A 57,671-nucleotide genomic window follows, 5' to 3' on the forward strand; every position below is an offset into this window, starting at 1 on the left:
TTAGAGCAACAGCGTATAATTAAGACTGTTAATTCAATAGAATATGGGCATTTACCACCTAGCAAGATAGTCCCTAAACTATTGGATAAAGGTGTGTGGATAGCATCAGAAAGTTCGTTCTATCGTGTTATGAAATCGCATAAATTATTAACACACAGAGAAAAAGTTAAACCAAATAAAAAGATAAAAAAGCCAAAAGCACTCAGGGCAACACGTGTAAACGAAATTTATACATGGGATATCACGTATTTGCCAACAGCTGTTAAAGGTCAGTTTTTATACTTATATTTAGTGATGGATATTTATAGTCGAAAAATAGTTGGTTGGCAGGTTCATGACACACAACTAAGCACACTGGCGGCTGATTTAATGGTAGATATTTGCAGGCGAGAGCAGGTAAAGCCTGAGCAAGTCACGCTGCACTCGGATAATGGTAGTCCAATGAAAGGGGCAACGTTATTAGCGACATTGCAGGAGTTAGGTATTGTTCCTTCATTTAGCCGACCGTCTGTGAGTAATGATAATCCTTATTCTGAATCGCTATTTAAGACGTTAAAGTATCGCCCGGAATACCCTGAGAAAGCCTTTGAAAGCATGGGTAGCGCAAGAAAGTGGGTTAGCGGATTTGTTGATTGGTACAACGATGAGCACTTGCACAGCGGTATTAAATTTGTCACGCCAAACCAGCGTCATTTAGGATTAGATGAAGCGATACTAGCGAAACGTCATCAGGTAAATGAGATGGCGAAATTACAGAACCCAAGTCGTTGGTCAGGAAAGTCTCGAGATTGGACGATGATCAATGAAGTAAATTTAAATCCAGAGAAAAAAGAAGCAATGCGGGCGGCATAAAATTTAATTTGATGCGACAACTAACTTGAAAAACTCCGCTTGATACGTGTGTTTTCCGCTATAAATAGTTCAACGACATAGCGAGGTAAGAAAACAAATTGACTGTGCTCTTTGCTAAGGTGCCTAACAAAGTACGATATCAGATAGAACCGCACCAGCGCTCTTAAATTATAGTAAATTTGAAAGACCAACTAATTCATATCCTCTTATAAACATAACAGTGTTTTTTCAGCAGACATTGCCTCTATAATATTTTGAGAAAATACAGACGCCATAGCAGCAACATACTGTTCTATGAGCCTTATTCTTCCTTTCACTCACAAATTGCAGAACATGTCTGTATAAACGCAAATGCTCAACTAGGCTCATAATCTTCCATTAGGGAAAGTAGGTCAAGAATTGACTTAGGAAAGTGGTCAGGAAGTTGATGCCAAATGATTTTGGGGCAAAGGCGAGTTACCCTTATAACCCTGTCTAAGGACAGAAGCTAGTTAACGTGACTACTGAGTATCAAGGAGGAGCACCAACTGCCATCATATCTGGATATCACACACCTCCATTTGTCTTTATCAGGGATAATCGTTTGTTTAGAGATGGATATATGCGTTTATCTCATTGTTAACAAGAAAACAAATGGCGTGATATTCTAAAGCGTACAGCTGAAAAGAATTTAGCTCAAATCTAAACTGTCAGATCAAGTCTGAGCTAGTAGATTTAAAAATCATTAAACTTTGATACTCCGTTAGCTTTTCTCCACGCAACAGCTATTTCAACAAGTTCCAACTTTCGTTGCTCTTCCTCAGCTATTCTTTTTATGCTCTATTAATAGGGTCTGTAGTATAATTGAATCATCAATATTTACTGGTTGTATTTTTTGCTTTTTTATATTAACTATGATTTGTGGTACTTTTCTAATTAACTTATTTGCATCAGAATTACAGACAAAGCAATATGCCACTACTGAGGGTTACTCACTTTAATTAAGTTAAGGTTAATTGAGATTTTGAACTTATTTTTAATGTAAAAGAGATGGAGCTGCATATGAAACATAGGCCAGAAGGCTGGGTTGTTTTAACGTTTCAAACAGTTGATAGTAAATCCTGCTATGTGTTGTTTTGTTCTTGGAGAAATGATGATCAATGGAGAGTAAGCTCAGGTTCAATGGTTCTACCTCACTTGTCATCATGTGGAAATTACTGGATTTGGCCTCAGATATCAGGCTCTATATATGAGCTCCCCGTTGGTGAAGAAAATTGCTACACCTTCTACACTGGTGCTGTATTAGACAATTTGTTAGCAATAGGATATCGCGATGGCACACAGTTAAAACGCATATCACTTGAAGATATTGTGGAAGATAAATAAGGCGCTTAGCGCCTTACAATCAGTCTATTTTTTACTTTTGGAGGTAGCCGGCTCTACTTAAAGTAGATACTTGAGGTCTTTGCTAAACAAAGATAAGGAATATTATGCTGTAAATGTTATTAGTTCTGCAGCAAAAGCTAATAAATGAATACAACAAAAGCTAATAAATGGATACAACAAAAGCTAACGGTGCTACTTTAAAACGATTACCTGTGGTGTTTAGACATCTTTGTCATTTAAGTATCATTCAGAGGATAGGGATGATGCATGACTCAACCTTTCGGCTTCGATAGTTATCCTAAGTGCAACTCCATAGCCCTGTTATATGCTGATTTAACATCATGAATTAAATCAGTATCATTGTCATCTAAAGATAATGAAGATGGGAAGAATTCGATGTATACCTGTTCTCCCGTTAATCTCTCTATAGTCCTAATATAGTGCATTGTAGTTTCCAGGTCCTTGTGACCTAATTGACGTTTAAGAAACGAATGGATAGTGGTCTTGTGCGTTTCACAAATATAAGTGTCGTTTACTTTACCCCAGCGATGTAGCAACTGAGTTGCGCCAGTGTGACGCATAAAATGAGAAGTGACATGAAAACCTAAGGCTTTAGATGCCTTGTTAAAAGCTTCCTGTAACTCAGGAACTGAGACTGGCTTCCCAGTTTTATTTAGCCATAAGAAGCTATCTTGTTCGTTCCGGTACAGCTTTTTAGCATGTTTACTCTTGCAATAACACCTTTCATATAATTCTTGGCGCTTACTACGGTGGGGAATTATAAATTTTTCATGAATTAATTTCATTGTTTCAATGTGAATAAGACATGTTGCACTGGAACCACCTTTGTTTTTATAGCGTAATTCTTGAAAACCAATTGTAGAGTCCATTTGACCGAATCGTTTCCAATTAGGGTTCAATCTATTGGATTTAACTGGTATTTGCATAACACCGCCAATTCGCAAGAAAGTTTGTAGCATTGTTGCAGCCATTACAGCATATACAGGATCTTGATTGTCTAGTTCACTATAGAGTTTCTTAAATTGAGACATCGAGACAACCTTTCCTCTATAATCATCTGAATATTCGCACCATTCTTTTGGAATGAGTGGTTCTATATCATATTCATAATGGCTACTAAATTGTTTTGTGTGTGACAAAAAGTCTCCATCTCGGTCCTTAGATACAGTAGCCTTATATTTACCTTCAAAAAACATATTGTGAATTACTCCTTCGGAGCGGAGGTAATCATAAAACTCACGCAGAGGGGCAATATAATTTTTGATTGACTGTCCTTTCCAGCCCCAGTCATTGTGAAGCAAGTTTACAATTTGCTTTAATTGATAATAGTTAATGTTTAGATAGTTTATGCTTCCAGCTTCAAGTAAATCACCATTTTCATCAACAAACAAAACCTCATTCTCTATGCAGTTAAGCATAAATTTGATGTTTTGTGCCATATCATAAATCCTTTTACCTCCGACCTTTTTTAACCTACCGGGCATCGCTGTCGGGTGATAAAACCGTTTTGTTAAAAATTGCAATAGATGCATATTTACACCGGAACCAGGGTAATAAGGTATGGGTACAGGGTTTCCAGTGAGGCAATTAAGTTGTAGGTAACTCATTTTGATTATCCTTAACTAATAAGTTTTATATATGTCTTATGATCATGATTTCATCGAACTGTTCGTCTAACACACTAATTTCATCTTGAGTTTCATAAAGCTCTCTGAATGTGCCTTCTTCGATTCTTCGGTGTTTGAAGTTTCGTTGAACAAGCACGTCATATGGCGTATCAAAAATAACTGCACACACTTTTATGTCAGTAGTCAATTTCATTTTATAAGGTAAAATTAAGCTTAACCATTGCATTCGAGAACGAAGAGTTAGGTTGGTGGCATCAATCACGACTGGGTGGCGGTCAGGATAATAACAATTAGACGCGAGCCAAGTTGTCTTACCAGATCCAGGCATACCTGATAGCAAATATATGCGCATAGGTAGGTTTCGTTGTAAAAAATTTTTTAGGGCTTCTCTTGAAGAGCGCCATGCAACATCTTTAAGTGCTTTATTGTCAAATTCATAAATACCTTCTGCGTTATATAGCTGCTGATCAGGTGATATTACTTCTGCTTTAGCAAACGTAGTAAAGCGATTTTTATCGCGCTGTAACGCTGAATATGATGCTTCAATAGCATGATCTTGTGTTTTAGATAATTGGTCTACAACCTGAGATAACTCAAACTTAAATTGTTCATTTTTAGCAACTAAGTCGGCACAACTCATATGAGCTTGATTTCGCTCATTTTCTAATAGTTCGTTTTGCTTTTGTAATTTACCTAGCTCTGATTCAACTTCATTGTTTATTTTTTTATTTTGAAATTCTGCGCGCCACTGAGATACACTGTCAGCAAAAGCTTTATATTGTTTGGCTATGTGAGGAAGTGTTTTAGGCTTGATTCCTTTAAAGTAATCTCGGTGCACACCTACATCTTCACTAATTTTAACTAACGAACATTCGTTGACCGAAGCATTCGCTATAGCTTTCCCCTTATGTCGAGAAAACGAAGCTTCTAAAGCTTTTATCTTTGTTATATGACCTTGCTCCTTTATAGAAACATCAGGCTTTTTAGCTTCAGTCATTATTTAGTTCCTCCTTATAGAGCTCTTCCAAAACGTCCCTATAATTAGTAACAAAGCGTTTAGCTTCTTGTATCAGGTCAAATACTTGGTTAGTAGAATTTAAATAACTAATGTAAAATTTAAACGTCTCAAACAAGCCATCGCTCCAAGGTTTTCCTATAAGAGCATCAGAGCACTTAATACCTACACATTGCGCTGGGTTAGGTAAAGTAGCCATTACATCAGTAACAGCTTTACTAAACCCGCTTTTTTTTCGAGCTGCTTGATTCTCTTGGGAGGCGCAAGGAGAGTCAGTAGTATCGTTTGTCATGCGCAAGCAAACAACACTCATCGGTGTTAGTAGGGCAAAGATATGATTATTAGTCATGCGTTGTAAAAGCATTTCTTTTAATCGCTCCAATAGCTTTACTTGTAAATCCATTTCAGTAAGAGATTCACTTTTATACTTTTCTTCTATTTCCGCCTTAATAGTTTCAGCACCTTTTTTAAGTTGTTCACCTTTTACACCTGCGACGCTACCTTTAGATATTGCTAGTGCCATATCTTCAGCTAAAGATTGCTGAGCAGTCGTGATATTTCTGTTACGTTCGGCGATCACAAGAGGGTTATAATTAATATACGCATCAGGCATTAAGTCATTCGAGTGCCCGAATAGTTTTTTCAATATTAAAATAGCAGCTGTACTGTTGGCACCGATAAAACCTGCAAGAGTAGAACGTCCGCAATGAGCCGAAACAGGAACATTGGGATCAATTGTTTCTAATTTTATATTAAAGTGGTTAGGCAGAAACCTAAGTAGTTTATTAAAGGCTGACTCTTCTCCCATGTAATATTCGTCTTTTATTGATGAATCAGCAACTTTAGCCAGAGTCTTATGAAAGACAACCTCTCCACCTCTATTTAATTTAGCTTTTGTTGCTAGCATAAAGGCCTTGGCGGTTTGTGGAGGGATAGGTAATACGTAATTAATTAAATCAGTCTTTTGAATATTACTTACTATATAAAATATATTGTCACTGCGCTTTGAAGCGATGCAGGCTTTTGGTGATAACTTCCTTAAATCTATGTTCCTCAGCCCAGTCGTAAGTAAAATAATCCAAGCACAGGCAGATTGTGTGAGTTGCTGTAAGTTAGAGTAATAACTTTGAGGTAATTGCCTCTCTGATGAGAATGTCATCGGCATGATATTTTCTAACTTTGTTTGAAATTTATTCTTGATAATTGTGTTGAGGGACTTAGGGAATCTTCTACACCTATTTTTAGGTAGGGTTTTTGTTTTATTTTCGACTTCATTAAAAAAATCTATAATTGTGTCTCCGTAGTCATTTATAATCATCAAAGATGTGGTTATGATTGAGCTGCAGCATTCTTGTGTTAAAGGCATATAGTGAGTTATTTCATTATTTAAACCAAGTGCTTTTTTTAAACTTGGCACCCATTTACGAACGTCTAAACCGGCCTTACTCCAAGGTGTGATTATATTTGATACCATAAAATATGCACTGAAATAAGAAGGAGCCTCTATCGTTGTTAGATCATTAATGAAAGAAAAAGGCGCCAGTCCAAGAGTACCTTTTAGTTGTAAATTTCTATTTGCAGCTAGACTAATATCATCTGAAAGTAAATCACTTAAACCTCTGAATTGCTCACCTTCATTGGCGATTAATATTCTTTTACTTGCTAGCATTTCTTTAAATGTATTAATAAAACCAATTACACGAGGCTGAACCGTCGAAATACTAGCACCTCGAATCTGTATTAAGATGAAGGTCGCTACTTTGCACAGAATAAGTAATGGCTTTTGCTCTGGCTCAGGAAGCCAATCTATCCATTTAAAATTATAACGATTTGAACCTGTGCAATCCCAGTATTCATCAGAAAATGCATTATTGGTTATTCGATTCATTGATTGATTTTTGTATTGCTCTTCGAGGTGAGTTAAGCACGCCCATTGTTTTTCACCTATTGAAGTGTGACTGCTATAATCAGCTAAAGTATCTTTGGTATTGAAGGGAATGGTATTAGGCATAGGATACTCCGTTTAAAATTGCAAAATAGGGGGGAGGAGTATTTCACCCTTTCGCATTGCAATATTTGCTGTATGATATCCTGCTTCTATTATCCCTTCACCACGAGGGTGATAATTGCGAAATTTCCTAATAGTATCTTTGGCGATCCATAGTCTATCGTCAATCAAATCATTGGAAGGTCCTTTTTTCATGAACTTATACTCCTCTAATTGAAGAATTCGGTATAATATATTTGGAATATGTTCGCTAAATACTTCAGAGCGCTTGCATCCAAGACACATATCATAGCGTGTGCATTTTTTTGCTATTGGCAAGTTATGAGTTGGCTTTTCAGGATCTGTACAATCACATAAGTAGCGCTCGCGTTCTTTTACACGTTCGTTAGAGTTATTATTGATTTGACCTTGGAACTCAACTGACTTTTCTAATAGCTCACTTGTTAAGGCAACGATTGCAGCATTTAATACAAGGTTTGCATTACCGCTCTTCATTAAATAAGAAAAAAATGTTGTGTCGAATTTATTGTGGCCAAGAGTTGCTTTTAGCTTTGCTACCAGCTCTCCTGCACTTTTAACGTCTTCTAATAATGACATTAATTTATGGCCCGCATACACTTTGCGAAACTTTAGGCTATCTAAAGAAGTAAGTTGGTTGCCATCATCGTCTTGTACTTGGAATTTTTTTAAGAAGGATGATTTATATTTAGCATCCCATACTGACGAAAATATATATTTACGATTAGGATCGCTGAACGTATCCAAAAATTTAAGGTACTTAAATAAAGGGCTGTTAACTTTAATTGGACATCCGATTTGTTTCGGCGGACGTGTACCAACCTTTCGTTTAATACCCGTCAGTACTACTTCTTGATCTCTAATCGATGTATTTTCATTTAAGCCTAATTCTATATTCCAGTTTTGATACCAAGGTATACCATTATAAGAGCATTTCCAGCTAGTGATGACTTCTTTGTTTAATCCGGTAGTTATCATCGTATAAATGAGAATAGGTAACTCTACTTGTCTAGTATTAAACATCAAGAAGTTCCAAAGCGATTTACTCAGTTTGTGATCTCCATGTTTTCTGTTAGCTTTTACCCTTGTAGGGTAATAACTAGCAAACATCCAATTAGTTAGATTAGAAAAAGGTTGATTTTCTAGTATCTCAATACCTTCTTTTGAGGTATAAATATCATGTATCTTTTTCATAAAAAGTGAGGGAGCGACTATGTCTTTATTGTGGCAGGATTTCTGAAGTTGAGGAATGTTGTTTTTAATAAGTAGACACAAATTACGCTTTATTTTCTCATGTCCTCCATTTTTATTTTTCAACATTTTCATAAGTTTAGGGTTATAAACACTTATTTCATCTATTGATATATAATCATCTCCTAAAGATTCAATTGAAACTTTTTCTAATGAATCCCAACGCTTCATCGCATCTTCTATAATAAAAAAGCTATATGCTAATAATTGTGTCAGTACTGAATCTGAGTATTCATTCTCCCCGAATGCTTTTTCTAACTCATCGATATTTATTTCTTGAACTGTAGTGTTTGGAGAGGTTAATTTAGTTCTTATTTTTTTTAACCCACAAGAGTCATAATGACGTGAGCATTTAAAAATAGGATTCAAACTGTATTTTAGATTAGCCCGCCTATGTTTGGGTTGAAAGACTATTAAATTAGAAAAGAAGAAAGCATTTAGCTCTTGTAGAGACTTTGGAATTTCGGTCTGTGGCAAAGTTTTTGCGTATTCACAGATGCGTTTTAGATCCAGCAAAGAGCCGGCAACTCTTGCGTTAGAAAATGTTTTCGATGTTAAGTATTTTTGACATAGCCTAGCTAAGTCCGTTGCGAGTATTTCACCACAAAATTCAGATATGTAAGTAACAAATGGTGGTGTAAGAGATTGTACAGTAGGAACACCAATCAATTTGTATGTTTTGTCTGGTAGTTCATCAACAAGAGGTGCTTCAAAAAATACGCGAGTAGGGTATTTGTGATCCGAGGATTGTATATCTATAAATCGTTTATATTTTGGCAAATCTATAGTTTCAGATAACGGTATTTCTTTTAAAGTATCGGCTTCCGTCTTAGACTTTAAAACGACTTTCAATTTACTCGAACGTATTCTTGGTTTTCTTGGTGGCATAATAAGTGTTCTGTTTTTACTTTTATCTTTACAGTAGTAAATAAAAGCTGAAATGCAAAAAAATCTTGATTAAATTTTATCTCCTATGAAAGTGAAATGTGTTCAGAATTAATATCTTTGATCTTTTGAAACCATTCGTGAGCAAGTGCACCACCGCCTGCATTTTTTGCAAGGGCAAGCGTTTGAGAGGCTGCATTATAATGCGCTTGTACACCTTTTTGACCACCATGACCAAATGCAAAATTAAGTTTGCCACGAAGACCAATAGCTTTGGGCGGTAAATGCAGTATTTGTGCAAGGTCGGCCAGTGCATCGTAAATTAAATTAGCGCTAATGTAGCGCTCTTCTTTAGTTACCCATTTACCGACGACCATTGACCTAAAGCCAAAGGTATCTCTTATATCGCTAAAGTCGACTTGGTCGTCAAAGCGATAGTCGGGGCCTTGGCGAGTAAAGCCACGTTTTAGCCTGTTAGGGTAGTTACGCATTGCAAGTTTCATATAGTAACGAATTTAATCTAAGTAACGTGCTTTTACGTGCTCGGGCATGTGATGGGTTTGTTTTTGTATTAATTCATCAAGCACATTATAAAGTGGTGCAGGATTTAACTGCTCTATTAAAAACAAACTATGCGCTACGGCTTCAAGTGTGGATAGGCTGTCGGCCCTAGGGGCTTTACGAATAGCATAACGATTTTTAGGTAACTGTTTAAAACTGACCGTTTTGAATTGATTTAGCAATGTGGTGAGCTGCAAAATTTTGTAGGCTTTTTTCCATGTACCATCAACCACGATTAAATGGGTGATGTTTTTTATATTAGATTGCTCAGCGCTATCGTCTAAATTTACAGCGTGTTCGTTAGGGTAGAGCAAAACAGTTGAGCTTACTGGCAGTGATTTAAGAATAGAAAAGTCGTCATTATTTTCGCCTTTGACTATTTGGCAATCAGTTAGACACAAATTGAGTAGTTTAGCGGTATTTTTTGCTATTTTTTCTTCGCTTGGGTGCTGTAGAATAATAACCTTAACTTTGTTGTTTATATTTGTAATTGCGCTGCAAATACAGGTGTTAAGTGCAAAGTTACAATGATTACAAAGTGTGCGTGCCATTTAATAAACTTTTTGTTGCCAGTATGATCCTCACAATTATACATTTATAAGGTAATTAAGTTGGTTTTTTTTACGCATCAATATAAAGTAGTACTATTAAACTGTAATTTACATGGATTGTTTTAAGGGCTTAAAATATGACAGAAATAAATATTGATACATCAGCATTAGAGAGTATGGAATCGTTATTGGGTGAGCAGTTTGCTGATACACTTGATTTTTGCTGCTCGGAGTTTGAGCGTTTAGGCTCTGAAGTTTTAGCAACCATTGGAAAAGACAGAGAAGCGGCGATTCGTCATTCTCATAGCTTAAAATCTAACGCTGCGCAGTTTGGTGCTTCAAGCCTTGCTGAAGTATCTCGCGTTATTGAACAAAATTTAAACCTAGATAACTTAGCTAAAGCCATCGACGCATCTAATAGCTTAATGGCTCAAGTAACAGGCTCTCAAGCTAAGCTAAATGAATGGTTAGCATCTCGTTAATTATTGAAACCGAAACGTGAATTTATTTCAGTATTAAGCGTTTAAATAGGCTGGCATTTTACGCCTTTACTAGGTTAGTCTAAAGATTCACTAGGGCGTGTTGGTCTTTCGGGATTGAATTTGCAACGAGTGTTTGGTTTTTAGGTTAGGCAGAGCCTATGCAGTGTGGTTTTTCCACATAAATAGGCGATAACAACACATAAAATTCAAACACGCATTGCCCAGAGGGTTCTTCCTAGGGGCTATTTTCTCCTTGTTACTCAATTTTTACTTAGCCCACTAGGTTACAAATCTCGCGCCGCGATTAAATCGCCCCTAGGTTGAACAAATTTAATCCATAAAGTCAATACGCCCTAAAGAGGTAAAAATGTCTGATATTAAAAAGAGTCACAAATTAGAAGGTGTATGTTATGACATTCGTGGGCCGGTTTTAGCACAAGCTAAAAAAATGGAAGACGAAGGTCAAAAAGTATTAAAATTGAATATAGGTAATCCGGCTGCTTTTGGTTTTGATATGCCAGAGGACATGCACCGCGATATTATCCGCAACTTATATTCAGCCCAAGGCTACTGTGACTCTAAAGGCCTCTATTCAGCCCGCGTGGCTATTTATCAGCATTACCAACAACGTGGATTACATAATTTAGATGTAGATAACATTTATATTGGTAATGGCGTAAGCGAACTCATTCAAATGATCACTCAAGCGCTATTAAATAATGGTGACGAAGTGCTTATTCCTGCTCCAGATTATCCACTTTGGACTGCTTCGGTCACGTTATCGGGTGGTAATCCGGTACATTATTTATGTGATGAAGAGCAAGATTGGTTTCCGGACATTGCAGATATAAAAAGTAAAATCACTTCAAAAACAAAAGCATTGGTATTAATTAACCCTAATAATCCAACCGGTGCGGTTTATAGCGACGACTTGTTAATGCAATTAATCGATATCGCACGCGAACACAAATTACTGTTATTGAGCGATGAAATTTACGAGAAGATTTTATACGATGGTATAACGCATACTTCAATCGGCTCACTTTGCGACGATGTGCCTATTATTACTTTTAATGGTTTAGCTAAAACCTACCGTGCAGCGGGGCTGAGAATGGGGTGGATGGTTCTAAGCGGTCGTACCTCGGTAATGGATGATTTACGCAAAGGCCTAGAAATACTTTCATCTATGCGTTTGTGCGCAAATGTACCTGCACAATATGCAATTCAACAGGCGTTGGGTGGCGTGCAATCAATTGATAGTCTAATAAACCCGGGTGGGCGCTTATATGAGCAGCGTGATATTGCATGGCGTGGATTAAATGCTATTGAAGGCATTAGTTGTAAAAAACCTAAAGGCGCGCTCTATGCGTTTGCTAAAGTTGATACAGCACTTTTTAACGTTAAAGATGATGAAAAGATGATGTACGATTTGCTAAAAGCCGAAAAAATATTACTTGTACATGGCAGGGCGTTTAATTGGCCCGAGCCGGATCATTTTAGGTTGGTATTTTTACCAAGCAAAGATGATTTATCCGATGCGATGTTAAAAATGAAGCGCTTTTTTAAAGACTATCGCCAAGTATAGTTATTAAAAAAATAATAAAAAAACGAGCCAAATTTGGCTCGTTTTTTACTTTAGTCATGAATATATTAACAGGGCGTGTTGATCTTTGTGGATTGAAATTTGTTCAATCTAGGGGCGATTAAATCGCGACGCGAGGTTTGTAACCTAGTGGGCTAAGTAAAAACCGAGCAACAAAGAGTTAATTGCCGCTAGGCAGAACCCTTCGGGTAGCGCATGTTTGGCATTTATGCTGCGTTATCGCCTATTTATAGGGAACAACCACAGTTTATAGGCTCTGCCTTGTCTAAATACCAAACATTCTGCTGCAAATTCAACCACCAAAGTTCAGCACGTCCTAGTACGCTTTATCTACACGCACTGTGTTGTCGTTCAAGTACACTAATCTTACGTTATCGCCTTTGCTAAAACGCATTGATTGGTCCTGATCTTGAACAACCATAAACTGGTCTCCATTTTCAACTTGTATTAATAACTCTACAAAGTGATTTTGCTGATAATGACTTTGCTGCTGCCTATTATGTGCAACACTGCCGCCAATTACCGAACCTAATATTGTTGCTACTGTGCGGCCGCTACCACCACCAAACTGGTTGCCTACTACGCCACCGAGTAATGCACCGCCGAAGGTTTTCCAGCCGTTGTTTTTGTCTTGAATGATTTCTTGTTCGGTAATATTGCGTACCGATTTTACGTCACCAAATAAAACTTGCTGCACAGGGACTGCTTTATTGCGCTCGTATTTAGCAAACGTAGGCGCGCTTATTGTAAGTAAAGCGCACATAATTACAGTAATTGCTTTCATAACTTGCTCCTTTTATACCAACCTGCATAAATCTTTGATCAATTTAACGAATTAAATTGCGCTATAACGTCGTTAAAAATTTTTTATTTAGAACAACTAAATACAAAAATTTTTGCCTAGTACTAGCGTAATTTTCTTAACGTTAAATAGACCCCATATATAAGCAGATTGGTATTAGCTACCAGCCAAAGGTTGATTTTTCTTTCGTTTTACGAATTTCAGTTTCGTCTGCCCACTCAACTAGGCCGCTTTCCATATCCATTAAACGCATTGTAAATTTATAGTATACGTCTGATTTATCGGCATTTGATTTAACAATACTTGATAAGTTTCCATATAACATATATTGCGCACCAATTTGTTTACCAAATGCAACGGCTGTTGCAGGGTTAACAAGAGCATCTTCATTTTGAAACGTTAATTGCTCACGTACTGACTCAACACGGGTCATATCTACAAAACGGAACTTACCGCTGCGTAGCATTTGTGTTGAGATTGAATCGGTGATTGATTCTGTATCAATGTGCTCGCTGGTTTTATTTTTAATACGCTCAACAAATACTACAGGGCGTTTATTAGCGGTCATTGTGCCAACAACAGGTGAGCTGAGTAATGAGTCGGTCATTTGGCTCGCTACTTTTTGTAAGTCGGTAGAACCAAAATTAATATCTGTTGTTTCTACTGCTTGTGCATCGCCATAACTTACTACGGCTTTATTAGCACAGCCACTTAATACTAAAGCGCTTAGGCCAACTAAAGCGTAAGTTGATGCTGTTTTAAATTTGTTACTGATTATCATGGTTGTTTCCTTTAATCTTTAAATTCTTGTGATTCGGTAGACACTTCTCTTACTGCTAAAGAAAAGGTAACCGCATCAGAGCTCGGTGCTAAGCCCGGTAATTGTGTTTTTGCAAAACCAAATAAGGTGAGTGCTTGCCAAGGTGAATGATTGCCTTTAATAACAAAGCCGTCTTTATCAAACCAATTAAACTGATACTGCAAATATTGTGATTTTTTATACTGGCTCGAAAGTGTCACTACTACATCGGTTAACTGGTTGGTTTGACGTGTTTTCACATCAGTAATGGCCAGCTTTTTACCAAGCTCTGGGTTATCTACACGTAATTGCTCATTAAACTGGTTTTTATTTTGTTCAACAGAAATACCCGATGTAACCGGTTTGCTGGAACATGCACTGAGCATTAAAACTGCTAATAATGGCGCTATGTATTTCATGATGGCTCCTAAAGTTGAACTACGTGGTAATTAAAGTAGTTATTAACGGAGGTTAAGTAAATTAACGTTAACCCTTGCTTACTAACGGTAAAATTTATAGGTGCTTGTGTGCCTATATGCAGAGAATGCTCACCTGTATTTAGGCTTTGCCTTGCAACACTTATTTGATTTGGAAGTGTAAGCCAGCTACGTGTATCAGCTTGCTCAGACGCCAAATTATAAATATTAGCAAGTATGTTACCTACATCACCGGCACTGCGAGCAAGTTCTGCACGCACTTTCTCTTTAGCTACTAATCTAAGTACTTGGCGAGCTACTTTTGCAGGTATTTGATCTTCTAATGTTTTTGCTGCAAGAGCTTCAATGTGTACTAATGGGCTCAGCTCTAAGCTTTGTGCATCTATGTTTATATTATTAAGGCGGTGCACATAGGCATTATCTTTATATACTGGCATTGCAAGGCTGTAAAAGCGTGCATCGCCGCGTGATGAATAAATTGGTAAGCGCAGTTTAAATTCATCTTGTTTTGGTACTAAGCCTTGTTCAAATAAAACAATTACTTCGCCTTGTGTTGCAGAAATAGTGGGTGCATCACTAAAACGTTTTTTAAATTCGCTTAGGTCTTGGTCAAACCCTTGTTTTTTAGCAAGGCGCATTACGTCCTGCTGTAAATAAATATTGTTAGGTTGTATAGCCAGTGCTTTTTTATAATCAATATAAGCATCGTCATACTGTTTAGCACTTTGGTAAAGCAAAGCAGATAAATAAAATGTGTAGGCATTTTGAAAGCCATTTTTTACATCTCTGGTCACATTGCCCATGCTAGGGTAGTGCTGCTGCGCTTCCTTAACTGTTGAGTCGCCATCTGTTTTATTTTCGCTTAGTGCATCAACTTGTACTTTATTAGCGCGGCGAATTTCTACCAAAGCGCCTTCTACATCATTTTTATACACGTAGTTAAGTGCTTTATAACTATGAAGCATACTCATTTCGTAAGCCGGTGGCACATAAGTTATGGCTGAGTCGTTAGTAAATAACGCATTGCTTTGCTCAAGCCCCGCACTTACTTGTATTTTGGCGGCTTCACGTTTTTTTTGCATTTGCGTATACACGTTCTCAAATTTACTTTGTGCCTCTTGTGGCGTATTGGCTAAGTCGTTTAAGCGAGCTTGCTCAAGTTGGTTGAGTAAGTAGCTGCTGTGCATGGTGCTATTATCGGCAATAAGGGATTGCGCTTCTTCGATGTTATTTTTCTCGATCGCATTTCTTATTGGTGTCATTTGCGTGGCATAGTCATTAAATAGGTCATTAAAGCCCATTGTGCTACACCCACTTAAAATACAACAAAAGCTTAAAATTATACTTAGGCGCACTGCGCACTCCTCTCAATTCACCTGTATACATTAACATATTGTTTTTAGCTAAATGTGTGAAATATTGTAAAAAATCGTAGAGTAAAACTGCCTGCTAATAAAGAAATATAAAATGACATTGGTGAACAAAGTGTGAATTTTCTTGTTGGGTAACAATATTGAAATGCTTAAGGTACTTTATTGGTCTTATTGAATACAATGATCCCTAAAGCGTAACGATAAATGAATTTTTTAAATGAAGTAATTGCTACTCACTAAGTCGTATACGAAAAATACTAAAAGGATATCTTGTGTTGTAGACACCGTATTTTGCAAATGCGGCTAAGGTTTGAGTATAAATGATCTAATTTATTAAAACTAAATACTCTCTTTGCACAGTTATACCAATCCTGTTTAAATGTGCTGCTCAGTAAGCTGTTTTATTGGCGCTTATGACAATGTTTTGAGTTTAGTAGGTTAATTAGTTAATTAATTGAAATAACGCTGTAATTTGTTTTTATTGCTAAGGAATTTTTTTGAAAGCTACGTTGTACACAATCATTGCTTTAATTGCGTTTGCTGCAAACTCTCTTTTTTGCAGAATGGCTTTAGCCGAAGGCTATATAGATGCTTGGAACTTTACAGTTATTCGCTTACTCAGTGGTGCTGCGTGTTTGGGTATTATAATGGCTATCTATACTCATAATTTAAAACGAAAAGGCACATTTAACCCCGCTATTTTAAGTGATAAAGGAAGCTGGCGAAGCAGTATAAGCCTTTTAGTTTATGCACTTTGTTTTTCGATTGCATACGTAGAGCTAGATACAGGCACCGGTGCACTTATTTTGTTTTCAGCCGTGCAACTCACTATGATTGGCTGGGGTATATATCAAAAAGAGCAGTTGAGTGTGCTTCAGTGGTGCGCGTTTATAGTGGCGCTAGGTGGGTTTGTATATTTAATGCTGCCATCTGCTGCTGTACCTTCGTTATTAGGTGCATCACTTATGGCACTCAGTGGTGTGGCATGGGGTATTTACAGTATTCGCGGTAAAGTGTGTGTATCGCCACTGCGTACTACCGGGTTTAACTTTATAAGAAGCTTAGTGGCTATCCCTATTTTATTACTTGTTGGTATGAGTTATTTAAAAAATATGAGTATTGAAGGGGTTTTGCTTGCGTGTGCCTCGGGTGCGATAGCTTCTGGAATTGGTTACAGTGTTTGGTATGTGGCTATGCCACTGCTTAAAAGTACCCAAGCTGCTGTTGTGCAGCTTTGTGTACCTGTACTAGCTGCCATTGCAGGGGTTTTGTTTTTATCAGAGCAGGTAACAATGGAATTTATTGTAGCAAGCTCATTAATATTAGGCGCTGTGCTGGTATTTATCTTAAATAAAAAGAAGGTGTGATACCACTTAAACAAGTTCTTTATGGCGGACTAACGTTCGTTACAAAGCGTGTATAAATAGCGGGTAAGTTATCAAGTATTGCCTGCTTACCCTGTAGTTCACTGTTTTTTATGCATTCAAAAAGTACTTGTTCGCTAAGCTTATTCACTAATAATTGCGATTGCTTAATATGGCTTATATGCCAAAGCTCAGGTGCGACACCACCTAAATCATGCTGGTAAGGGCGATAAAAGCCAAATTTATCTAAGTTAGTATCAAGCCAATTACTTAAAGCCGCAAATGGCCCACCTTGCAGGTATTCATCAGGTGTTAGTTGTAGTTTATAATCATCACTTACCGCAGCTTTATCAAACACATCTAAATCGGTGCCTAAATGGTGCCTGCTTGCCCCAGGTAATGCAGAGTAGAGCATGATCGCAATACACTTATCACTATCGCTTAGTTTAGTTAAATCGACAATCACTTGTTGTTTATTAAAAACAGGTCGAATCCCTAAAAACTTATTATTCCAAATAATTGATTGACGATCAAAATCGCGAAAGCTTGATGCAATAGTCAGCTCAAATCCCGCTTTTTGTGCTGCACTTTGCAGCGCTAAAAAGTCGCTAATAATAGCGCTGTGCAAGCGATGATTTTGTATATCAGTTAAATGTGTATCACTTTGCCCTGTGATACACATTATCGATGTGGGTTGAGTAACATCCATTATGCTAAAAGTTGCTCTAATATTTGCTCGTAAATGTCGGTAAGGGCTATTAAATCATCGGTACTTACGCATTCATCTACTTTATGAATAGTGGCGTTACGTGGGCCAAGTTCAATTACTTTAGCGCCAGTTTGTGCAATAAAACGACCGTCAGATGTGCCGCCAGTGGTTTCTAAATTGGGTGTTAAGCCGGTTACTGATTTAATCGCTTTAACTGTGGCATCAACAAGCGGGCCGTGCTCGGTAATAAAAGGTAAGCCATTTACTATCCAGCTTAATTCATAATTTAAGTCATGCTTTTGTAGAATGTCATTTACACGTTGCTGTAATTGCTCATGCGTTACTTGCGTGCTAAATCTAAAGTTAAACTGTACTTCTAGTTCACCCGGGATCACATTACCCGCACCCGTGCCACCATTAATATTCGAAATTTGAAAGCTGGTGGCGGGGAAGTATTCGTTGCCGTTATCCCACACCGTTTGGCTAAGCTCAGTAAGTGCTGGCGTCGCTAAGTGAATTGGGTTTTGTGCTAAATGCGGGTAGGCCACATGACCTTGTATACCCTTAACGGTTAAAAAAGCGGTAAGTGAACCTCTGCGACCATTTTTAACAACATCGCCTAATACATCTCGTGATGAGGGTTCGCCTACTAGGCACATATCAATTTTTTCACCACGGGCTTCTAGTGTATCTATTACACGTGTTGTGCCGTTTACAAACGGTCCTTCTTCGTCAGAAGTGATTAAAAAAGAAATCGAGCCTTTATGATCTGGATGTTTAGTAACAAAACGTTCGGTTGCTACAAGCATTGCGGCTAATGAGCCTTTCATATCGGCAGCACCACGCCCGTGTAATAGGCCGTCTTTTATTAATCCTGAAAACGGCGGGTGTTGCCAATTTTTTTCAGGGCCTGTTGGTACAACGTCGGTGTGACCAGCAAAACAAAAGTGCGGCGATTGTGTGCCTTTTCTAGCCCAAGTATTAAGTGTGTCGGTAAAAAATAATGACTCTATATTAAAGCCAACCGCAGCAAGGCGATCGTTCATCATTTGTTGGCAGCCAGCATCTTCGGGCGTTACTGATTCACGCTGGATTAGTGCTTGGGCGAGTTTAATTACATCATTAGTCATTATTAAAAATCTCGTCGTATTGGGCTGCTTTAAAACCTAAATGGTAACTGCCATTGTTTACCAGTACTGGACGTTTGATCATGGCAGGTTGTTCAACCAACAATGGGATAGCACTTTCTTTAGTTAGGCTTTGTTTTTGCTCATCAGTTAATGCGCGATAAGTTGTTCCACGTTTATTAACGAGTTGTTCCCAATCGAGCTTGTCTGCAAATTCACTCACCATTTGCTCATTTACGCCATCTTTGCGGTAGTCATGAAACTTAAATTCGATGTTGTTATCAGTTAAATGTTTTTTAGCTTTTTTTATCGTATCGCAGTTGCTAATGCCGTATAGAGTGATCATAAATCTAGTTCTTCTTAATAATAGTTAATAGTGTGTCTTCACCCGCATTTACATGCGAATGCGAGTAATGAAATGTGCCAAGGTTATGGCCGTTTAGTAAAATTAAACTAGCAAGCATTGGAGTATCAAGTTCTCGTAAATCAAAATAAGCAAGGCGTTGACCTTTGCATATTTTGCTACCATTGAGTTGCGCAATATGGGTATGCGTAATTGATTGCGAATCAAAAATAGTTAAGTTAATCAAGACTTTTAGACCATTATTAGCTTGTAGAATAAACTCAGTACCTGCATTTTTTACTTGTAATAAAGTTCCATCAAACGGTGCTAAAATTTTATGACTTGTTAGTTGCACCATAATACCAGGGCCCAGAGTGCCAAAACGAAAAAAAGGTTCTGGGTGCTCTTTCAGTTCAATTACTTTACCTGTAAATGGGCTGGTAATATTTATTGCATTAAGAGGCGTTTTATTTTGAGCTAAATAGTCAATTTTTTGAGCTTTCATAAGTTAGTTTACCACCACGTTATAACCCTCTTTTTTTAAAGCGGAAATAGCATTTTCTGCAGTGTGTTTTTTTATGAGAATATAATCAGTATCGTAGGTTGAGATTGAAAAGATAGAAATTTTAGCGCGCGCTAATACGCCTGAAATATTAGCCATAATTCCGGTTAACGAAAAGCCAAGTGGACCTACAACCTCTAAAGCTTGCCAGTCGGGTTCGGTATCCAGGCTTTTTACTTCAAAATCGCTTGGGCATACAATTGAAAGTTCATCATGGGTTTTAGAAATAAAAAACAAAGATTGCTTTAAAAGTGCCGCAGGTATGTCGGCATCTACATCTAAACTGTGTATAGATAAAATGGTGCTGTGTAATTGTAATGTTTGTTTTGACATTAAAAGCCTGCGAACAGCAATATTGATAGCTTTATAGTATAGATTATTGGCTTTAAATTAAAGGTGTAACAACGACTAACTCAGCAGTAAATAAGTAGATAAAAGAAGGAAGTAAAAACTTACCCACAATTTCTGTGGATAAGTATGGGGGTTGCAGGGTATAAATAACCTAACTAGTTAATTATTAAATAATTAATAGCTAGGCTATAAAAAGCACACGTTACGTTTAATGAGTAATTAGCGGTTCTGCTTGAGCTGCCTGAATGGCAGTTAAGGCGATTGTATACACAATATCATCAACTAATGCACCACGGCTTAAATCGTTTACAGGTTTACGCATACCTTGCAGCATAGGGCCAATACTTATCAAGTCGGCACTACGTTGTACTGCTTTATACGTGGTATTACCCGTATTTAAATCTGGGAATATAAATACGGTCGCTTTACCGGCTACAGGGCTGTTAGGTGCTTTTTTAAGTGCTACGTTTTCCATTATAGCGGCATCGTATTGTAGTGGGCCGTCGATAATTAAATCTGGACGTTTTTGTTTTGCTATTTTTGTGGCTTCACGTACTTTTTCAACATCGGCACCTGTACCAGAAGTGCCCGTGCTGTAGCTGATCATGGCAACACGCGGCTCTATGCCAAATGCAGCTGCAGAGTCGGCAGATTGAATCGCTATGTCTGCAAGTTGTTCAGCATTAGGGTCTGGGTTAATCGCACAATCACCGTAAACTAACACTTGGTCAGGCAGTAGCATAAAAAATACAGATGATACTAGTGATGACCCTGGCGCTGTTTTAATTAATTGCAGTGGTGGGCGAATTGTATTTGCCGTAGTGTTTACCGCGCCCGATACTAAACCGTCTACTTTACCTTGCTCAAGCATCATTGTACCCAGTACGACGTTATCTTGTAGTTGCTCTTGTGCTACTACGGCAGTTAGGCCTTTGCTTTTACGAATTTCGACCATAGGCGCAATATAATCATTAATAATGCTTTGAGGCTCGATAATACTTACATGTTCGTTTAGCTCAATACCTTGCTGCTGTGCAATGCGCATTATTTCTTCGCGATCGCCTAGTAATATAGTTTTAGCAATTCCGCGTTGACCACAAATAGCAGCCGCTTTAATTGTACGAGGTTCATTACCTTCTGGTAGAACCACGGTTTTACCTGCTTTACGCGCTTTAGTGGTAAGTAAGTAACGAAATGCGGGTGGTGATAACTTACGAGTTTTACCTACACTTTTAGCTAGAGTATCTAGCCAGCTTGAATTGATATGCTCTGCGTTGTGATCTTTTACTTTTTCAATACGTTGGTCATCATCATTTGGTACTTCCATATTAAAGTTGTGCAGTAGTAATGATGTACGCCACGTGTCTGCATCGGTTGCGAGTATTGGCAAACCGGTTTGCATGGCTTGCTCACACAAGGCCATAATACGTGGCTCTGGCTCAAAACCACCGGTGAGTAATATAGCACCAAGTTTAGTGCCGTTCATAGCAGATAAGCACGCAGCAACAAGTATGTCAGAGCGATCGCCCGGTGTTACTAATAAAGCGCCTGGCGTAAAATAATTTAAAATATTTGAAACCGTACGAGCACAAAAAGTAATACGGCGCAGACGACGATGAAGCATATCGCCTTCGTTAATAATCGTGGCTTTTAAGTATGCGCTTAAGTCTTTTACGCGCGGCGCTACTAAGTCAAAATCCCACGGGATTGCACCAAGTAACATAAACGGATTTTTTTTAAAAATAGGTAGGGATGCTAAACGATTTAACTCGTTCTCAAGCTCTTCAGGTTTATAGGCATCGACTAAATCGGCGCGTGCACGACCTTCTTCATCAAGTGGCGCATTTACTTTATTAAAAATACAGCCCAGTACGCGAGGGTGATCGATACCACCATAGTTACCTGCTGCGATTTCAAGGCGGTCTTCTATTTGAGTAATGGTGTAATTACCAGGGGTAAGTACAAATACAATTTCGGCGCCGAGTGTTTGCGCAATTTCGCGGTTTACACGCCCAGCATAAGGTTGGCGACGAGTAGGTACCATACCTTCAATAATAGCGACTTCGTCGTCGTTTATTTTACTTTCAAAGCGTTCAACAATTTCCTCTAGTAGGTCATCACCTTTACCGTCGCCAATCATTTGCTCAGCATAATCAAGTGCAAAAGGCATTGGTGGGTTAATAGGTGAGCCTTGAGTAACTATTTGCGTTGATTTTTCAGGGCCTGTTTCACCAGAACGTGGCTGAGCTATTGGTTTAAAAAAGTTAACTTTAACTGTTTTTTGTTCAAGTGCACGCACTAAACCAACTGATACCGACGTTAAACCCACACCGGTAGAAACAGGAATTAACATAATACGACGTGCCATATTAAAGCTCCTTTACAATATTTGCAGCATCAAGGGCAATAACCCATTCTTCATTAGTTGGCATTACAACTGCTTTGATGTGTGAATTTTTACAGCTAATAACGCCTTCTTGACCAAAGCGCGCATTAAGGTTGGCTTGCGGATTACAATTAATGCCTAAAAAGGCAAGTTGTGTAATTACTTTTTCACGAATAATATCTGAGTTTTCACCAATACCACCAGTAAAAATCACAGCATCAAGGCGCTGTAATGGCACCATATACGCTGCAATTTGTTTTGAAAGTCGGTAGCAAAACATCTCAATTGCGAGTATCGCTTTTTTATTACCGACCATAGCGGCTTCTTCAATGGTACGGCAATCGTTAGAAAGCTCGCTAATACCTAGCAAGCCACTTTTTTGATTTAGTAGGTTATCTATTTGCTGGGCTGTGTAATCAAGTTGAGTGGTTAAAAAGTTAAATAAACCAGGGTCAATATCGCCGCTACGTGTGCCCATTATCAGCCCCTCTAGAGGCGTTAGTCCCATGCTGGTATCAACACTCTTACCATTTTTAATAGCGCATACAGAACAACCGTTACCTAAGTGGGCACTAATAAAATTGCTTTGCTCGATAGGTTGCTTTAGCAGCTTTGCTGTTTGCCCTGCAACATAAAAATGACTTGTGCCGTGAAAACCATAACGCCTAACACCAAACTCGGTGTACAACTTATATGGAAGAGCGTAAAGAAAGGCAACTTCATTCATAGTTTGGTGAAATGCAGTATCAAACACCGCGACTTGTGGCAAACCTTCAAACGATGCCTGCGCCGATGATATACCTAGTAAATTAGCGTGCCCATGAAGCGGCGCAAGCGTTGCAGACTGTGTAATGCCTGCAATTACTTTTTCGTCAATCAATACGGATTGCGTAAAGTGCTCGCCGCCATGTACAACACGATGGCCCACTGCGATAAGTTGCTCGTCTAAGTTGTGATCTTTTATTAAGCTTACAAGCGTATTTATAGCCTCAGCATGTGCTTGATTAGCCGCTAAGTCGATAACTGTTTTAGTACCATTAAATTTGTATTTAATAGAGGGTGTTTTAGCGCCTAAGCGTTCAGCAAGGCCTGAAATAATTTCGTGACCATCGTTTGCATCAATAATGGCAAACTTTAAGCTAGAGCTACCACAATTTAAAACTAAAACGTGTTGTGATTCAGGAGGGGTTGTTGGCATAGATTCAATTTCCATAAACAAATTTAGTAAGTAAACGTTAATACGTAATCGTTACACTTACGGTATTAAATAAAGCTAAAACAATTGAATGTTCAATTGCAAAGTAGTTAACGCAATGTTAATTACTTTACCTTAATTAAGATGTTTAAGTTAGGATTGTTCGTCATTAAAAGGTAAATTTAAGCTGTTTTACTGAGAAAGTGTAACTCTTTCATTTTGTGTTACACTTTGCGTATAGCTCGTTTTTCCATTGTATTTAAAAGCAGTATCTGTGAGGAGTCATGATGCAAAAAAGTGTGATGTCACAACTACAAACTGGCCGTTTGTATGGTAAAAAATGGCCAATGCGCAAAGAGCTTGCGCCCTTATTTTTAGAGTTTAGAGTAATTAGAGCGACTGAGCTTGCCATTACAGTAATGCCAATATTAGCCATGCTAACATTGTTTTTTCAGCTAAATTACTTGGGTTCTGATTTTTTACCGCAAGCCATTGCAAGTGCATTATTTTTTATATCGCTACCATTACAAGGTTTATTTTGGTTGGGTAAGCGAGCGCAAACGCCTTTAGAGCCTGCGATGCAAAAATGGTATAACGAGCTGTACACTAAAATGGCAGCTAATGGATATCAAACGCAGTTAAGTGAAAACAAGCCCCGTTATATGGAGCTTGCCAATTTACTTAAAGATATGTTTGATAAAATGGACAGGGCGTTTACTAAAGAGCAGTTTTAGAGAGTTACATCATTATCTATTTTGGTAAACTGAGTAATATAAAACGATAAGGTGACAGTGTGTTCACCTTTTTCTTCGAGTGCTGTCCAGTGCTCGGGTCTAAATTTCCATGCAAATGGCGTCATCATTATTAAGTTTTTAATATCAGTAAAGCTAAGCGCTACATGCTCTGTTAAAAGGATCTGCTCTGATTTTTGAAATCCTTTTGGAGTGGCTATTTCAGTATGTTCGTTTACTTCTGAATATATATAAGATTTTAGCTCTTTTAAATGACAAGGTCCTGGGCTTGCAACCACTAATGTTGCGTTTTGATTTGCTAGGCGTTCAAGCTCTTGCTCAAACAAAGGTGCAAATACACTTACAAGTACATCAGCAAATTGGCTTTTAAAGGGCGCTTGGCTGATTGATGCCACACTAAATTGGCAATTAGGGTAGCGCTTAGCTGCATATTTAACCGCTGATTTTGAAATATCGACGCCGAATACAACAGCATTTGTTTTATTCGCTATTGCTTGGGTATAAAACCCTTCACCGCATCCTAAATCAATAATAGTTTTTGCACTTATATTACTGATTATATCACTAAGGCTTTGCTGTAAAAAACGATAATACCCACGCTCTAAAAATGCACGTCTGGCTTGTACCATTTCAAGTGAATCACCCGGTTGTTTTGAATTTTTCTGTTGCACAGGCAGTAAATTAACATAGCCTTCTTTAGCAAAATCAAAGCTGTGGTTGTTAGCACAACGAAGTGTTGAATCAGTTTTCAAAAGTGCTAGGTTACACAGCGGGCATTGATATTCAAGACTCATGAGCCTAGGTAGTCCTTATCGTAAAAAGTTTTTACCCAATGCGGGCGATAGGTGATCATAATTGTTATAGCCATGCCGTTGAGCATTGCTTCAGGAAACCAAATTATGGCACTTAAATAAACGTAGTTATCTGCAAGTTCTTGCCAATTGTATTGCCCTATAGCTAAGTAAAATAAAGCACCTAGGCTTATTTTTATACAGGCTATAAATCCTGCGGTTATAAACGCACAAACAAATATATAAACAAAAAAATGACGAGGTAAATATTGGTAACTAATTATAAAGCCAAGATAGCTCAATAAAATAGGAATAAACGCACCAATAAGCAGTTGTACTGGTAACAGCTCAAGTTCAATTTGACCAAAGGCAGCGAGTAGGGCTGTGGCAAGTAGGCTACTTAAAATAGTCAATCGCCAGCCTAAAATTAATGTAGCAGCCGTAACACCTAGGATGTGTAAATCAAGGCCAGTTAAAATGCCAGCCTTTATTCGCCAAAGCACTGCAAACACTAACGCACACGCAAGTACGCTAGTTTGACGGACGGGCGTACTAAGCAATGTTTTATATGTTTTTTTATCAAAGCTTAATAGAGCAATAATAATTACAAGAGCCCAAAGTAGCCCCTGTATTGTTAGGCTTAGCATAATAATTACTTAAATGTTGACCATATAGGGGCATGATCTGACGGTTTTTCAATACCGCGAAGTTCGTAATCAATACCTGTATCTATGCAGCGTGCTGCAAGCTCATTGGTTGCAAGCACTACATCTATACGAAGTCCTCGATTATCTACAAACCCTTTAGAGCGATAGTCAAACCACGAGTATTGATCGTCTGTTTCGGGGTTTTGCTCTCTAAAGGTGTCTTTAAAACCCCAATTAAGTAATGTTGCAAGCCATTCACGCTCTACCGGTTGAAAAGAACATTTACCCGTTTTTAACCAACGTTTAGCATTTACGTCGCCAATACCAATATCTAAATCGGTAGGTGATATGTTGATATCACCCATAACGATGACGTCTTGATCGGGTGTGTGATTGGTTTCAAGGTGTGTCATTAAATCTTTATAAAATTGACGTTTATAAGGGAATTTAGTTTCGTGATTAATATTATCACCTTGTGGGAAATAGCCATTCATGACAGTAAGGTCGCGACCGTTTTCTTGTTCAACAGTGACGCTTATCATGCGTTTTTGCGATTCATCTGTATCGGTGGCAAAACCTTTTAAGACCGATTTAGGCTCTTTTTTGCATAACATAGCTACGCCATAATGCGCTTTTTGACCATGAAAGTAGACGTGATATCCCATTTTTTGTACATCTTCTAATGGGAATGCTTCGTCGTGAACTTTAATCTCTTGCAAGCCAATAACGTCTGGTTGATGTTTGTCGATAATTGCTTGTAATTGGTGAAGACGAGCACGCAGACCATTGATATTGAAAGAAATCACTTTCATAAAATTTACCTTAAAATTGGTTCTATTTAATAGATTAAATTGTATCAGTAAATACGCGTACATAACATGACTGAATTGAGATAATAGCTGCGCAAATGTTGATCAAATGATGGGTAAAGTTTAAACATTGTGAATACAATATTAATTATTTAAATAAATAAAAAATTCAATTGAACTTAACTTTATTGAATATATAATGCGCGAAATTCACTTTTTTAGCTCGTTCAAATAGGATCTCTCATGAAAACTCAACTACTTTTAGCCACTGCTTTACTAGCATCTGCAACTGCGTCAGCTCAAAGCAATACTTACTTTAGCCAAGATAACAAAATTGAGTCTAAGTTATGTGTACTAAGTGCAAACGAAGGCTTTAGCGTTGCTCGTAAAGAAGCTGCCCAGCACGGTGTTTACCTATCTCGTTTTTCTAAAAGCATTTTATGTAATGGTGAAGATATTCGTGATATTGCTAAAAAAACGACATTAAGCAACGCATCAGTTGAGAAAGTAGAAGTATTTGCAAAAGACGCCCAACAAGAAACTCAATTATGTATGACGGCTTTAAAACAAGGTTTAGCACCTGTTCGTCAAAAAATTGGTAACCTAAACTCATTAAAATGTAATGGTCAAAACGTTACTGAGTTTGTTAAACGCTACCAAAACGCAGCAATCTAATTGTTAGCTTAACTATATAAGTAAAATTGAAATGCCTGGTTTTTACCGGGTATTTTTTTGCAAAAATTACAAGGTTGTTTGCAAAGCTTGCAAGCTTAACTTATTGAAACTGTTTAATAAATATACCGACCGAGATTAAGTTATTGATTATTATAAGTTAACTATTATTGGCATTGGATTTGTATTAGTTAAAGTGACATTTAATTAATTACGAAGGATACGTCTTATGAAAAAGTTAACATTAGCAGCCACTATTTTAGCATCATTAAGCCTAGCGGCTTGTTCATCTAATCAAGGTCTTGAAAGAATAGACAGTGACTTTGCAAGTTTAGATAATGATAGCGATGGCTACATCTCAAAAGTTGAAGCTGATGACGATAGCATTTGGGGCCATTTTTCAAATATTGATACCAATATGGATAACGAAATTAGCCGCAAAGAATTTAACACTTATATGAAGCTTAATAATGGCAAAGTAGCCACTGATTCTGAAGTAAGTGAGTCGGCATTTAAAGCTGAAATTGCTAAATTCGATAAAATTGAAAGCAGTTTTTCAAGCTTAGATAACGACAGCAATGGCTATATCTCGGTAGTTGAAGGTAACGATGATGATATTTCAAATCATTTTGGTTACATGGATAAAAACCAAGATAAGCGCATCAGTAAAAGCGAGTTTATGGGTTACATTAAAAAATACGGTAACGCAGTAGCTGAAGATGATGCATTAGAAGCTTTTAAAAGTAACTAATAGTTACCATTTTAGTAAGTAAGATTAAAGCCAGTGCTAGTCACTGGCTTTTTTGTGTTTTAAATTTAGTTATTTGATAGATATATTTTCCTAGTTTGGTGTTGTTCTGTCATAATAGATGGCTGTGTATTTTTATTTGTTAAGAGTGTGTATGGCGGGTCGGCGAATTAGTGATGAACAACTAGTTGAGATCATTGAAGCAGCTATTTTTGTTGCAGATAAGCCTGTTAGTAAACGCCACCTCAAAGACATCGTATTAATAGATTTAGCTATTTCTATGGCACGAATAAATGACGCAATAGATACAATACAAGAACATTTTCAAACTCGTGGTATTCGCTTAGTTGAAGTGGGTAGTGGGTATCGGTTTCAGGCATGCAGTAGTTTAAGCCCTTGGTTAAATAACTTGTGGCAAGAACGCGCACCAAAATACTCGCGTGCTTTACTGGAAACATTATCACTTATTGCATACAGGCAGCCCATTACACGCGGCGAAATTGAGCAAGTAAGAGGTGTTACTACGGGTTCGAATATTATTAAAACCTTACTCGAAAGAGAGTGGGTTAAAGTGGTAGGGCATAAAGAGGTTCCGGGAAAGCCGGCTTTATATGCAACTACTAAGCAATTTTTAGATTATTTTTCGTTAACTGGACTTGAAAATTTACCTGCGTTGCCAACAGAGCAGCAAAGTAAAATTAACCAGTTATTGAGCGATCCTTCTGTGAGAGAACCATCCGAATGAGTATTATACAAGGTGAAAAGTTACAAAAAGTCTTAGCCCGTGCAGGCGTAGGCTCACGCCGTGAAATGGAAAAATACATTGACGCAAACCGCGTTAGTGTAAACGGTAAAGTGGCAAAGTTAGGTGACCGTGTTGAAGAAACCGATTTGATTCGTGTTGACGGACACAGTGTAAAAATCGAAGAAAAAGCAGACCGAATCTGTCGTGTGATTATGTATAACAAACCAGAAGGTGAGTTAAGCACACGTAAAGATCCTGAAGGGCGTCGTACTGTATTTGACCGACTTCCTCGTATTGATGGCGATCGCTGGATTGCGGTTGGTCGATTAGACGTCAATACATCGGGTTTAATGCTTTTTACAAACGATGGTGAACTAGCAAACCGTTTAATGCACCCAAGCTATGAAGTAGAGCGTGAATACTCTGCACGTGTATTTGGTGAAGTAACCAATGAAACGGTTAAAAACTTACTACGTGGTGTTGAGCTTGAAGATGGTCCAGCCAAATTCACGACTGTAACCCCTATGGGTGGCGAAGGCGTTAACCGTTGGTTTAACGTAACGTTAAATGAAGGGCGTAACCGTGAAGTTCGTCGTTTATGGCAGTCTCAAGATGCGGAAGTATCTCGTCTTATTCGTATTCGTTACGGTAAACTAGAGCTTGATAAGCGCGTGCCACAAGGTGGTTGGATGGAGTATGATTTAGAAACAGTAAACTACTTGCGTAAAACCGTTAAATTAGGCCGCGAAACACAAACTAAGCTTTCTGTTATGCCTGAAAAACGCAAAGATAAACGCGCTAAAATCAACCAAATTCGTAAAGCAGTTAAAAAACACAATCAGCGTGTTAAGCCGACTAAACGTAAATAATCAATTAGTTATTTATTGAACACAAAAAAGCCGCTAATTGCGGCTTTTTTAATGTGTTGTTTAAATTATTTAAACTCTAAATTACTTTTTTACTTGAGCATCTAACGATTCGCCATTCACTTCACTAGAATCGTCACTCATTAGATATAAATATGTAGGCATTAAATCCTCTGGTGTAGCAAGTGCGTCTCTATCTTCACCTGGATATGCAGCAGCTCGCATTGAAGTACGAGTAGCGCCTGGGTTAATACAGTTTACACGAATATTCGTTTTGCCTACTTCACATGCCCATGTTTGCATCATACCTTCTACTGCAAATTTTGAGATGGCATAAGGCCCCCAAAATTCACGACCTTTGCGGCCTACACCTGATGATGTAAATACGATCGATGCATTATCAGACTTACGAAGAACAGGAAAAAGTGCTTTAGTGATCATTGCTTGTGCAGTCACGTTTACTTTCATTATGTTTTCGAACGTAGATGAGCAAAAATGTTCAAGCGGACCGAGTGACCCTAAAATACCTGCATTATTAAGCAACCCGTCAAGGCGTCCAAACTGATATTCGATTGTTGCAGCAAGGTCACGGTAGTTTTGCTTCGTTGCGCCTTTTAAATCCATAGGGACTATTGCAGGTTTAGGGTAGCCAGCATTAACAATTTCATCGTAAACACATTCAAGTTTATTAGTTGTTTTTCCTAATAATATAACTGTAGCGCCGTATTTTGCATACGTAATTGCTGCAACTCGGCCAATACCATCACCGGCGCCTGTTATTAAAATAACTTTATCTTTAAGTGCGTTTTCAGCTGCTTGATATGTGTGCATAAAAGTACCAATTCATATAATTTTTTTGATTTTAACATAGCGAAACGTGAAGTAATCGAATTTATTGTAAAATTAGGTGGCGAAAATAGAAACTTTACGTTAAGTTTAACTGGTCTAATGTCTCATTAATAACCTGATTACATTGTTTTAACTTAATACACTGATTAAACACACTATAAAAATAAAATACGTGCGGAGCCAACAATATGAAAAAAATGCTACTTTCACTCTCGGTTACAGCTGCTTTAGCAGGTTGTGGCGGTGGAGAAACGTTAACAGATGTCAAAAACGACACAGCACCAGTTATCCCAACAGCAACAGTTACATTTGATCCAGCAGCAGGTATCTTATCGGTACCTAATGATTTATTAATGAGTGGAACTCAAGACGGTACACTTAATATTCCTGGTGAATTAGATGACAACAATGTGTCTATTTCGCGCGCAGCTTATGCAAACCCTCAACTTGCACTAGGTGCACTTGATGGTTGGTCTTCGCAGGTTCCTTATAAAATCGATTTAACATTCCCACCAAATGTGAGTTTAGATGAAGCGTCTGCTGGGACCCCTGGTACAGTAAGAATTTTTGAAGTTGTAATGGGTGCAAGTTTAACTGATGCAGAATGTTCAGTTGTAGCTGCCGGTACTGCTTGTAAATTGATCGGTGAGCTTACTTTTGGTGTTGACTTTGTAACTCAAGCTTCAGGTGATGGCGTTGCAATTATTCCTTTAAAACCATTTACGGCAGGTAGCTCATACATCAATGTATTAACTACTGGTCTTAAAGATTCATTAGGGCGCTCTATTGAGCCTTCTTCTACTTATGGGCTGGTTAAACAAGAAGCACCATTAATTACAGAAGCTCAACTTGGTTTGCAGGGTGCTGTTAACAGTTACGAAAATGTAGTTGTAAGCTCGGGAGATATCGCAAAAGAAGATATTATTTTTTCTAGTGCGATGACTATTCAATCAGCAGGCCCTGTACTTGGGACAATTAAAAAGTTACTAGCTGCAAGCTTGCAACAGCCTGCGTTACCAACTCCTGCGCTTCAAGTTCCTGAACAGCCTATGGTAAATGTACAACAAGTATTTGCTTCTCAGGGTGTAGAAGTCTCTGCTGCTTTCTCTGGTGTGCAATATCAAAAAGGTAGCATTATGTTACCGATGTATTTAGGTACGCCAACGGGTACAGATATTAGTGATTTAAGTGATACATATTGGCAAGGTATGTGTGATAACGCGGTGGCAATAATTGGTTATAAGGCCGTTGCAGGCGATGCATTTCCGACAGATCCTATTAGTGAAAATGATGGTTTATGTTCTGCATTAAGTGACGGACAATTACGTGACTTAGGACTAGACAGCACACGTCATTTAACAAAATACAACTCAATTCCAAAAGTACAAAGCATGGCAAATGTGCCAGTGCAAGTTACTAAACCTATTTTACCGATAATTAATGGTGTCCGTGCACAGTTACAATTAGATCCTATCGCAATGCCTGAAGGTGGATGGCCTGTTGTGATTATGCAGCACGGTATTACAACACAAAAAGAAAGTATGCTTGCTTTAACTGCGCAGCTTTCTATTCAAGGCTTTGCAACGGTTGCTATTGACCATCCAAGACATGGTGAGCGCGGAATAGATGTTGATGGTGATGGAACAGACGACTTTAATGCAACAACGGGTTCTGTGCTTAGTTACATGAACTTAAGTTCATTACTTGTTGCACGTGATAGCTTACGTCAATCGGCTGCTGATTTATTAGGCCTTCGTTTAGGCTTAAACTTTATTAACGATACAACTATTAATAGTAAAGACGTTACCTACATTGGGCATTCGCTAGGTTCTATTGTTGCGCCAGCATTTATTGCTCAAGCTAATACGCCAATGGCAGAAACGCTTGATCCGCTATTTAATGTAAACACGGTAGCTCTTGCAAGTGGTGGTGGCGGTATAGCAAGCTTCTTACTTGAATCTGCTGCGTTTGGTCCATTTATTCAAGGTTCAGTACTTTCACAAGCTGGTACAACAGAAGCTGATGAATTTACTGCATACTTACAAGGAGATGCAGTTTCTAACTGTGGCTCATTAATACCAGACATGGAAGCTTACTTGACATGTGGTTACAACGAATATATTGCATCACTTACCACTGCGGGTGAAACGACTAAACTTACTAACATTCAAGGTGTATTTACACAGTTTGCTTTTGCGGCGCAAACAGCGCTAGATAGTGGTGATCCAACGAACTACGCAGCCACTGTGAAAGCATTAGGTACTCCTGTTTATACTAATGTTGTTGTGGGTGATGGTGTTGATAACAAGCCTGACCAAGTGATACCACCAATGGCAGCTAATAATCCTATTTCTGGCACAATTCCATTAGCTAACTTGATGGGTCTTGAGACAGTAAGTTCTTCGCAATCATTGAGTGAAACACCAGCAAGCTACTTAGTTAAATTTACTAAAGGGCATCATGGTTCTATATTAACTCCAGCTCAAGATGCTGCAAAGGCTGCAACTGTTGAAGGCAGTGCTGCCGCTAATGCGGAAATGCAGTTGCAAGTAGCTACTTACTTAGCTGCTCGCGGACGGATGTTATTAGTTTCCAACCCTGAGGTTGTGACTGATTAATAACCAGTAAAATAATTAACCTTTAAAAGCCACTGAAAAGTGGCTTTTTTTTGCTTTAAAGCATGCTAAATTAGCTGAAATTTATAAATGGAGAAACCAGTTGGAATTTTTATACGAATACGGTTTGTTTTTTGCTAAAACAATTACTTTTGTTATCGCTATAGCAGTTATTTTAATGCTAATAGTTGGCGCTGCAGTTAAGCCAAAGGCCAAAAAAGGTGAAATACAAATTGACGATATATCAGAGCAGCTAGTTGAACTTAAAGAAAGTTTTTTACAAAATACGTTGGGTAAAAAAGAGCTTAAAGCGCATCAAAAACAACTTAAATCAAAGAGTAAAAAAGCAGATAAAGATGAGCCTAAACCTCGTTTATATGTAATTGACTTTGTGGGTAGTATGGACGCTCACGAAGTAGAAAGCTTACGAGAAGAAATAACGGCTATTATCTCTATTGCCGATCCAAGTAAAGACAAAGTACTTATTCGTTTAGAAAGTGGTGGCGGTGTTGTACATGGCTACGGACTTGCTGCATCTCAGTTACAGCGTATTAAAAGTGCGGGTATTCCTCTAAGTGTTGCAATTGATAAAGTGGCAGCAAGTGGTGGTTACATGATGGCGTGTGTCGCGGACGAGATACTTGCAGCGCCTTTTGCAATAGTTGGATCTATTGGTGTGATAGCTCAAATACCTAACTTTAATAAAATATTAAAGAAAAATGATGTTGAATTTGAGCAAATAACAGCAGGTGAATTTAAACGCACACTTACTTTATTTGGTGAAAACACAGATAAGGCCCGTGAAAAATTTCGTGAAGAAATTGAACAAACACATGATTTATTTAAAACGTTTGTAAGCACTCAACGTCCAAGCTTAGATATAAGCTTAGTTGCGACAGGTGAGCATTGGTTTGCAACTCAAGCGATTGATAAAGGCTTGGTAGATGTTATAAAAACAAGTGATGATGCATTGCTAGAGCAGCAACATGAGCGCCAAATTTATAAGATTAAATACAAAGTTAAAAAAGGGTTGAGCGATAAGCTAGCTCTTGGCTTGAGTAGTGGTGTAAATAAAGTGGGAATAAACTTACTTTCTAAGTTTAAGTCGTTAAATCCTTAGATTAGAATCTTTTTCAGGATTCAGTTTAATTATTTTTACTCGAAAAAAAACCTTGATGGATTGCATCAAGGTTTTTTTATAGCTATATAAATGTAGCTTATGAATCAATAGATTTATGATAATCTTCTAAGTCTTTAGCTGCATTAGGGTCGTTAAAGATGCTCTCATCTAGCTCACCTTCAGACTTGGCAACAACACAGGTAACCATACAATCGCCGGTTACATTAACTGCTGTACGTGTCATATCAAGTAATCTATCTACACCGATAATAATTGCAATCCCTTCTACAGGTAAGCCAACTTGGTTAAGTACCATTGCCAGCATTATTAAACCAACACCAGGTACGCCTGCTGTACCTACAGAGGCAAGTGTTGCTGTTAATATAACCATTAAATAATCAGATATTGTCAAATCGACACTAAACACTTGTGCAATGAACACGGTAGCCACACCTTGCATGATGGCAGTGCCATCCATGTTAATGGTAGCACCCAGTGGGATAGTAAATGAGGCAACCGAGTTATTAGCACCTAACTTTTTAGTAGCAGTTTCAAGTGTAATAGGCATAGTTGCGCTTGAGCTCGAGGTACTAAATGCAAATAAGCATGTGTGCTTCATTTTTGCTAAGAAAATAAGCGGGTTTAAGCCCGTTAATATTTTTAAAAGCAATGTGTAGTTTACAAAAGCATGTAATAACAGTGCAAGCACTACAACGCCAAAGTACTTCGCTAAGCTCACAATTAAGTTAAGCTCAATTGTTGTAAACAGTTTTGCCATTAAAAAGAACACACCATAAGGGGCAATATTCATTAAAAGCGTAACTAGTTTTAAAATCACAGTGTTTAAATCTTCAAATACGGTAGCAACACGTTTTCCTGCTTTACCACTTAATGCCATTGCTACACCAAATAAAAGCGCAAACACAATAACTTGAAGCATATTGCCTTTGGCCATTGCTTCAAAAGGATTTGTAGGAAACATGTCTATAATTACACGTGCAAGGGTAGGTGCTTCTTTAGCATCGTAGGTTGCATTAGATGGCAAGCTTATACCTTCACCAGGGCTAAATAATAAGGCAAGTGTAATCGCCACTGTTATAGCAATAGCTGTAGTTAATAAATATAAACCAATAGATTTACCACCTAGGCGGCCTAGTTTTTTAGGGTCGCTTAAGCTACAGGTACCACAAACAAGCGATACAAAAACAAGAGGCACAACTAACATTTTCAAGCTGGCAATGAATATTTGACCACCGACATGGAAAATACCATCAACAAAAAAGGCTTTAATTGGCAAAGAGAATAACCCAAGTGGTATTAGATAATCGTCTTCACCAGCTAATATAGCCTGAAATATAAAACCTACTGCAACCCCAAGCGCCATACCAATCATGATGCGAGTGGTTAAACTCATTGAACGGATTTTTGACATATTTCCTGATCTACATTTTATAAATTTGCCATAGACTACCAGCAAGGAAATATTTACTACAGAAAAAGTTAGTATTTATTTAAAAATATTTTGCACAAAAAAGTAATAAAAAACTGTGATTTTAGACTAAGTTATAGGTTAATATTAAGTGTAAATTAATTTTAATTATAATAACAACGCTAGGGAGAGGTTCATGCCTTTAATGCGACTGCTCGGCATTTCATTGCTAAGTTTTTTACTCACAGCCTGTGGTGGCGGTGGGTCACTTGAAAAAGACGGTTCTATAAGTGATGGTGATTCCACTACAGAGGCTGCTACATACTCGGTTTCATTAAATGGGTATTCTCAAACAGACGCAACAGAGTCAAATTCTGTTACCGCTACCTCCTCTTTAGATTTACGCGCAATTCTTACTCAAGACGGGGTAATTGTTGCGGGTAAGCGCATTACGTTTACATTAGAAGATGAGATTGGTGAACTGTCTCCATCAAGTGCATTAACCCAGAACGATGGTATTGCAACCGTTGAACTTACAGCCGGTGCTCAAGCCGGTGCTGGAGAAGTAACCGCTACTTATACAGTCGATGGTGAATCTTATACAAGTACTTTTGCTTTTCAATCAAGCGGTGGGCAGGGTGATGATACTGGTGTTAGTGGGTCAACAACTCTAACAGTAAATATTGTCGATGAAAATGGTGCTAAGTATTCGGATACAAATCCGGTTACAACTGACAACTTAGGCACGGTTACAGCGACTTTAAAAAATGATGGAGTTGCACTTAGCGAGCAACTTGTTACATTTACTACAAACTTCACAGGTAAAATAACGCCAGACTTAGGAACTGCAATTACAAACTCAGCGGGTGAGGCAAAAGTGACTCTCTCTAGTGGTAGTTTTAAAGGCGCAGGTCAAGTTGTTGCAACTTATAATCCTACGAACTCAACAGAAGTGAGTAATACAGCTGTATTTTATTCATCAGGTGATTCTGCACCAGTTGATTTGGCACAATTCTCTATATCAGTAAAGCTCTTAACAGGCTGTAACGCAGGCTGGGACGATAATCGTTCTAGTGTAAAACTTGACCCTACACAAGCAGCATCGAGTTGTACGGTAGCTAATACAATCTCTTCATCAGAACTAGGTGAATTATTTGTTGAAGTCATTGATGAGCAAAGTGGTGAAGGTAGTAAAAATTCGCTTGTTAATATTTCAACAAATTTAGGTTCTGTTCTCCCTTCATCTGGGACAGCCCTTACCGATAACTTTGGTATTGCTTTACTAAAATTGCAGCCTGGAAATACTGGTGGCGCAGGTACTGTGACTGTAACGTCTGTAGGTGAAAGTAATTCAACTAATTTTGCTGTAGGTATTGCTGATTTAACCCTAGAGGTTGATAACGGGCTTAATAAAGATACTTCAGGAAATGTTATTCCTTTAAAAGCAGGTGGTAGTACCGTTATTGAAGTAACACTTTTAGATGAAGATGGTAATTTATACTTAACTCCAACAGATGTTGAGTTCAGCTCAACTTGTGTAATTAGTGGCGACTCAGTAATTGATGCATCAGTAAAATCATCAAGTGGTATCGCAACATCAACATACCGAGCTACAGGTTGTAGTATTGATGATGATATTAATATCACGGTTGAGACAGGTGGTAAAAACTTTACTGCTACTACGATTATTCCTGTGGAAACATCAGCGGTACAATCAATACAGTTTGTTGATGTCAGCGAAACATTTATTGCATTACCTCCAGGTGAAGGCGGCGCCCCGACTCAATCGATTGTTAGATTTAAGCTAATAGATGCGGATGGCCTTGCATCCACGCAGCAACGTATTGATTTCAAGTTAACAGATTCAGTGGGTGCAGCTAAACTGTCGCTTAGAACAAGTGATACAAATAATGAAGGCTTTGTTCAAACAACGGTTGAATCTGGCATAGTGCCTGGTCCATTAGTGGTAAAAGCGTGTTTTATTTCTAAAGAAGATGTTAATAATTTACCTGAAGGTGATGACTTAACATGTTGGGTTGATGATGTAGAACTGTGTACATCAGAACCAAACAATGAAATTTGTCCAGACGGAACACTTACTTTAGTACCATTGAGCGAGCAGATAAGTTCTGTATCGGCTCAATTAACACTGGCTTCGGGCGTAACAGACCAAAACAGTTTTGATGCAAGCCCAAATACGTTTAATACTAACTCACTTAATTATAACGGTGTTTTAAATGATATTACGGTATATTTTGGTGACCAATTTAATAATTATAACGGTGACGGTGTAGAAGCAACTATTTTAGCTGAAGCTGGTGTTATTGGCTCATCTAGCAATGAAGTTACTTGTAAAACTGACGATGCTACCTGTGTTGTAACCTGGCGCTCTCAAGGGGACCGTCCATTTTATGATTATAAGTGGGGTAACCGAATTGGCGATATTGATGGGGACGCAACAACTACTGAAGGTATTAATCCAAAAACAGGTATTATAAATTGTGACCCATATTTTGGTATTGCAGCTCCTTGTATAAATGGTATTACACGCGCTAAAAATAATGCTGATGGTGTTGTTATGGGAGGGCGTGTAAGTGTTCTCGCTGTCACTAAAGGACAAGAGAACTTTGTAGATGAGCAAACTACTGATGATGTTAAACGCACCAATGGCTTGTTTGATATTGGTGAATATTATACTAGTTACGATTTACCTGAAGCATTTATAGATCACAATGAAAATGCTGCCTTCGATAAAGCAAACTGTAGTGATGCAGATGCTTCAAATTATGACCCGTCTACGGATGAATGTTCTGAGTTAATTTCACGAGGTGGTCATAATGAAACATGGCGAGACCTAGATAATGACGGTATTTATGACTTTGCAGATGGTAAATATAATGGCTTATTATGTAGCGAAGCCGCTGAAAATGCAGGTGAGTGTTCTCGAGAGCTAATTGAGGTGCGTAAACAAATTGAATTGGTTATGTCTGGAGATAACCCATATGTTCGTTTTTCTGTGCTGAAAACAACGGATATTCTTGATGCGCCGTATCCTGTTTACGTACCAGCAGATTGCTCAAGCTCTATTGTTGCTTCTCTGGAAGGTTCTGATGTGCTAGAACGTTGTGATGCTGAATCTATTAATCTATCTACGGTTAACGTTATTATTGATAACCCAGATTATGATGATACGGATCCAGATGAAACAGATCCTGAAACACTTACTATTGATATAGGTCTAAGTGGTATTACAGTTCGTATTCACTACACAGATGAGTTTGGTAATCCACTACCAGCGGGTACAACTGTATCTATAGCCTCTACAAATGGTGACTTATCTATTATCGAAAATAACGCTATTATTCCAAGTACGAATACGGATAAACCAATGTATTCAGATGTTCGTATTTCTCGTGAAGCGGATGGTAATGATAAATTTGACGGTGTACTTTCAATAACATTTGAGTTTACTACTCAGGCTGGTGGCACTAAAACAGTCTCCAAAGGAATCGAAATTTACGATAGTAAATAAGGCTTTATTTTAAAAATGCCAACCTTTAGGTTGGCATTTTTGTTTCTGTTCTATATATTCCACATCAATTAATCTAAAAACACTAGTTTGTTTAATTTAACGACAAAAATTGTTCGTTTATTCAGTAAATACTGAAAAGTTTGTATTAAAAGCTTGTAACAACTAGTGTTTGTAGATATACCTATAAATATTCGCGCCGCTTATGTCGGCAAAACACATTTTTAATATTTGGTTAGAAATAGGCAACTATGGGCAAATCGCTAGTAATTGTAGAGTCTCCTGCTAAGGCTAAAACAATTAATAAATATTTAGGTAATGACTTCATCGTAAAGTCCAGTATTGGGCATGTACGAGATTTACCTACTTCAGGTTCGAGCAAAGCTAAAGTGCCGGCAACTAAAACGCCAGCAGAAGTTCGTAAAATGGAACCTGAAGAGAAAGCAGCGTATAAAAAGCAACGAGATTATACAAACTTAGTCGCGCGTATGGGTATTGACCCAAACCAAGGCTGGGATCCGCATTACGAAATACTGCCTGGTAAAGAAAAAGTTGTTCAAGAATTACAAAAGCTGGCTGAAAATGCAGACCAAATATATCTCGCAACGGATTTGGATAGAGAAGGGGAAGCAATTGCTTGGCACCTTCAAGAAATCATTGGTGGTGATCCTGCTAAATATAAGCGCGTAGTTTTTAACGAAATTACTAAAAACGCAATACAGCAAGCGTTTGAAACACCTGGCGAGCTTAATACTGATATGGTTTATGCTCAGCAAACACGTCGCTTTTTAGACCGTGTTGTTGGCTTTATGGTATCACCTTTATTGTGGGCCAAAGTGGCCCGTGGACTTTCTGCAGGACGAGTTCAGTCTGTTGCGGTACGTTTATTAGTAGAGCGTGAGCGCGAAATTAAGGCGTTTATCCCTGAAGAATTTTGGGATATCCATGCTGACGTTAAAAATACTGAGTCTGAATTACGTTTAGAAGTAGCCAAACAAGCAGGAAAGCCTTTTAAGCCTGTAAATGAAGCTCAGGCTAGCGCAGCGGTTAAAAGCCTTGAGAATGCAGAATACAAAGTAATTAGCGTTGAAGAAAAACCAAGTAAAAGTCGCCCAAGTGCGCCATTAATTACTTCAACCATGCAGCAAGCGGCAAGTACGCGTTTAGGTTATGGCGTTAAAAAGACCATGATGCTTGCTCAGCGTTTGTATGAAGGTGGTTATATTACGTATATGCGTACCGATTCAACTAATCTTTCAAAAGATGCCGTTGAAATGTGTCGTGAGTATGTAACAAACGAGTTTGGTGCTAAATACTTACCAAAAGATCCAATTAGCTACAGCTCTAAAGGCAATGCACAAGAGGCGCATGAGGCAATACGTCCTTCAAGCGTTACCGTGTTATCTGGTCATGTTGAAGGTGTAGACGCCGATGCTAAAAAGCTGTACGAGCTAATTTGGCGTCAGTTTGTAGCGTGCCAAATGGTACCTGCTGAATACGATTTAACAACACTAACTGTTGCAGCTAACGACTTCCAGCTTAAAGCGAAAGGCCGTGTGCTACGCTTTGATGGTTGGACAAAAGTACAACCTGCGATACGTAAGAAAAACGAAGAAGATCAATCACTACCGGCTGTTAAAGAAGGTGAAGTCCTTACTTTAATCGAACTCGATCCTAAGCAGCATTTTACTAAACCGCCAGCGCGCTTTAGTGAAGCAAGTTTAGTAAAAGAGCTTGAAAAACGCGGTATTGGTCGTCCATCTACTTATGCGTCAATTATATCAACGATTCAAGATCGTGGTTATGTACGTGTAGAAAACCGCCGTTTCTTCGCTGAAAAAATGGGTGAAATAGTTACCGATCGCTTGGTTGAAAATTTCACTGATTTAATGAACTTTGATTTTACAGCTAAAATGGAAGGCCGTTTAGATGATATCGCTGAAGGCGAGCGTGTATGGACTCAAGTTCTAGATAAGTTTTATGCTGATTTTTCAACGCAATTAACTGTCGCTAAAGACGAGCCAGAGAGCGGTGGCATGCGTCTTAACGAGATGGTTGAAACCGATATTGAATGTCCTACGTGTAGCCGAAAAATGGGTATACGAACGGCATCAACTGGTGTTTTCTTAGGGTGTACTGGTTACAGCCTTCCGCCAAAAGAGCGTTGCACTACAACAATGAACTTGGTGTCGGGTGATGAAGCAGTTGCAGCTGATGTAGAAGATGTAGAAACTGAAAAGTTAATGCAGATGAAACGTTGTCCTATTTGTGAAACTGCAATGGATTCATACCTAATCGACGAAACCCGTAAATTACATGTGTGTGGTAATAACCCCGCATGTAAAGGGCATATTGTTGAAGAAGGCACCTTTAAAATTAAAGGCTATGACGGACCAATTATCGAATGTGATAAATGTGGCTCTGACATGGAACTTAAATCGGGTCGTTTTGGTAAGTATTTTGGCTGTAATAATGACGAGTGTAAAAACACACGTAAACTACTTAAAAGTGGCGAAGCTGCTCCACCAAAAGAAGATCCTGTTCACATTACTGAGTTAGAGTGTGAAAAGTCAGATGCGTATTTCGTATTACGTGATGGCGCCGCTGGTATATTTTTAGCTGCAAATACTTTTCCTAAGTCTCGTGAAACACGTGCACCTAAGGTAGAAGAGTTAAAACGCTTTAGAGACCGTATCTCGCCTAAGTTTTATTACTTAGCAGATGCACCTGCTAAAGATCCTGATGGTAATCTTGCTGTTGTACGCTACAGCCGTAAAAATAAAGCTCAGTATGTTATGACTGAAGTTGACGGTAAAGCTACTGGCTGGACTGCTCATTATGAAGCAGGTAAATGGACAGAAGAAGCGAAGAAAAAGGCAGCACCTAAAAAGAAAGCTGCTGCAAAAAAGGCACCAGCTAAAGCAAAGCCTAAAGCGAAAGCTAAAAAAGAAGATGAATAAGCACGTTATCGCTTATTCATAACTTCTTATAGGTTTTAAAAAACCATAAAAAAACCGGAACGCACAGCTTGTGTCTATTCCGGTTTTTTTGTGCCTAGTTAAATGTTTTCGCAACGGCTTTATTAGCAGTACATTCAACTAAGCGTATTGGAGATACCAATTTTATTAAAAACATGGTCATTATATTGCACTAAATAACCCACTCACTGCGTTAAAAAACATTCATATAAAACAACTATATGTCATGCTATTTCACTTGCTATTGAGCTATTTTCTTAACGCTATAATAGATCACTAATTTAATGCAATTTGTATGATTAAATCTTAACAGAAGATACTTTTTTATAGCCTTCAGATTCAAGCTCATCATTTACGCATTTTAATACGTAGGCATTTAGCTCTTCATTGCTTACGTCATCATCTTTAGCCCAGTTAACACACATTTCTGTGTATTCTTTTACCATTTCGGCTGAAGCTGTTGGCGCATCGTCTGCTACCGCGTAAGTCGCAGATACTGCAAATAGTGGAGCTACGATTAATGCTAGCAATGCTTTTTTCATTCGTTTATTCCTAAAAAAATGGTGTGATGACTGATTTACCCAGTTTAAGATTAGGTTTAAACCAGTAGTGCCCAATCCAGAACAACTCTGTTGGTACACTGATTTTTAAACGAAAACGAAATAAAAGATAACGAAATTTTTTTATCGTGAGGATGAGTAATTTACTTGTCAGGATTTCGCAGCATTGTGTTGCAGTGGTTTATAAGCTAAGGTCGCTTTTTTTAATTAAAAGACAAACCAATGTCATCACACACCCCTAATAAAAAACCACGCCAAGCTAATAAAGTAGAGCATGCATTAGAATCTTTTATTTTTAAAGGGCGTTGGCTACTAGCCCCATTTTTTGTGGGTTTACTATTTGCAGTTGTACTGTTGTTAATAAAGTTTTTTAAGCAGCTTTATTTAATGGGTATTGCGACATTTACAGCAACCAATCAAGAGTTACTTGTCGGTATTCTAACTTTAGTTGATACGGCATTATTAGCGGGGTTATTGCTGATCATTACATTTAGTGGTTACGAGAACTTTGTTTCTAAGCTTAATATTGATAATCACGAAGACAGACCATCTTGGATGGGAAAAGTTGGTTTTTCAGGTCTAAAGATGAAATTAATAAGTGCGATAGTCGCTATTTCGGCTGTTGAGTTATTAAAAGTATTTATAAACTCAGGCGCATATCCAAGTGATGAGCTACTTTGGAAAGTGACTATTCATGTCACGTTTGTAATGTCAGGCGTTTTATTTGCTTTAACTGACTACTTAAACAGTAAAACCCAAAGTCATTAGAAAAATTAAACGCATAAAAGAGCCCAAGTAATTTACTTGGGCTTTTTATGTTTAGAGCTTAGCTGTAATATTAAGTGTAATTATTGATGTCATTAACACTTTGCATAAAAGCAAGCGAAAGGCTCAAGTGTTAGTGTGTCTTGGCTTAATTTTGCGCTGTGGTGGCTAAGCTCATTGTATTCTTTAACGATTGATGTTGGCATATCAATACTTGTTTGTTGAGAGCTTAGATTAAACATGCACAGCATTTTTTGCGGTCCAAGCGTTCTATAAAAAGCAAGCACAGGCTCAGGCGTTTCAATAAACTCAATATCACCCTCAAGTAAAACAGTTTGGCTTTTGCGCCACGCCATAAATTCACGGTAGGCGTTTAAAATTGAGTTGCTATCATTAGTTTGCACAGCGACTGATTGCTGTTTGTGTGCATTATCAACGGGTAGCCAAGGTTTTACATCACTAAAACCGGCATGAGATGAATCAACTTGCTCCCAAGGCATTGGCGTTCTACAGCCATCACGCCCTTTAAAGTTAGGCCAAAATGTAATGCCGTATGGGTCTTGTAAGTCTTCAAAGGCGACAGATGCTTCACCTAAACCTAATTCTTCACCTTGGTACATACACACACTGCCACGAAGGGAAGCAAGTAGGGCGGTTAGCATTTTACATTGCTGAGGGTTTATTTCGCCATTTTCGCTCCAGCGACTTGCTACGCGCTCTACATCATGGTTGCTAAATGCCCAACACGGCCAACCCTCAGTCATACGTTGTTCAAGAGTTTGAACCGTAGTTCTAATATATTCACTTGAATAATCATTTGTTAAGAGCTCAAAGCTATATCCCATGTGCAGCTTATCGCCACCTTGGGTGTATTGCGCCATTGTCGCCAATGAATCTTCTGATGAGATTTCGCCAAGCGATACAGTACCTGGGTATTTATTAAGTAATGTGCGAATGTCTTGCATAAACTCAATATTTTCTGGCTGAGTGTTGTTGTAGTAATGATACTGAAATGCGTATGGGTTATCTTCACTAAAACCACGACCCTGGCGCTTATCTTTTGGTTTAGCTGGGTTATCGCGAAGTTGTGCATCGTGATAACAAAAGTTAATAGCATCTAATCTAAAGCCATCAACACCTTTTTTAAGCCAAAACTCTACGTTATCAAGTACAGCTTGTCTTACGTCAGGATTATGAAAGTTTAAATCGGGTTGTTCGGTTAAAAAGTTATGCAAATAATATTGCCCACGGCGAGGTTCCCACTGCCACGCGCCACCACCAAAAATAGACAGCCAATTATTAGGTGCTGTGCCGTCATCTTTAGCTTCAGCCCAAACATACCAATCTGCTTTATCGTTATTTTGATTTTCGCGGCTATCTGTAAACCATTGGTGTTGATCTGATGTATGGCTTAGTACTTGGTCAATTATAATTTTAATATTGCGATCATGGGCTTGGCTAATAAGTTCATCAAAATCGTTTAAATCACCAAAAAGCGGGTCAATGTCACGGTAGTCACTAATATCGTAGCCAAAGTCTTTCATCGGCGATTTGAAAAAAGGTGAAATCCAAATTGCATCAACGCCTAAGCTTTTAATGTAATCAATACGATTAATAATCCCTTTTAAGTCACCAATACCATCGTTGTTGCTATCTTGAAAGCTACGCGGATAAACTTGATAAATAACCGCACCTTTATACCACTGCTTTTGGGTCATGCTTTTCTCCGTCATTCCACACAGTATTTAGATTATTCTTCATTGTGATTACGATTAATCACGTTATTTTCAAAAAGCATACGTGAAGCCTGTAATTCTGTAAAAAGTCTGCATACGTATGCACTAAAAATAATGCAATAAAATTATTTAAAATAAGCGCTTAGCGCATCTTTAGCGGTGTTCGTTTTGTGTGTTTAATGTTTACCAATTATGTTATTCATTCATTTTTTAGTTAAATTTAACCTAACAGTTTGTACTATAAAGGAAATATACCCTTGGTTTTACTAGAAATGGTCTGACCAATTTAACACTTAGTAAATGTGCAATTATTTAAACGTTATATAACAGCGCTAATTAATTTCATCTTGTTTACATTCAAGTAGGAAGGCTATTAGTTTTCTACAGAATAGATTTAATCTATCATGCCCTTTCAGTGTTTTTTGTTTTGTTTATTTTTAATAAAATCATATGGTTAAAATTATATGCGTGTAATGTATGTTAATGTTAGGCTACATTGAAATTGTTGAATACGTATGCATAAAGTTGTTAATAAAATAAATCTGGCGTTAATATTCATCCTGACAACAAAATTAGCTCGCCTTGTTTAACTATCACTTAAACATTGAACGCGGGTATCACAATATGGGTAACGGGAAAACATTATGTCTATGTTCAAACCAAGTATATTAACTTTAGCATTAACAGCTGCAGGCTTATCAAGCTTTGCTACACAGGCTGCTCAAGAAGATACAATAAAAAAAGATGATGTAGAAGTTATCGAAGTTAAAGGCTTTCGTGGCAGTGTTGTAGAATCAATCAACACAAAACGTTTTTCTACACAGGTTGTAGAATCTATTTCTGCAGAAGATATAGGTAAGCTGCCAGACTCTTCAATTGCTGAATCGATTGCGCGTTTACCCGGTTTAACCGCACAGCGCTTAGACGGCCGAGCAAGTCGTGTCTCTATTCGTGGTTTTGGCGAGAATGAAAGTGGCACAACGTTTAACGGTCGTGAGCAGGTATCGATTGGTGATAACCGTGGTGTAGAGTTTGACCTTTATCCATCAGAAATAATGAGCGGTGTAACCGTTTATAAAACGCCAAATGCAAGTATTGATGCTGAAGGTATTGCCGGTGTTATTAATATGCAAACCGTGCGCCCTTTAAGTAAAGGCGAACGTGTTGTGCAAGTAAATGGGCAGTATGAGCAAACCAGCTTTGGTAAATTAAATCCAGACGGTAATGATGACGGTTACCGAGGCACTATTTCATACATTGACCAGTTTGCTGACGATACAATTGGTGTTGCCTTTGCTTTAAATACAATGAGTTCACCAAATCAAGAAAAACGTTGGAACTCATGGGGCTACCCAGAATTCACTGAAAATGGTAACGATTATTCAATTTTAGGTGGTGCTAAACCTTACGTGCGTTCATCAACGCTTGAGCGTGATTCTGCAATGCTTGTTTTAGAAGCGGCGCCTACTGACAAATTAAACATGACGTTTGATGCGTTATATGTAGATTTTACAGATGAAAAAATTCTACGCGGTATTGAAGTTCCATTTGCATGGGGACAAGGCAGTATTGATGCAAATAGTGTTGTAGTTGATGAAGCATCTGGCTTTATAACAAGTGCAGTAACACAAGGCCAACGTGTAGTAGTTCGAAACGATTATGAAGAACGCGAAGCCGAACTTACAGCTTTTGGTTTTAATACTAAATACGATATTGACGATTCGTGGTCAGTAGAGTTTGATGCAAGTTATTCACAAGTAGACCGTAAAATCTGGAGTGTTGAGAGCTACTCAGGCACTGGCCGTGGCGATGCTCGCGGTGTTGCAGATAACTTGGGTTACACATTTAATGGTGGTAACACTGGGGCTACTTTTTCACATGATTTAGATTATAGCGATTATGGTTTAATACAGTTAGGTGGCCCGCTATCGTGGGGTGCAAGCTCTGCACTTAACGATAAATATGGTTTAACTGGTACTGAGTATGAAAACCAAGCGCAAGATGGTTTTATTAATGCACCGACCATTGAAGATGAGCTATCAACATTAAAAATAGCGGCTTCAAAGGTATTAGAAAACGAGTACATAAGCTCTATTGAATTTGGTATGTCTTACAAAGAACGTGAGAAAACAAAAGATTCAGAAGGTTACTTTATGACGTTATCTAGCTTTTCGCTTGATAACCCAGGCATGCTTAATGTGCCAGAACAGTACCGAAACGGAAGTGTTGATTTAGGCTTTATAGGCATGGGCGATATGATTGCTTATGACGTAAATGGCTTAGTTAACGACGGTTATTACGACTTACTGGCAGAGAGCTTAACAAATACAAGTCATGCGACTAAATCGTGGACTGTAAAAGAAGAAATTACTTCTGCATTTATTCAAGCAAATATTAATGCTGAAGTAAGCGGTCTTGCATTAACGGGTAATGTGGGCGTGCGTTATGTACAAACTGATCAATCATCACAAGGTAATGCATTTAGTACTGTTGATGGTGTGGTTGTTACATCACCTACAAACATAAGTCATGATTACTCGCACGTATTACCTAGCTTAAACCTGTCACTTGCGATTGATGAGCAACAAACGATACGTTTTGGTGTTGCTAAAACAATTTCTCGTGCACGCTTAGACGAAATGAATTCATCAGTTAATGCTTCATATAATCAAACACCTGATGAAAATGGTAACTACTGGTCTGTATCGGGTGGTAACCCAAATTTAGAACCTAAAGAAGCAACCGGCTACGATTTTACTTACGAGAATTACTTTAGCGATGAAGGTTACTTCTCTGCTGCGTTTTTCTATAAAGACTTAACCCAGTGGATTTTTGACGGCACGTACGCAATTGATATGTCAGGCGTAGCTGACCCTTCAACAGGTGAAGTTCCTGCAACATCATCAGGTACAGGCAGCGGTAAAATAAATGGCGGCGGTGGCGATTTATATGGTTACGAGCTTTCACTAGCGTTACCATTTAAAATATTCCACCCATCTCTTGAAGGTTTTGGTTTAATTGCCAGCCATACTGGTATTGAGTCTGATATTGAAGATCAAAACGGTAACGATTACGAGCTACCAGGTCTTTCGGATAAAATTCAAAGCTTAACAGTTTACTACGAAATGCATGGTATGCAATTACGTACCAGTATGCGCAAACGCAGTGCCTTTAAAGGCGATGTATATGGTTTAGGTTTTAACACTGAACAAGTTGATATTTTAGGTGAAACTATTTGGGATGTTCAAGCAGGTTATGACTTCTCTGAGGCCGGTATTGAAAGCCTTGAAGGTTTATCTGTCCAGTTTCAAGTACAAAACTTAACTGAAGAACCGTTTACGTCACTTTCTGGCGATAATGCTCTACAAGTACGTGACTACCAAGATTACGGTCGTACTTACTTGTTAGGCTTTAGTTACAAGCTATAATAAAAGTTGTGTGTAGAAGCCCTTGTGATTTGTTTTACAAGGGCTTTTTTATAGCTAGTTTATCAAACACTGATTAATACCAATTCGCTTAATTAAGTTTATTGAGCGCTGTATTAAAGTGTGGGCAATAATATGAAACCAATAAAACATGTCGTAATTGCAGGCGGTGGTACCGCAGGGTGGATAACAGCAGCACTGCTTAATAAAGTGTTAGGTAAAGTAATTAATATCACACTAATAGAATCATCAGCTATTGGTACGGTAGGAGTGGGTGAAGCAACGATACCGCCCATTATTCAACTTAATAACGCGCTGGGTATAAACGAGCAAGATTTTATTAATGCCACTAATGCTTCAATAAAATTAGGTATAGAGTTCGAAAACTGGAAAACGCCAGGGCATAGCTACATGCATGCGTTTGGCTCGTTAGGTAAAGATTTTCCCTTTTGCGATTTTTATAACTTTTGGTTAAAAGGTCAAATTACGGGCTACGAAGACGACTTATGGGATTTTTCACTCAATTACCAAGCGGCTAAACAGCATAAATTTGCACCCCTCAATACAATTCCTAATACCCAACTACCTGGGCTGAGTTACGCATATCATTTTGATGCGACGCTTTACGCTGAATACTTAAAAAAGTTGGCTATATCGCGCGGTGTTAAACACATAGATGCAAAAATAAGCCATGTTGAACAATGCGATACAGGCAATGTTAAAAGCCTAGCACTGGATAACGACAGTCAAATTAGTGGGGATTTATTTATAGATTGCACCGGGCTGCGTGCACTATTAATTGAACAAACACTAAATACAGGGTTTATTGATTGGTCTCATTACTTACCATGCGATAGTGCAGTAGCCGTACAAACAAAAAGTACTCATGAGCTTAAGCCCTATACGCGATCTATTGCACATAGTGCTGGTTGGCAATGGCAAATACCACTGCAAAATCGTATTGGTAATGGCCTTGTTTATTGCAGTAGATACTTGTCAGATGATGATGCTAAGCAGTTACTGCTAAAAAGCTTACCCGCTGAGCCAATTACAGAGCCCCGTATTATAAAATTCAAAACAGGTCGGCGTTTAAAGCAATGGCATAAAAATGTGGTGTCGGTTGGCCTCTCAAGTGGTTTTTTAGAGCCGCTAGAGTCAACCAGTATTCATTTAATTCAAACTGCGGTTACGCGTTTAATTAAGCTATTTCCACACAACGGTATTAGCGATGCGTTAGTAACGGAGTTTAATAAACAAAGCGTTATTGAATTAGAGCACATACGTGATTTTATTATTTTGCATTATAAACTCACCGAGCGAGAAGACTCCCCGTTTTGGCGTCAATGCATGCAAATGGATATACCAAATTCCCTTACCCATAAACTGAATTTATTTAAACACACAGGCAAAGTAATACGTGAAGATGATGAACTATTCGCCGAAGTTGCTTGGCAGCAAGTCATGATAGGGCAAGGGCTTATCCCTGATGACTATAACAGTATTGTTGATTCACTAAGTGATGACCAACTGAGCGATTTATTCTCTACTTTAAAAACGTTGATCAGCTCAACTGTAACGCAGTTACCAACTCACCAGAATTTTTTAGCCAGCATTAAAAAGGTATAACAATGCGATTTTTAAACACACTTTTACTAGTAAGCGTATGTAGCTTACCAAGCTTTAGTTATGCACTTAATGTAGAGCCTGCCAATTGGTGGGTCGGCATGAATAAAAATAACATTACAGTACTCGTGCATGAGCAAAATATAGCTAACGAAGAATTTAAATTAGATAAGTATAAAGGGGTTGAACTTAATAACGTAACACGTACCGACAACCCTAATTATGCTTTCCTACATTTAAATATTAGCGATAACGCCAAAGCAGGAACGCTCAAGTTTAACAGCACTAATACAGCGCATAGCTTTGAGTTTCCTTTATTTACCCGAGATAAAAATAGCGCGCAACGCCAAGGTTTCACAAGTGCAGATGCTTTATATTTAATTAACCCAGATCGCTTTGTAAATGGCGACTCCACAAATGACACCGTTAAAAGCATGCTAGAAGCTGCAAATCCAGGCTTTAAAGGCGGGCGACATGGAGGGGATATTCAAGGTGTTATTAACGCATTACCGTATTTAAATAATTTAGGTGTAACACAGCTTTGGCTTACTCCAGTGCTTGAAAACAACATGCCAGATTACTCTTATCATGGTTACGCGATTACAGACTTTTACAACGTTGATCCGCGAATGGGATCGAATAACCTATACAAAACGTTATCAATAAAGGCTAAAGAGCAGGGCATTGGGCTTGTTATGGATATGGTGCTTAATCACTTTGGTGCTGAGCACCCGTGGATGAAGGATAAACCAACTCAAGATTGGATTAACTTTAATGGGCAGTTTGAAAATGGCAAAAATGCCACAAGCCATGCGCGCCAAACAATTCAAGATCCACACGCAAGTAACTACGATAAACGCCAGTTTAGCGATGGTTGGTTTGTCGCTAGCATGCCCGATTTAAACCAGCGCCAACCATTATTAAATGAGTATTTAATTCAAAATGCAATTTGGTGGATTGAATACGCAGATTTAAGCGGTATTCGTGTAGATACCTATTCTTATTCAGACAAAGCATTTTTAAGTGATTGGACCAAGGCCATTATGGATGAATACCCACACTTTAATATTGTTGGCGAAGAGTGGACTTCAAACCCTGCAATAGCGTCGTATTGGCAGCGCGGTAAAGTAAATCAAGATGGGTATGTGTCAAGCTTACCCAGTGTGATGGACTTTTCGTTGCAAGAGGCGGTAATTCGAGCTTTAAATGAAGACGAGGGTTGGAGCACAGGCTGGGTTAAAGTATATCAGTCATTAGCTAACGATTTTTTATACCCAGACACCAATAACATTATGGTGTTTGCTGATAACCACGATATGAGCCGTGTATATACGGAGCTTGGGCAAGACTTAGCTAAAACTAAAATGGCGATGACTTTGTTTTTAACAACGCGCGGCATTGCTCAAATATATTATGGAACCGAAATATTATTGGATAATACGCCGAGTAAAGATCATGGTGATATACGCATTGATTTTCCTGGTGGGTTCAAAAATCAAAACGCTAATGCGTTTACTGGAGTCGGGTTAAGTAAAGATCAGCGCGATATGCACGAAACTATAAGCACGCTACTTAACTTTAGAAAGCAAAGCCCGGCGCTTGCAAAGGGTAAGCTCGTTCATTTCAGTCCGAACAATGGTGTTTATAGTTATGCTCGCGTTAGTGATACGCAAACAGTATTAGTTTTTATGAATAAAAACAAAGTAACACAAAAGCATAATCTTGATTACATGCAAGAAGTTATACCAAAAAATGCCAATGCGCAGGCATTATTCACACAACACACTTTTAAACTAACTAACAGTATTAACTTAGAGCCAATGACTGCTACGGTATTAGTGATTAATACGCCGTGAATGTTTAAGTGAATACGTATGCAGCAACTGTATGCTTGCTGCAGATATCTTTAGTATAAAGCTATAACACTACTGACAAAAAGACACACAATGAAAAAATCAGTTTATGTACCCGCATTACTGTGTAGCGCACTTATAACAAGTGCGTGCTCAGACAATAATGAAACCGAACAACAGCAAGCCCCTAAACAGGCACAAAATGAGTTAACAAAGCCTGTTGTATACCAAGTATTTACACGCTTATTTGGTAACACACAGACCGCGAATGTGCCCTGGGGTACAAAAGAGCAAAATGGCGTAGGTAAATTTGCCGACTTTAACGATGCTGCACTTAAAGGTATTAAAGAATTGGGTACGACCCATGTTTGGTATACCGGTGTTTTACATCATGCGCTAGTGGGCGATTATACCGAGTATGGGATTACGCAAGACGACCCTGATGTAGTTAAAGGCCGTGCAGGTTCACCTTATGCAATAAAAGATTACTACGACGTAAACCCAGATTTAGCCATAAATGTGACCAATAGAATGGGTGAGTTTAGTGATCTGATTGAGCGTACTCATGAGCATGGCATGAAAGTGGTTATAGATATTGTACCTAACCATGTGGCTCGTAATTATAAATCAGTAGCAAAACCCAAAGGAATAAAAGACTTTGGTGAACAAGACGACACCAGCAAAGAGTACGATAAAAATAATAACTTTTATTATGTCCCGGGTCAGTCTTTTCAGGTTCCAACATCACAAAGCTATACAGTTTTAGGGGGTAATACTCACCCTTTAGCTGACGGTTTTTTTGATGAAACGCCAGCAAAATGGACGGGGAATGGTGCGCGTGCACCCAAGCCAGATATTAACGATTGGTACGAAACCGTAAGAGTGAATTATGGCGTTAAGCCTGATGGCAGCTATGACTTTCCTGTATTACCTAAAGAGCTAGAAAACCAAGATTATCGCGCCCATTATGCGTTTTGGCAAAATAAGGAACTGCCTAATAGCTGGTATAAATTTAGAGATATCACTCTTTACTGGCTTGATAAAGGCGTTGATGGTTTTAGGTACGATATGGCCGAAATGGTGCCGGTTGAATTTTGGAGCTTTTTAAATTCATCAATAAAAATGCAAAAGCCCGATGCGTTTTTATTGGCTGAAGTTTACAACCCACAAATGTACAGAGCGTATATTCAGCAAGGAAAAATGGATTACTTGTATGACAAAGTCGGCTTTTACGACACATTAAAAGCCATTATGCAGGGTAAGCAAGCTGCTAATACTATTTTTGCAGCCCAAAGCCAAGTGGCTGATATTGAAGCGCACATGCTGCACTTTTTAGAAAATCACGACGAACAACGCATTGCTAGCCCTGATTTTGCAGGTGATGCACGCTGGGGGAAACCAGCAATGGTAGTTTCTAGCTTAATGAGTCGGGCACCTACTTTATTATATTTTGCCCAAGATGTGGGGGAGGACGGATCTGAAAACGCAGGTTTTGGTACATCTACCCGCACCAGTATTTTTGACTACATTGGTGTACCAGCGCATCAAGCATGGATGAACAACGGCAAATTCGACGGGGCTAACTTATCGAGCGAGCAAGCATCACTTCGTGATTATTATAAAGCAATAATGGCTCTTAATAGTTTGCCCGCTGTTGTAGGTGGAACCATGTCAGAGCTTTCACTTAGCAATAGCGAACGCGTTGTTGGTTTTGTACGCACGCTGGGACAGCAATCTGTTTATGTTTTTAGTAATTTTAGTGAGGAGCCACAAACGGTATTAATTAATTTAACACCAGAGCAAGCAAATACCTTTGAGCGAAATAGACCGCTACACGACTTACTTGAACAAAACACGGTAAAGATCATCACTGACAAAGAAGTTACAAAGCTTATGCTTTCGCTAGATGCATTTAGTAGCGCAGTTTTAACTAATAAGGCTAATCATGAATAATCAAAATAATAATTATGACAGCAACAAACCAAATCTAAGTTTTTGGCAAATATGGAATATGTGCTTTGGCTTTTTAGGTATTCAATTTGGTTTTGCACTACAAAACGGCAATGTGAGCCGTATTTTTCAAACTCTAGGCGCACAAGTTGATGATATTCCTATTTTATGGGTTGCAGCACCGCTAACGGGCTTAATAGTGCAACCAATAATTGGTTATTGGAGTGATAAGACATGGGGGCGTTTTGGTCGTCGTCGTCCATTCTTTTTCATAGGGGCGGTACTTACTACTATCTCACTCTTTATCATGCCGCATTCACCAACCCTTTGGATTGCTGCAGGTATGTTATGGATTATGGATGCCTCAATCAATGTCACTATGGAACCTTTTAGAGCACTTGTAGGCGATAACCTGCCAGAAAAACAACGCGCTACGGGCTATGGCTTGCAAAGCTTTTTTATTGGTATTGGTGCAGTATTAGCCTCAGCGCTACCATGGATGATGACCAATTGGTTTGATGTTAGTAACACCGCTGCGCCAGGGCAAATCCCTGAATCTGTTAAATATTCATTTTATTGGGGTGGGGTCGTATTGCTAGTCGCAGTTCTTTGGACAGTTATGCGAACCAAAGAATATAGCCCTGAGCAATTAGCTGCTTTTGAAAACCACACTGCCAAACCGACTAACACCGCATTAGTAGATATCAACTTCAATAAAGGTGCCATTATTTTTGTGGTGCTAGGTTTAGCAACCCTTGCATTAGTAATGGGTTTATCGCTTGAAAAAGAGTTATACCTACTTGCTGGTGGCTTACTAGCGTTTGGTATTGTGCAGTGGATAGCAAGCGCATTAAAGGCTGCTAACAAAATACAAGGCGGTTTTTACCAAGTAGTACAAGATGTATTTACCATGCCAGAGGCAATGAAGCAGCTTGCTTGGGTGCAGTTTTTTAGCTGGTTTACGTTGTTTGCTATGTGGATATACACCACAGCCGCAGTAACAAGCTTTCATTACGGCAGCAGTGATGCAACAAGTAAAGCCTTTAACGATGGGGCTGATTGGGTCGGTATTTTATTTGCAGCTTACAATGGCTTTGCGGCTATTGCCGCTATGTGTATTCCATTCTTAGTTAAAAAGATGGGCTTAAAAGGCGCACATTGCTTTAACTTATTACTAGGCGCATTGGGCCTTGCGAGCTTTATGTTTATAACAGATCCAAAAATGCTTCTTATCCCAATGATAGGCGTTGGCTTTGCATGGGCTTCTATTTTATCGCTTCCTTATGCAATGTTAAGTAATGCACTACCGAGTAATAAAATGGGTGTGTATATGGGTATTTTTAACTTCTTTATTGTTATACCGCAATTGCTTGCTGCTAGTATTTTAGGGCTTATTTTACGCCACGTATTTTCTAACCAGCCTATTTACGCATTATTAATTGGTGCTGCATCATTCGTTGTTGCTGCGATTGCTGTAATGCGCGTTAAAAATTCAAACTAAGGGTCACACAATGAAAAAATATAACCTTATTACTACCGCTCTTTTAACTTTGGGCTTAACAGCCTGTGGTGCACAAAATACGAATAACGAAAATATTGACGCTACAGTTTCAGCAGCTCCTGGCGCACCAGGTGTTGAACCATTTTGGGCTTACGCGGGTAAAACCGGAATTGGTACTTCTTTTGAGCAATACCAAAACGGCCAATATAATAACAACGCTGCGACAGGTGAAGTATCAAAAGTATGGTTTTCAATTGCTAAAGGTATGATCACCGAAACTATGTTTGGACTCATTCACCAAGCTCAAATTAAAGATATGCAGTTTGTAGTAACCGGTAAAGATTTTACAGTCACTGAAGCTGACGACTTAGACGTTTCAATTGATTACTTACATAAAGACGATAAAGGCAGACCACTATCGCTTGCTTACAAAGTAACTAGTACAGATAAGAAAGGGCGTTTTACCTTCGAAAAACACATATTCACCGACCCTGACGGACAAACATTGTTTGTACGCAGTATCTTTAATACATCACTTAAAGGCGTGAAAGCGTATGTTGCTGTTAACCCTTATATAAACAATAACGGCTTAGGTGATTTTGCAAAAACCACTGAGCAAGGCTTAGTAGCATGGGAAGATGATAATTTTTTAACGTTGCAATCATCTACGCCATTCAAAATGCAAAGTGCAGGCTTTACAGGTGTGAGCGATGGCATCACCTCACTTAAAAAACAACACACACTAAGCAAACAATATTCAAACACTGGCGATAAGGCCGGTAACGTCACTCTGCTGGCAGAGCTTGGTAATATCGATAGTAATACCACATTTGATTTAGCACTAAGCTTTGGTAAAACGCAGCAGCAAAGCCAGCAACAAGGTGCACAGAGCTTATCTAAAGGTTATCAAAATGTGCTTGATGCCTACAACGGTAAAGGTGAAGCGCTAGGCTGGGAAGATTATTTACAAAGCCTTGAGCCATTAAATACAATGGTTAAGCAAACAGCCGATGACGGTAAGCTACTTTACACCAGTGCAATGGTACTAAAAGCGCAAGAAGACAAAACTAATGCGGGTGCGCTCATTGCCTCACTTTCTAATCCTTGGGGTGAAACTGTTTCAGCCAAAGAGGGTTCGACTGGTTACAAAGCGGTATGGGTTCGTGATTTTTATCAAGTAGCTATGGCATTTATGGCCTTAGGCGATACAGCGACTGCAAAAACGGCCTTCGAATACCTTGAAAAAGTACAAGTTACTAGCAAAACCCCGGGTAACAATGGTGATACAGGATGGTTTTTACAAAAAACACATGTTGACGGTGAACTTGAATGGGTAGGGGTACAGCTAGATCAAACGGCTATGCCAATTATGCTCGCGTGGAAGTTACATCAAGCAAACGTACTAAGTGATAACGAACTTAAAGATTGGTACGCACGCATGCTAAAACCGGCAGCTGACTTTTTAGTTGATGGCGGAAGAGCTAAAATTTTATGGAATGACATGCAAATCACTCCACCTGCTACACAGCAAGAGCGCTGGGAAGAGCAAAGTGGTTATTCTCCCTCTACAACGGCTGCCGTTGTTGCTGGCCTTATAACAGCCAGTGACATAGCAATACTGAGTGGTGATACTCAAAATGCAGATCGTTATTTAGCAACGGCTAAAAAGTACAACAGTGATATAGAATCGCAAATGTTTACCACCGAAGGTAATTTAAAAGGTGATAGCACCGATGGCGAGTATTTTATTCGTATAGGTCAAGACACCGACGCTAACTCTAATACTAAAATTAACGCCAACAATGGCCGTGAAGGTTTTAACAAAAAGCAGATTTTAGATGGTGGTTTTTTAGAATTAGTCCGCTATGGAGTAAGAAGTGCCAACGATTCAAGTATAGTTAAAACCCTACCTGAGTATGACGACGAAACGCTTGAAGATAACTTACAAGTTAAATACAGCTTTAACTTTACCGATGGTAGCGGCACATTTGCAGGCTATCGCCGTTATGGCAACGACGGT

The 57,671-nt window shown here is 38.5% G+C and carries 44 protein-coding genes and 1 pseudogene (1 of these 45 running past the window's edge); 21 read left to right on the forward strand and 24 right to left on the reverse strand.

What is annotated here, in order from left to right:
- Both CXF76_RS20080 and CXF76_RS20085 read left to right on the forward strand, forming a co-directional pair.
- On the forward strand, positions 1 to 852 hold an 852-nt coding region (locus tag CXF76_RS20080; protein ID WP_157823358.1), incomplete at its 5' end, for an IS3 family transposase.
- Between the two features lie 1,041 nt (positions 853 to 1,893).
- Complete coding sequence (locus CXF76_RS20085) at positions 1,894 to 2,217, forward strand: hypothetical protein (protein ID WP_101164467.1); 324 nt, start codon at positions 1,894 to 1,896, stop codon at positions 2,215 to 2,217.
- Positions 2,218 to 2,510: 293 nt separating this feature from the next.
- Here CXF76_RS20085 and CXF76_RS20090 read toward each other — a convergent pair whose 3' ends face one another.
- The 6 genes and pseudogenes from CXF76_RS20090 to CXF76_RS20115 form a co-directional block, all read right to left on the reverse strand.
- Complete coding sequence (locus CXF76_RS20090; protein ID WP_101164468.1) at positions 2,511 to 3,845, reverse strand: tyrosine-type recombinase/integrase; 1,335 nt, start codon at positions 3,843 to 3,845, stop codon at positions 2,511 to 2,513.
- Positions 3,846 to 3,870: 25 nt separating this feature from the next.
- Positions 3,871 to 4,863 (reverse strand): hypothetical protein, encoded by a 993-nt coding sequence (locus tag CXF76_RS20095; RefSeq protein ID WP_101164469.1) that lies wholly within the window; start codon positions 4,861 to 4,863, stop codon positions 3,871 to 3,873.
- Positions 4,856 to 6,892, reverse strand: a complete 2,037-nt coding sequence (locus tag CXF76_RS20100; RefSeq protein ID WP_101164470.1) for a site-specific integrase — start codon at positions 6,890 to 6,892, stop codon at positions 4,856 to 4,858. The genes CXF76_RS20095 and CXF76_RS20100 overlap by 8 nt, the downstream gene beginning before the upstream one ends.
- A 12-nt stretch (positions 6,893 to 6,904) precedes the next feature.
- Positions 6,905 to 9,046, reverse strand: coding sequence for a hypothetical protein (locus CXF76_RS20105; RefSeq protein WP_101164471.1), 2,142 nt, complete (start codon positions 9,044 to 9,046; stop codon positions 6,905 to 6,907).
- A 95-nt stretch (positions 9,047 to 9,141) separates the two neighbouring features.
- A pseudogene (locus CXF76_RS20110) lies at positions 9,142 to 9,534 on the reverse strand (CLCA_X family protein); the annotation flags it as partial.
- A gap of 24 nt (positions 9,535 to 9,558) precedes the next feature.
- Positions 9,559 to 10,155, reverse strand: a complete 597-nt coding sequence (locus tag CXF76_RS20115) for a tRNA-uridine aminocarboxypropyltransferase (RefSeq protein ID WP_007582541.1) — start codon at positions 10,153 to 10,155, stop codon at positions 9,559 to 9,561.
- Positions 10,156 to 10,292: 137 nt separating this feature from the next.
- Between CXF76_RS20115 and CXF76_RS20120 the strand changes: the two genes are divergently transcribed.
- Together CXF76_RS20120 and CXF76_RS20125 are read left to right on the forward strand one after the other, a co-directional pair.
- Complete coding sequence (locus tag CXF76_RS20120) at positions 10,293 to 10,637, forward strand: Hpt domain-containing protein (protein ID WP_101164472.1); 345 nt, start codon at positions 10,293 to 10,295, stop codon at positions 10,635 to 10,637.
- A 367-nt stretch (positions 10,638 to 11,004) separates the two neighbouring features.
- Complete coding sequence (locus CXF76_RS20125; protein WP_024608138.1) at positions 11,005 to 12,222, forward strand: pyridoxal phosphate-dependent aminotransferase; 1,218 nt, start codon at positions 11,005 to 11,007, stop codon at positions 12,220 to 12,222.
- Positions 12,223 to 12,556: 334 nt separating this feature from the next.
- On the opposite strand, the gene CXF76_RS20130 is transcribed toward CXF76_RS20125, so the two are convergent.
- The 4 genes from CXF76_RS20130 to CXF76_RS20145 form a co-directional block, all read right to left on the reverse strand.
- Positions 12,557 to 13,024 (reverse strand): glycine zipper 2TM domain-containing protein, encoded by a 468-nt coding sequence (locus CXF76_RS20130; protein ID WP_008134100.1) that lies wholly within the window; start codon positions 13,022 to 13,024, stop codon positions 12,557 to 12,559.
- Between the two features lie 178 nt (positions 13,025 to 13,202).
- Complete coding sequence (gene lpoB / locus CXF76_RS20135; protein WP_007375407.1) at positions 13,203 to 13,823, reverse strand: penicillin-binding protein activator LpoB; 621 nt, start codon at positions 13,821 to 13,823, stop codon at positions 13,203 to 13,205.
- A gap of 11 nt (positions 13,824 to 13,834) precedes the next feature.
- Entirely contained in the window at positions 13,835 to 14,260 is a 426-nt protein-coding gene (locus CXF76_RS20140; RefSeq protein WP_007582549.1) for a YcfL family protein, read from the reverse strand.
- Positions 14,261 to 14,268: 8 nt separating this feature from the next.
- Entirely contained in the window at positions 14,269 to 15,633 is a 1,365-nt protein-coding gene (locus tag CXF76_RS20145) for a COG3014 family protein (protein WP_101164473.1), read from the reverse strand.
- A gap of 515 nt (positions 15,634 to 16,148) precedes the next feature.
- On the opposite strand from CXF76_RS20145, the gene CXF76_RS20150 reads away from it, so the two are divergent.
- Positions 16,149 to 17,018 (forward strand): DMT family transporter, encoded by an 870-nt coding sequence (locus CXF76_RS20150; RefSeq protein WP_101164474.1) that lies wholly within the window; start codon positions 16,149 to 16,151, stop codon positions 17,016 to 17,018.
- 19 nt (positions 17,019 to 17,037) lie between these two features.
- Here the strand turns inward: CXF76_RS20150 and CXF76_RS20155 are convergent, their stop codons facing one another.
- The 7 genes from CXF76_RS20155 to CXF76_RS20185 form a co-directional block, all read right to left on the reverse strand.
- Positions 17,038 to 17,724, reverse strand: a complete 687-nt coding sequence (locus CXF76_RS20155) for a M15 family metallopeptidase (protein ID WP_101164475.1) — start codon at positions 17,722 to 17,724, stop codon at positions 17,038 to 17,040.
- Positions 17,724 to 18,854: a succinyl-diaminopimelate desuccinylase gene (gene dapE / locus CXF76_RS20160; protein ID WP_101164476.1), complete on the reverse strand. Its 1,131-nt coding sequence runs from the start codon at positions 18,852 to 18,854 to the stop codon at positions 17,724 to 17,726. The genes CXF76_RS20155 and dapE overlap by 1 nt, the downstream gene beginning before the upstream one ends.
- The gene (locus tag CXF76_RS20165) at positions 18,847 to 19,197 is read right to left on the reverse strand and encodes an ArsC family reductase (protein WP_101164477.1); all 351 of its coding nucleotides are present in this window, start codon (positions 19,195 to 19,197) and stop codon (positions 18,847 to 18,849) included. The genes dapE and CXF76_RS20165 overlap by 8 nt, the downstream gene beginning before the upstream one ends.
- Positions 19,198 to 19,201: 4 nt before the next feature.
- Positions 19,202 to 19,699 (reverse strand): PTS glucose transporter subunit IIA, encoded by a 498-nt coding sequence (locus CXF76_RS20170; protein WP_007582561.1) that lies wholly within the window; start codon positions 19,697 to 19,699, stop codon positions 19,202 to 19,204.
- Positions 19,700 to 19,702: 3 nt separating this feature from the next.
- The gene (locus CXF76_RS20175; protein WP_007582563.1) at positions 19,703 to 20,089 is read right to left on the reverse strand and encodes an ACT domain-containing protein; all 387 of its coding nucleotides are present in this window, start codon (positions 20,087 to 20,089) and stop codon (positions 19,703 to 19,705) included.
- Between the two features lie 226 nt (positions 20,090 to 20,315).
- Positions 20,316 to 22,475, reverse strand: a complete 2,160-nt coding sequence (gene pta, locus CXF76_RS20180; RefSeq protein ID WP_101164478.1) for a phosphate acetyltransferase — start codon at positions 22,473 to 22,475, stop codon at positions 20,316 to 20,318.
- Between the two features lies 1 nt (position 22,476).
- Positions 22,477 to 23,691 carry an acetate kinase gene (locus CXF76_RS20185; protein ID WP_101164479.1) on the reverse strand — a complete coding sequence of 405 codons (1,215 nt, stop codon included), beginning with the start codon at positions 23,689 to 23,691 and terminating at the stop codon, positions 22,477 to 22,479.
- Positions 23,692 to 23,975: 284 nt separating this feature from the next.
- Here CXF76_RS20185 and yfbV point away from each other — a divergent pair, with 284 nt between their 5' ends.
- Positions 23,976 to 24,422, forward strand: coding sequence for a terminus macrodomain insulation protein YfbV (yfbV, locus tag CXF76_RS20190; RefSeq protein ID WP_007582569.1), 447 nt, complete (start codon positions 23,976 to 23,978; stop codon positions 24,420 to 24,422).
- Here the strand turns inward: yfbV and CXF76_RS20195 are convergent.
- The 3 genes from CXF76_RS20195 to xthA are packed head-to-tail and all read right to left on the reverse strand — an operon-like array spanning position 24,419 to position 26,690.
- Complete coding sequence (locus CXF76_RS20195; protein ID WP_024608131.1) at positions 24,419 to 25,234, reverse strand: putative RNA methyltransferase; 816 nt, start codon at positions 25,232 to 25,234, stop codon at positions 24,419 to 24,421. The genes yfbV and CXF76_RS20195 overlap by 4 nt on opposite strands.
- Positions 25,231 to 25,878: an energy-coupling factor ABC transporter permease gene (locus CXF76_RS20200; protein WP_024590447.1), complete on the reverse strand. Its 648-nt coding sequence runs from the start codon at positions 25,876 to 25,878 to the stop codon at positions 25,231 to 25,233. Before CXF76_RS20200 ends, CXF76_RS20195 begins: the two co-directional genes overlap by 4 nt.
- A 5-nt stretch (positions 25,879 to 25,883) precedes the next feature.
- Positions 25,884 to 26,690: an exodeoxyribonuclease III gene (gene xthA, locus CXF76_RS20205; protein WP_010554249.1), complete on the reverse strand. Its 807-nt coding sequence runs from the start codon at positions 26,688 to 26,690 to the stop codon at positions 25,884 to 25,886.
- 240 nt (positions 26,691 to 26,930) lie between these two features.
- On the opposite strand from xthA, the gene CXF76_RS20210 reads away from it, so the two are divergent.
- The 4 genes from CXF76_RS20210 to rluB all read left to right on the forward strand — a co-directional run bounded on the left by CXF76_RS20210 (position 26,931) and on the right by rluB (position 29,721).
- Positions 26,931 to 27,362, forward strand: coding sequence for a hypothetical protein (locus tag CXF76_RS20210; protein ID WP_007582577.1), 432 nt, complete (start codon positions 26,931 to 26,933; stop codon positions 27,360 to 27,362).
- Between the two features lie 226 nt (positions 27,363 to 27,588).
- Positions 27,589 to 28,110, forward strand: a complete 522-nt coding sequence (locus tag CXF76_RS20215; protein WP_007582579.1) for an EF-hand domain-containing protein — start codon at positions 27,589 to 27,591, stop codon at positions 28,108 to 28,110.
- 151 nt (positions 28,111 to 28,261) lie between these two features.
- Complete coding sequence (gene scpB, locus CXF76_RS20220; RefSeq protein WP_024590449.1) at positions 28,262 to 28,852, forward strand: SMC-Scp complex subunit ScpB; 591 nt, start codon at positions 28,262 to 28,264, stop codon at positions 28,850 to 28,852.
- On the forward strand, positions 28,849 to 29,721 hold the full coding sequence (gene rluB / locus CXF76_RS20225) for a 23S rRNA pseudouridine(2605) synthase RluB (RefSeq protein ID WP_007582584.1): 873 nt from the start codon (positions 28,849 to 28,851) through the stop codon (positions 29,719 to 29,721). The genes scpB and rluB overlap by 4 nt, the downstream gene beginning before the upstream one ends.
- 81 nt (positions 29,722 to 29,802) lie before the next feature.
- Here rluB and CXF76_RS20230 read toward each other — a convergent pair whose 3' ends face one another.
- Entirely contained in the window at positions 29,803 to 30,549 is a 747-nt protein-coding gene (locus tag CXF76_RS20230; RefSeq protein WP_007375386.1) for a YciK family oxidoreductase, read from the reverse strand.
- A gap of 206 nt (positions 30,550 to 30,755) precedes the next feature.
- Here CXF76_RS20230 and CXF76_RS20235 point away from each other — a divergent pair, with 206 nt between their 5' ends.
- Together CXF76_RS20235 and sohB are read left to right on the forward strand one after the other, a co-directional pair.
- On the forward strand, positions 30,756 to 33,185 hold the full coding sequence (locus tag CXF76_RS20235) for a VolA/Pla-1 family phospholipase (protein WP_024590093.1): 2,430 nt from the start codon (positions 30,756 to 30,758) through the stop codon (positions 33,183 to 33,185).
- 100 nt (positions 33,186 to 33,285) lie between these two features.
- Complete coding sequence (sohB, locus tag CXF76_RS20240; RefSeq protein WP_024590094.1) at positions 33,286 to 34,302, forward strand: protease SohB; 1,017 nt, start codon at positions 33,286 to 33,288, stop codon at positions 34,300 to 34,302.
- Positions 34,303 to 34,399: 97 nt separating this feature from the next.
- Here sohB and CXF76_RS20245 read toward each other — a convergent pair whose 3' ends face one another.
- Positions 34,400 to 35,734: a dicarboxylate/amino acid:cation symporter gene (locus CXF76_RS20245; protein ID WP_024590095.1), complete on the reverse strand. Its 1,335-nt coding sequence runs from the start codon at positions 35,732 to 35,734 to the stop codon at positions 34,400 to 34,402.
- Between the two features lie 193 nt (positions 35,735 to 35,927).
- On the opposite strand from CXF76_RS20245, the gene CXF76_RS20250 reads away from it, so the two are divergent.
- Together CXF76_RS20250 and topA are read left to right on the forward strand one after the other, a co-directional pair.
- Positions 35,928 to 39,263 (forward strand): hypothetical protein, encoded by a 3,336-nt coding sequence (locus tag CXF76_RS20250; protein ID WP_024590096.1) that lies wholly within the window; start codon positions 35,928 to 35,930, stop codon positions 39,261 to 39,263.
- A gap of 248 nt (positions 39,264 to 39,511) precedes the next feature.
- Complete coding sequence (topA, locus tag CXF76_RS20255; protein WP_101164480.1) at positions 39,512 to 42,220, forward strand: type I DNA topoisomerase; 2,709 nt, start codon at positions 39,512 to 39,514, stop codon at positions 42,218 to 42,220.
- Between the two features lie 317 nt (positions 42,221 to 42,537).
- Here the strand turns inward: topA and CXF76_RS20260 are convergent, their stop codons facing one another.
- A complete protein-coding gene (locus CXF76_RS20260) occupies positions 42,538 to 42,780 on the reverse strand; it encodes a hypothetical protein (RefSeq protein ID WP_007582596.1) in 243 nt (80 codons plus the stop codon).
- 240 nt (positions 42,781 to 43,020) lie between these two features.
- On the opposite strand from CXF76_RS20260, the gene CXF76_RS20265 reads away from it, so the two are divergent.
- Positions 43,021 to 43,566 carry a TIGR00645 family protein gene (locus tag CXF76_RS20265; RefSeq protein WP_007582598.1) on the forward strand — a complete coding sequence of 182 codons (546 nt, stop codon included), beginning with the start codon at positions 43,021 to 43,023 and terminating at the stop codon, positions 43,564 to 43,566.
- Positions 43,567 to 43,658: 92 nt separating this feature from the next.
- Here CXF76_RS20265 and CXF76_RS20270 read toward each other — a convergent pair whose 3' ends face one another.
- A complete protein-coding gene (locus CXF76_RS20270; protein WP_024590098.1) occupies positions 43,659 to 45,281 on the reverse strand; it encodes an alpha-glucosidase family protein in 1,623 nt (540 codons plus the stop codon).
- A gap of 662 nt (positions 45,282 to 45,943) precedes the next feature.
- Here CXF76_RS20270 and CXF76_RS20275 point away from each other — a divergent pair.
- The 6 genes from CXF76_RS20275 to CXF76_RS20300 all read left to right on the forward strand — a co-directional run.
- A complete protein-coding gene (locus CXF76_RS20275; protein WP_024590099.1) occupies positions 45,944 to 48,727 on the forward strand; it encodes a TonB-dependent receptor in 2,784 nt (927 codons plus the stop codon).
- Between the two features lie 132 nt (positions 48,728 to 48,859).
- Complete coding sequence (locus tag CXF76_RS20280; protein WP_024590100.1) at positions 48,860 to 50,350, forward strand: tryptophan halogenase family protein; 1,491 nt, start codon at positions 48,860 to 48,862, stop codon at positions 50,348 to 50,350.
- Positions 50,351 to 50,352: 2 nt separating this feature from the next.
- Positions 50,353 to 52,203, forward strand: a complete 1,851-nt coding sequence (locus tag CXF76_RS20285; protein WP_024590101.1) for a glycoside hydrolase family 13 protein — start codon at positions 50,353 to 50,355, stop codon at positions 52,201 to 52,203.
- A 90-nt stretch (positions 52,204 to 52,293) separates the two neighbouring features.
- Positions 52,294 to 54,153, forward strand: a complete 1,860-nt coding sequence (locus CXF76_RS20290; RefSeq protein WP_024590102.1) for an alpha-amylase family glycosyl hydrolase — start codon at positions 52,294 to 52,296, stop codon at positions 54,151 to 54,153.
- Entirely contained in the window at positions 54,146 to 55,651 is a 1,506-nt protein-coding gene (locus CXF76_RS20295) for an MFS transporter (protein ID WP_010555040.1), read from the forward strand. Before CXF76_RS20290 ends, CXF76_RS20295 begins: the two co-directional genes overlap by 8 nt.
- Positions 55,652 to 55,661: 10 nt before the next feature.
- Positions 55,662 to 57,671: the 5' portion of a glucan 1,4-alpha-glucosidase gene (locus CXF76_RS20300; protein ID WP_101164481.1), read on the forward strand. 399 nt of this gene lie beyond the right edge of the window; the window shows 2,010 of its 2,409 coding nt (coding positions 1–2,010); its start codon is at positions 55,662 to 55,664; its stop codon lies off the right edge, out of view.

Source organism: Pseudoalteromonas sp. 78C3 (genome assembly GCF_002836695.1).
GTDB lineage: Bacteria > Pseudomonadota > Gammaproteobacteria > Enterobacterales > Alteromonadaceae > Pseudoalteromonas > Pseudoalteromonas arctica.

Excerpts from the sequence above, each read along its gene's own strand:
- CXF76_RS20085 (WP_101164467.1), top strand. The coding sequence starts at position 1,894 with ATGAAACATAGGCCAGAAGGCTGGGTTGTTTTAACGTTTCAAACAGTT.
- CXF76_RS20090 (WP_101164468.1), bottom strand. The coding sequence starts at position 3,845 with ATGAGTTACCTACAACTTAATTGCCTCACTGGAAACCCTGTACCCATA.
- CXF76_RS20095 (WP_101164469.1), bottom strand. The coding sequence starts at position 4,863 with ATGACTGAAGCTAAAAAGCCTGATGTTTCTATAAAGGAGCAAGGTCAT.
- CXF76_RS20100 (WP_101164470.1), bottom strand. The coding sequence starts at position 6,892 with ATGCCTAATACCATTCCCTTCAATACCAAAGATACTTTAGCTGATTAT.
- CXF76_RS20105 (WP_101164471.1), bottom strand. The coding sequence starts at position 9,046 with ATGCCACCAAGAAAACCAAGAATACGTTCGAGTAAATTGAAAGTCGTT.
- CXF76_RS20115 (WP_007582541.1), bottom strand. The coding sequence starts at position 10,155 with ATGGCACGCACACTTTGTAATCATTGTAACTTTGCACTTAACACCTGT.
- CXF76_RS20120 (WP_101164472.1), top strand. The coding sequence starts at position 10,293 with ATGACAGAAATAAATATTGATACATCAGCATTAGAGAGTATGGAATCG.
- CXF76_RS20125 (WP_024608138.1), top strand. The coding sequence starts at position 11,005 with ATGTCTGATATTAAAAAGAGTCACAAATTAGAAGGTGTATGTTATGAC.
- CXF76_RS20130 (WP_008134100.1), bottom strand. The coding sequence starts at position 13,024 with ATGAAAGCAATTACTGTAATTATGTGCGCTTTACTTACAATAAGCGCG.
- lpoB (WP_007375407.1), bottom strand. The coding sequence starts at position 13,823 with ATGATAATCAGTAACAAATTTAAAACAGCATCAACTTACGCTTTAGTT.
- CXF76_RS20140 (WP_007582549.1), bottom strand. The coding sequence starts at position 14,260 with ATGAAATACATAGCGCCATTATTAGCAGTTTTAATGCTCAGTGCATGT.
- CXF76_RS20155 (WP_101164475.1), bottom strand. The coding sequence starts at position 17,724 with ATGGATGTTACTCAACCCACATCGATAATGTGTATCACAGGGCAAAGT.
- dapE (WP_101164476.1), bottom strand. The coding sequence starts at position 18,854 with ATGACTAATGATGTAATTAAACTCGCCCAAGCACTAATCCAGCGTGAA.
- CXF76_RS20165 (WP_101164477.1), bottom strand. The coding sequence starts at position 19,197 with ATGATCACTCTATACGGCATTAGCAACTGCGATACGATAAAAAAAGCT.
- CXF76_RS20170 (WP_007582561.1), bottom strand. The coding sequence starts at position 19,699 with ATGAAAGCTCAAAAAATTGACTATTTAGCTCAAAATAAAACGCCTCTT.
- CXF76_RS20175 (WP_007582563.1), bottom strand. The coding sequence starts at position 20,089 with ATGTCAAAACAAACATTACAATTACACAGCACCATTTTATCTATACAC.
- pta (WP_101164478.1), bottom strand. The coding sequence starts at position 22,475 with ATGGCACGTCGTATTATGTTAATTCCTGTTTCTACCGGTGTGGGTTTA.
- CXF76_RS20185 (WP_101164479.1), bottom strand. The coding sequence starts at position 23,691 with ATGCCAACAACCCCTCCTGAATCACAACACGTTTTAGTTTTAAATTGT.
- yfbV (WP_007582569.1), top strand. The coding sequence starts at position 23,976 with ATGCAAAAAAGTGTGATGTCACAACTACAAACTGGCCGTTTGTATGGT.
- CXF76_RS20195 (WP_024608131.1), bottom strand. The coding sequence starts at position 25,234 with ATGAGTCTTGAATATCAATGCCCGCTGTGTAACCTAGCACTTTTGAAA.
- CXF76_RS20200 (WP_024590447.1), bottom strand. The coding sequence starts at position 25,878 with ATGCTAAGCCTAACAATACAGGGGCTACTTTGGGCTCTTGTAATTATT.
- xthA (WP_010554249.1), bottom strand. The coding sequence starts at position 26,690 with ATGAAAGTGATTTCTTTCAATATCAATGGTCTGCGTGCTCGTCTTCAC.
- CXF76_RS20210 (WP_007582577.1), top strand. The coding sequence starts at position 26,931 with ATGAAAACTCAACTACTTTTAGCCACTGCTTTACTAGCATCTGCAACT.
- CXF76_RS20215 (WP_007582579.1), top strand. The coding sequence starts at position 27,589 with ATGAAAAAGTTAACATTAGCAGCCACTATTTTAGCATCATTAAGCCTA.
- scpB (WP_024590449.1), top strand. The coding sequence starts at position 28,262 with ATGGCGGGTCGGCGAATTAGTGATGAACAACTAGTTGAGATCATTGAA.
- rluB (WP_007582584.1), top strand. The coding sequence starts at position 28,849 with ATGAGTATTATACAAGGTGAAAAGTTACAAAAAGTCTTAGCCCGTGCA.
- CXF76_RS20230 (WP_007375386.1), bottom strand. The coding sequence starts at position 30,549 with ATGCACACATATCAAGCAGCTGAAAACGCACTTAAAGATAAAGTTATT.
- CXF76_RS20235 (WP_024590093.1), top strand. The coding sequence starts at position 30,756 with ATGAAAAAAATGCTACTTTCACTCTCGGTTACAGCTGCTTTAGCAGGT.
- CXF76_RS20245 (WP_024590095.1), bottom strand. The coding sequence starts at position 35,734 with ATGTCAAAAATCCGTTCAATGAGTTTAACCACTCGCATCATGATTGGT.
- CXF76_RS20250 (WP_024590096.1), top strand. The coding sequence starts at position 35,928 with ATGCCTTTAATGCGACTGCTCGGCATTTCATTGCTAAGTTTTTTACTC.
- topA (WP_101164480.1), top strand. The coding sequence starts at position 39,512 with ATGGGCAAATCGCTAGTAATTGTAGAGTCTCCTGCTAAGGCTAAAACA.
- CXF76_RS20260 (WP_007582596.1), bottom strand. The coding sequence starts at position 42,780 with ATGAAAAAAGCATTGCTAGCATTAATCGTAGCTCCACTATTTGCAGTA.
- CXF76_RS20265 (WP_007582598.1), top strand. The coding sequence starts at position 43,021 with ATGTCATCACACACCCCTAATAAAAAACCACGCCAAGCTAATAAAGTA.
- CXF76_RS20270 (WP_024590098.1), bottom strand. The coding sequence starts at position 45,281 with ATGACCCAAAAGCAGTGGTATAAAGGTGCGGTTATTTATCAAGTTTAT.
- CXF76_RS20275 (WP_024590099.1), top strand. The coding sequence starts at position 45,944 with ATGTCTATGTTCAAACCAAGTATATTAACTTTAGCATTAACAGCTGCA.
- CXF76_RS20280 (WP_024590100.1), top strand. The coding sequence starts at position 48,860 with ATGAAACCAATAAAACATGTCGTAATTGCAGGCGGTGGTACCGCAGGG.
- CXF76_RS20285 (WP_024590101.1), top strand. The coding sequence starts at position 50,353 with ATGCGATTTTTAAACACACTTTTACTAGTAAGCGTATGTAGCTTACCA.
- CXF76_RS20290 (WP_024590102.1), top strand. The coding sequence starts at position 52,294 with ATGAAAAAATCAGTTTATGTACCCGCATTACTGTGTAGCGCACTTATA.
- CXF76_RS20295 (WP_010555040.1), top strand. The coding sequence starts at position 54,146 with ATGAATAATCAAAATAATAATTATGACAGCAACAAACCAAATCTAAGT.